This window comes from Pseudomonas sp. FG6 (genome assembly GCF_057809015.1).
Genome location: NZ_JBMDJD010000036.1, coordinates 1 through 53,820 on the forward strand (window position 1 = coordinate 1; position 53,820 = coordinate 53,820).

Below are 53,820 nucleotides of genomic sequence, written 5' to 3' on the forward strand. Positions count from 1 at the left end.
TGCTGACGGAAGAAAAAACCACACAGGAACACTGCATCAAGCGCGTCAAGACCCAGTATTACGCCGAGGACGTGGCTTTCGAGCGCCAGGTCCCGCAGTTCCAGTTTCCCAAGGAGGTCACCACCAGTTGGGAATTGGACAACGACGCGACCCAATACCGCGCCGAAATCGCCCGCAGCGCTTACGATGAGCATGGCAACCAGACCGAACAGGTCGAGCCCAGCGGCATCAAGACCGTCTACACCTACTACGCCAAGAATGGCGAGGACGGCTGCCCGCCGGACCGTTTCCAACGCAACCTGAAAGACACCACGGTGATCCCTTCGCCCGGGGGCGAGCCCGGCGCGCCGACGCTGCGCACCCGCCTGCGCTACACGGCACACAAGCCGCTGACCGGCAGTGAAGTAGACGACTGGCTGGCGGTTGAATGCGAAACCCTGTTGCAGGTTGAAGGCAATGACGAAACAACCTTGCAACAGACGTTGCGCAGCTACCACGAATTACCAGGCAATGTGTTTTTGCATGGCCGCCTGGCCAGCCAGGAAACCACCCTCAACGGCACCACCAGCAGGATCGTATACGAATACGACAAGCTGCCGAGCGTACTGGCTGGGGAAACTGTTTTGGAGACCCGCGAACTCTTTACGGGTTTTGACGGCATAGAGAAAACGACGTCCCAGCAAAATTCGCTGATCACCGGTGAAACGGTGCTATCCAGTGACGTCGATGGTGTGCAACTGCTTCGCCAGTTCGATGCCCTGGGTCGGGTGATCAAAGAAACCGTCTCGCCATCCTCGCCCGACGTTAAAGCCGAACGCATCTTCAGCTATACATTGACCGGCGTCGACGGCCAAAAAGCGTCGCAAAGCATGACTGACGTCAGCGGCGTCACCACCCTCACGCGCTTCGATGGCCTGGGACGAACGATTTATCAAGAACGGATCGAGAATGCGAAAGCGCCGCGCCAGATCTACGCGGCCAGCTACGACAAGTTGGACAACCTGATCGAAGAGGTCCGCTACGACTGGCTGGAAGATAAGCCCATGCCTTTGCGCCAGGGCTTCGAATACGATGCCTGGGGTGTTGCCCACCGCGTGACCAAGGCCGATGGCGTTGTGAGTCGCTACCTGTGGTCGCCTTTCGGCCTCAGCGGCCCCATTGAGTACCAATGGCTGGAAACGCCGGAAGCCGAAACGACAACGATCATCAGCGGCCTGACCAGCAGCCAGTACAACGACTTCGGCAAGCTGGACCGCTTCGAGCGATTGGACGCGCAGCCCTTGATCGATCTGTGCCGCCAACAGCCCGAACGCCCGGTAGAGGAGCACTTGCGCCACCTGCTTGGGACGACGGGACTGCCTATCGTAGGCGCGGTCGAATACACCTACGACGGCAAGAGCAACTGCGTACAACAAATCGAATTGTATGACGAGCAGGAGCGCAAGACGCTCTTTACCTATGATGCGTGGGGTCGAATGGAAGCCACCACCATGCCTGACCACACTGTCATTGGCCGGACGTTCGCCGAGCACAGCTTCGGCGAACAGACCACCCGCTTGAGCGTGAAACCCAGCGCCAAGCCCCTGGTCACTGTCGGCCAACAGACATTCGACAGCCTCCAGCGCATGACCGAGCGGTGCGTCGGTTCGATGGCCAATCCGCGAATCGAGGCATTCAAGTACACCGGGGGCCAGATGCAGCCCAGCCAACGAATCAGCCCGGCCAATGAAGTCTTCGAGTATGAATACAAACCCGAACTGACCCTGCAACCTGTAGCGGTCACCAGTGCCAGGGATGAATCAGCGACTTATGCCTATGACCTCAAGACCGGAGCGATCACCCGCGCGCAAAACAACCAAGGCCAACGGGAATATCGCTATACCGATACCGGCGCGCTGGAGTACGAGAGCTGGACCGACATCGACGGCACACGGATGGAGACCACTTACCTGACCTCCCTCCAGGGGCGGGAGATTCGGCGAAGTCACACTGACGGCCTGGAAACCGTTTATACCTATGACGATTTCGGGCGTGCCGAGACCGTAGTTCAGGGCGCGCTAAATGCCGACTTCGATTACGACCCACTGGGCCAGTTGTGTCGCACGACGACTCACAACCCGACCTCGACACTAACCGCCGATATCAAGCATGACCTGCAAGGCCGGGAGGTCGAGCGGACTTTGACTGTCAATAATCAGCCCCCACGGGTCATTACCCAAACCTGGCAAGGCGACAATCAACTCAAGAACCGCCAAGTGCTCCTGGACGGCACCTGTTTGCTCGATGAAGCGTTCATATACGACTCACGCAACCGACTCGTCCATCACACGTGCACGGGCAGTCTCCTGCCCAAGGATGCTTATGGCAACCCCATCGTCAGCCAGTTATTCAGGTTCGATGAGCTGGATAACATCCTGCGAGTGACGACCCAATTCGAGGGTGGTCTTAGCGATATCGCAGTATTTACCTACGACCCCGATGATCCTTTCCAACTGAATCGGATCACCCATACCTATACCGCCGGTGGCTACCCCGAGCTCCTCGAGTTCGAGTACGACGCCAATGGGTGCATGCTCAACGACGAACACAATCGACGCTTGGTCTACGACGATCATGGTCGCCTGGTGGCTGTAAAGGATTCGCAGGGGCAAGCCATGGTGAGCTATCGCTATGATGGGCATGATCATTTGGTTGGGGTCCGCCAGGGCGATGAACATGAAACCCTGCGGTTCTATCAGGGTTACAACCTCAGCCATACATTGCACGATGGAACCGGCACCCAGTACCTGTTTCATGGCGAGCGGCCATTGGGTCAACAGCAAATCAATGATCATGACGAAGCCATCCTGCTGTTGACCGACGCCAGCCCCAATGTCATCGGCCAGTGTGTGCAATCGGATGTGCACACAGTCGCATACAGCGCCTACGGTATTCGCAGCAGCGATGACGTTTTGCACAGCCTGCTGGCATTCAACAGTGAGGTGTGTGAGAACGACGACAACTGGTATCTGCTGGGTCGCGGGTACCGTGTGTATAACCCCAACCTGATGCGTTTTCACAGTCCGGACTCGTTCAGTCCATTCGGCTCGGGCGGGATCAACCCCTATGCGTATTGCCTGGGAAATCCGATTACATTCCGAGACCCTAGCGGGCACCGGCCCGCCTACGGGGTCTATAGTGGTCGTCCGGAGGATCCGGGGTATATCGACCCCATCGAACAGCCCAAGCAATCTATATGGGGGAAAATAGCGACTTATGCTTTTGCAGCGATTGCGCTGGTTGGCGCTATTTTTTCAGCCGTCGTGACTGGAGGGGCGACGGCAGCACTGGTTGGTTTAGCAATAGTAACCATTGGTGTTGGATTAACCATATATGGGACTGAAACAGGCAACGAAGCAATTACTACCGTAGGCTTGGTGTTAACCGCCCTGGGGGGACTCGTGAGTGGTGGTGCTTATTTGGGTGGAAAATTTGGTGGCAAAAGCGCTCCTGCCGTCTCCAACTCACCAAGGTCTAGTATTTCGAGCAATAACGGTGGTTCCGGAAATAGACGCCCTAGCGTCAGCCCTAGAAACAGTTCTGCTGGCACTCCGGGAGCAGATCCATTGCCAGCCCAACAAAACAGCAGCAGAACAAATGATGCGCTCTATTTCTCCCAATCCGAGAACACGGTTGAACATTCAAATCATACTAGCGTTCGAATTCCACGCCCTGACTATGATGATCCTCCCCCTACGAGTAACTATGCCGCCACCAGCTCAGGGACAAATACTCCACCGCCGCCCAAATTTAAATCGGCACAAGAACTTTCTAATGAACAGATAGGAACCCTAAATGCACGACAGAAAGAACAGCTAGGAAGAGTCACAGTTTTAACCGGAGGTTTCTATAGAAAACCAGGCTGGATTGTTTAAAACAACCTCAACCTTAACAATCAGGTATGCAATCCAATTTCAGGTTGCATACCTGCTTCCCCTTAGTTAGTAAACAAACATAACAGCACTCCCGTGGCACCGCGGCCTCTACCCTGTTTTTCATAAAAAGTAACTAAAGGAAAAGCCAGGCGATCTTGATTGACCCTTCGCTAGATAAAATTCAGTTAACCAAAGTCAATTGCAGCAGTGGAACATTAGGCGCAGCCAACGGCGGCCACGTGTTCCCACCATCAAAACTCACATAGACTTTGCCCGTTAAGGGGGCATTGCGTCGCAGTGTATTCAAAAACGTCTTGAGTACCCTGACATCGGTGCCAAAACCAATGCCGGCATAGGTTTCCTGCTCAGTCACCGCACGCTTTCTCACTGCTTCGAATGACGAATCCTGCCCTGACGAATTGACTCCCGTCATCGTGATCAGGACCCAATGGTCCGTCGTCATGAGCGGCCATTTATTCAGCGTCAGCCGAGCGCCCTCTGCAGGCACTGCGGTGTAACTCAAGTTACCGCCGGAAAGCCCTTCACATTGGACGGTTTCCAGTCGCTGGCTCGGAAGGGTTTGCACCTGCAGCCTGCGTTGGACAGAAGGATGTTCCTGCCCCTTGGCGTCAATCACCCCATAAGATACCGGCAATACCCGGCCAATGTGAGCCGCCAGGTACCTCATCTCCACCTGATAACGACGCGAACCAGAACTGACCGGCTGCTCGATCCGCGTAGCGCCCAAGGTGCCAGGTTCCCCCCATTGCACCCATACCTTTTCATCCGGGTAGATAACGGCGGTTTCCGGCACTTGGACAAAAACAACGCCATTAATGGGCGTCAACGGATCCAACGTCTGTTGCTCTCCGGTCCCGAGCGCGCCCTCCACGGAGGGCCACGGCAAATCACGCGGGATCGGCGTCGCATCGACATTCAACTCAACCGGTTCAGACCGCAAACTCTGATTACCCGCACGGTCCTGCGCCTGATACCACACATACCGCCAGCCATCGCCCCTGCTGCGGATCAAATCACCCGGAATCGTGACGACCACCGGATCGGCATAGTTGCGGTCATCCAGTTCGATCACACCTCCCTGGTCCTGGGTGCCGGGCGTGGCGCCCCAGTACCAGGTGATGCGGTCCCAAGGTCGGGGGGCCACGTAGGCCGGGAGTGCAGCCCTGAGCTCATCGCTGTTCAGCTCAAGGTAGCGGGCAGTGAGTTTATTGGGCGGGAGGACTTCGGCAGGGAGCCCCAACGAACTGTCGGTGGCGAGTACGGGAGCGGTTTTATCGACGGTGACGGTGAACGGAAATGACCGCGCCGCTACGCCCACAAAGTTGGTCATGATGAAGCTCAGCGTATGCTCGCCAGAGGGCAACTTGTCGGCGCTGATCTCGATAAAGTAATCGTCCGGGTCCATGGGCAAGGGCCACTCGCGGAACCCGATGACATCACGCTCGTCATCATCCAGGAACACATCGACCCGTTCGGTCCAGTTCCCCACCGGCGGGCTTTCATGCCAGGGCTTGAACTCGACTCTCAAGGGGTTGGCCGGATCGCTCCAGGCCGTCCGGTGCAGCAGGTTGGGCTCGCCGCCGGGAACATCGGGCAGTGGTTCGGGCCGTGTCCAGGGGGCGGTCATGGTCGGGTCGAGCAGATTGGACTTGGTCGATGACATTGTTCATGTTCTCCATCGATGAATATCAACCCTCGGCCATGGCCGCTGGGCAAAATCCTGATGAACACTCGAATGCCGCAAAGGGCACATGCCGGAATCGAATCCGGCATGCCTGCCCGCCCAGCCGGCCCTACCAGAGGTAGCGCAGGCCCACGTTGGCACCCCACGGTTGTTCGATCTTGTTGCCATTGCTGTAGTCAAAATCGGCGTGGATCGAGACCTTGTCGCTCACGCTCATGGCCACACCGGCCCCCAACTCGGCGCGCGAGCCCGACAGGTCGTTGTTGAACCGATTGTCGTTGACCTGCACTTCGTTGTTGTTGGCAAACTCATGCACGTAGGCGGCACGAATGTAGGGCTGCACCACCTTGTCGTCCCAGTTGAAATTGCGCCCGGCAGTCGCCCCCGCCTTGGCCAGCAGCGAGTGCGTGCGGCTGCCTTCGGCGGAGAGGCCGTTGTCCAGGTCGTAGTCCTTGCCCTGGATAATCACCCCGGACAACTGGGTGAACGGCTCGACGAAGTAATCGTCCGCCAGCTTGATATGGCGACCGAACTCCAGGGACGTACCGATACCATGGCTGTCGTAGTTACCCTTGGTTTTGCGACCGTCGCTCAGTTGCACGTCGGACTCGTTCTGGAAGCGGTTGAACTTGAGCACGCCGTCGAAGTAATAGCCGCTCTGCTCATCCAGCCAAGTGGTGTAGGCGCCCAGGTAGTAGCTGTCGATCGTCGCGCTGGTGCCCCGGCTCATGTCCAGGTCGGATTTGCTGTAGCCACCCAGCACGCCCACCAACCACTGGCCATCGCCCGTTGGCAGCGGCGCATCCGCACCGAACGACAGGCCTTGCTGGACCTGCTTGTAATCGACGCCGGAGCTGGCACTGACATTGAATTTGTTACCGTAGGCGCGAATCCAGCCGCCGGCCTTGCCGGGGTCCATGCGCACTTCACCCATGCGACTGCGCAGGGTGCTGAGTTCACCCAGCCAGACCGTCGGCGCGGCATTGAACAGTGCTATGACCGAGCGCGTGCCGGGGCTGACGGTGCGCGTGGCGGTATTGAGGTACCAGTCGTTGCTGCCCTGTTTGATCAGGTCATACGAATACGCCCCCAGGTCCACTTCGCCACCGGCCAGGGTGAAGGTCGCGTCGCCGCTGCCGATATGGACCACCGGAATGGCCCCCGCCCCCACGGGCTCTGAACCACTGGCGTCCATGGCGATGGTGTGATTGCCGGTGGCTGTGCCGGTTACGGTCAGGGTGTCGACCTGGCCAGTCTTGAAGTCGGTGTGCATGTAGAACGTGCCGCCAGTACCGGACAACGTGCCGACGTTCAATTTGAAGAATTCGCCTGGGTTGCCGAATTGGATGGCGCCGCCATTCATGGTCAGGTTCTCGACCTCGCCGTCACCGACCATGACCCAGCGCGCGTTGCTGTTGACACCCAGGTCCCGGACATTCTCCAGGCGCCCTGTCAGGGTGGCGGCGTTTTCCAGAAGCACATTGGCGGTGCTGGTGCCGTCCGCGACGATATCGCCGACCAGGTGGCTGCCACTGACCTGCAGATTGCCTTCGGCACCACCGCGAATGTCCATCAGGATGCCGTTGCTGGCCGACAACGTGGAGCCGTTGACCACCGAAATGTTGGCGGTAGTCGGCCCCAAGCCCAGTGTATCGACCACGATCGCCGAGCCGTTGAGGCCCTCGACGTGGGTACCGTCCAAGGTCAGCGTGGCGGGGCCACCCACGGTATCACCGCCTATTTCCAGCCCGTTCCCGTTGCCGATGATCTGGCTGTCGACGGCCGTCACAGTGCCCCCGAACAGTCGCATGCCCGCCGCGTTGGCGCCGGTGCCCACGACAGTCGAGCGCAGCAATGTCAGTTCGCTCAAGCCGTTGACCGAAACACCGGTCGTTCCACCCATGATGGTGCTATCGCTCACCGTCGCGCTGGAACCTGTCGTCGCCGCTGCATCGCGGCTGACCACCAGGCCCACCCGGTCGCTGACAATGAGGCTGTTGCCAGCGATATCCGCCCGACCAGCATTCAAATGGACGCCGTTGGCGCCCGTTGCCTGCACCTGGGTGTCGTTGAGGTTCAAGGTGGAATTATTGACGATGATGTCACGGGTGGTGGCGCCGTCGGCGTTCAATGTCGACTCACCGTTCAACACGTAATTATCGGAGGCAGTGGTGCTGTCGATGGACACGATCTCACCGGGGACCAGGACCCTCGCATACCCCACCTCGGCAATCAGCAACAAAGGCGGGATGGACAGCAGCTTCAAAGCTCGGAATAACGGATGCAGCGTGAAAGATTTAACCGAAGACATACAGCCACCCTGTGACGATGAGATACAGAAGGTCGCGCAGGCTACAGAGCGCTGTCAGTGCGGTATGTAGGACTTTTCTGAATTCACCTGCATAACCGACCAAGCCAACCGCAGGAACAAAGAGGTTTTCCCTCCCTTTTCCGGGGCGGTATGGCTCGGATGAGTACGCGCTCAAGGGTTCGGTGGCGGTGGTACGTCACAGGAGCCCTCACCTTGCGACATCGACACTTGCGTGTTGGTCGGCGTTTCCAGGAAAGGTTTTCCCGTGATCTTGTAGCTCACTTCACCTTTGCCTATCTGGGAAGAACTCAGCCAGGTAGGCAGGACATGAGTGGCATAGGGCTCGATGAGCCAGACGATCCCGTTATCGGCCTGCGCCTGGGTGATGTTGGTGAACGTGTGTGTTTTACCCGCAGAGGGCACCAACACCGGGGCATCATGGTTCGTGTAGGCCTTCCACTCCACTTCGACATCGTCGCCTGCCTGCAGGTACGGACTCGGCGGGATCAAGTACTCGATGCCAAAGGTCGTCATCCCTGCATTCCAACGCAAGGAATTACAAGTCACGATGCCGGCAGGATTGGTGTTCAGGGCAATGGCCTCTGGCAGGTAGCGAACCAGGAAGTCGATCTTGACCGGCGTACGGATTTTCGGCTCCTGGGGGTTTACGTGGGTCGCGCTGGTCAACACGTACCACACCGGCATCGCCGAGTCCGGGCCCTCGTCGCGGATGACGTCCCAATCGAGCGGTATTTCGATGATTTTCCCCGCAGTATCGTTGGAGGTATCAATGACGTAGGGGGCCCCAATAGGGGTACCGTTCCACATGACTTGATAAGTGTCACCGTCAACCAGGGGGGCAACCAGTTTGATCTTGCCCAGGATCGGCTGGTCTTCGTCACTGGCGACCAGTTCGTTGTCGACATCCGACTCCCCTACGACCGTGATCACTTCCAGCAGGTCGTTACCGGGCTCTGGATCGGGGTTAATCGGCCCCGGGCCGGAGAAATTGCATTGGACGGTCGCTACCTCCGAGCCAAAAGGCTCTACACCACGCAGTACGGTATAGGACAGCGGTGTGGCCACCACCCCCGTCGTCGTACTGCCGTATTCTGCCCAAAGCGTGGCCCAAGGGACGGGAATGTTGATCCCACCCGCTGGGTTGCTACCCAACGGAGTGCCCGGTGTAATTTCTCTGGTGCCCCATTTGACGACCACCGTATCGGTCGACTTGCCCCTGGCGACATGGGGGACATTGACGAGCACGTTGCCGTCGACCAGGTCCGAGCGAATAAGCTCCCCGCCCGTAGCATCCGCGGCAGTAGGTGCGTCGAGCGGCGGAATGGGCAAGGGACCAAGCGCAACCGACATGAGTTCGTACTGAGACAGGTTGTCGTTGCCGGCCTTGTCCAGCAGCACGTAGCCACCGGAACATTTGCCATCGCCGGCGTCGATAAATTTTTGTTTGGGAATCCTGACCGTACCACCGCCAGAAGGTATGGGTTGCCAGATCAAGTCAATGTCCGAGGGGTCGGTGGGTAGCTCTCCCTTTATCCAGCCGAACCCGATCGTCACATCCCTTTGGTCGCCGGTCCAAGGGGGAATGGTCGCTTCCAGGTAATCGTTCGAGCCAAACGTTGCATCGGTGATCGGCGGCGTAATGGCGAAGATCATTGCCTCCGGGGCAATCGCACCATTGGGCGGGACCTTGTCGATGTGGATGAGAACGCGCCCGGAGCGGTCGAAGACCCCCAGGAAGTTCTCATGCTCATAGCGAAGGTCAAAAGGGCCTTCGTTCTCAGGGTCCAGCAAGAACGTGCTGGGAATATTGAATACCAGCGGCACCCAGGCAGAGCCACCCACGACAGCGTGCTCTTGGAACGTTGTCCATTCGTTGCTGTCGGCCCGCGCATATTGCAACCGGAAGTATTCCGTCCGGTTGGGCGGTATTGTGTTGCCCCAGGTCGTGATAGTCGTTTTCAAACCGTTATCAAGGTCCGACCTTTTAATAAGCCCTACCGGCGTTCCTTGCATTGCAGGAGGCTCCACCACCGGGTCCTGAACCACAAACGGCGCTGGCCCGCCGGATACGCTTTCATCGGACACACGCTGCGCTTTCTTATCTGAACCAGCCATGTTTTCGCTCTCCGTATTCACACCTTGCTGCCATGGGTCCCCATGACGCTTCAGTTCGAAAAGCAGACCGATTTCTACCGGGCACTGCCAGACGTCTCCCGTCGTTCTGCACGTGAGCGAAGTAAGCGCTTATTTCAAATTCGACGAAACTGTCAGAGTTGACAGGTGATGATTTGCACAGTGTTCGTGGCCCTGATCAGACCAACACCACCCCCACCAGCACCGCCATTTCCAGCAACTCCAGCAACGCCCCAGCGGTATCCCCCGTGCAGCCGCCCAGCCTGCGCAACATCACCTGGCGCAAGCCCACGAACACCGCCGCGGCAACCAGCAGCGCAAAAAGGCCAGTCCAGCCCGTCAGCAGCACGCCACCCAGCGCACACACCAGCAACACCTGCCAACCGGCACGCTGGGGCAGATGGTCGGCCAGTGCCTGGCCCAACCCGCCGGCCCGCACGTAAGGCGTGGTCAGGAACAGACCGAGCAACGCGGCACGCCCCAGCACCGGCACGAGAAGCAACATCAAGCCCTGCCCCTGCTCGATCAACGCCAGCAGCGCGGTGAACTTGAGCAGCAGCACCAGGACCAGGGTGATGACGGCGATGGGCCCACTGCGCGGATCCTTCATGATCAGCAGTGTGCGCTCGCGGTCGCCAAAACCGCCCAGCCAGGCGTCGGCGCTGTCGGCCAGGCCGTCAAGGTGCAGGCCGCCGCTGAGCAGCACCCAGGCGCTCAGCAGCAGTGCGGCGTGGAGCAACGCTGGGGTGCTTTGAAGCAAGGCATTGAGCAGCCACAGCAAGACGCCGAACAACAGCCCCACCGCCGGATAGAACAGCAGCGAACGGCCCAGTTGTTCCGGCTCGGGCATGCCGGGCAGGCGCACCGGCAGGCTGCTGAGAAATTGCAGGGCGATCCAGAACGGCAACATGTTCACTGCGCCTCTTTCAGCACGGGGCCGGAGGACACGCGCAGGGAAAACAGCGCGCCATGGCCGACTTTGACATTGAGCAATTGTTCACGGGGCAAACCCCGGGCCTGGGCCAGCAGCAGGCGCATCACGCCGCCGTGGCTGACCAACAAGACGCGTTGGCCGGCATAGGCCGCATGCAGGCGTTCGATCGCTGCCAGCACGCGGTTGGAGAACGCCAGCACCGGCTCGCCGTCGGGTGGCGTGAAGCTGTAGGGATCGGCCCAGAAGCGGCCCAAGGCTTCGGCGTCGGTGTCCATCAGCGCCGCCGCGCTGCGGCCTTCCCAGGCGCCGAAATGCAGTTCTTGCAGATCCTTGTCCAAATGCACCGGCACGTTGAGCCTGTCACCGAGTTGCTCGGCGAAACGGGCGCAACGCTGTAACGGCGAACTCACCAGGCAATCCCAAGGCCCGCCGGCCACGACCGCCGCGTGCATCTGCTCCCAGCCCCTGGCGGTCAAGGCGTCGTCGAGGCTGCCGCGCAAGCCGCCGCCCAGTTCGGTCTCGCCGTGGCGCAGCAGGTCCAGGCGCAGGGTCATGCCGGGCGATCCGCCACGGCCGCTTCGGCGAACGTCGCCATCTGCCCGTGCAGATCGCAGGCCAGGCGCAACAACGGCACCGCCAACGCCGCGCCACTGCCCTCGCCCAGGCGCAGGCCGAGGTCGAGCAACGGTTCGGCGCCGAGGGTTTCCAACACGTGGCGATGGCCCGGCTCGGCGCCGCGATGGCCGAACAGCAACCACGGCCGGCACGCCGGATTGAGGCGCACCGCCACCAGGGCCGCGACGCTGCAAATAAAGCCGTCCACCAGCACCGCGACGCCCTGCTGGGCACAGGCCAGGTAGGCGCCGACCAACGCGGCGATCTCGAAACCGCCGAGGTTGAACAGGGTCTGCAACGGGTCGCTGCCCTGGGCGCCGTGCAGCGCCAACGCACGTTCGATCACTTGGGCCTTGCGGTTGACGCCCGCCGCGTCCAAGCCGGTGCCCGGCCCGACCAGGTGCGCCACCGGACAATCGAGCAAGGCACAGGCCAGGGCGCTGGCGGCGGTGGTGTTGCCGATGCCCATCTCGCCGCCGATGAACAATTGCGCACCGCTCGCCAGGGCACGCGCCACGCTGTCGCGCCCGGCCTGCAAGGCTTGCTCGCCCTGGGCCTGGGACATCGCCGGGCCCTGGGTAAAGTTCGCGGTACCCGGCCCGAGGTTCAGGTGCCGCACGCCGGGCAGGTCCAGCGACGGCGTCACGGTGCCGAGGTCGACCACTTCCAGCGACGCGCCCAGTTGCCGCGCCAGGACGCTGATGGCCGCGCCGCCGCTGACGAAATTGAGCAGCATCTGCCCGGTCACTTCCTGGGGATAGGCCGAAACACCCTCGGCCACCACGCCGTGGTCACCGGCGAAAATCGCGATCCATAGCTTATCCAGGCTCGGCTTGAGCTGCCCTTGCAGGCCTGCCAGTTGCACCGCCACTTTTTCCAGCTGGCCAAGGGAACCGGCCGGTTTGGTCAGTTGTTGCTGACGGGCCGTGGCCTGCTCCAGGGCCTGGGTATCGAGGGGCTTGCACGGGTCCAGCCACCAGCAGTGATTCATAACGCAGTACCTTTGAGAGTCAGGGGCAGGCCGGCAACGGTCAGCACGACGCGCTGGCAACGTTCGGCCAAGGCTTGATGCAGCCAACCGGCTTCATCGACGTAACGGCGAGTCAATTCGCCCAGCGGCACGACACCCATTCCGGTCTCGTTGCTGACAAAAATGATCTCCCCGGGCAGCGCAGCGAGGCCGTCCAGCAGCGCTTCGCGTTCGCGGTCCAGGTGTTCGGGATCGTCGAGCATCAGCAGGTTGGTCAGCCACAGGGTCAGGCAATCGACCAACAGGCAGTGCCCGGGGGCGGCGTTTTCCCGCAGTACGCGGGCCAGGGCCACGGGCTCTTCCACCAGCGCCCATTCGGCCGGGCGGCGGGCGCGGTGTTGGGCGACCCGGGCGTTCATCTCGCCGTCCAGGGGTTGGCTGGTGGCGATGTAGGTCACGGGCAAGCGGGTGTCTGTGGCGAGTTTTTCCGCCAGACGACTCTTGCCGGAGCGGGCGCCGCCGAGGATCAGTTGAAGCATGGTGCTTTACCTTTTATTTGGCGGTGTAGCGACTGGCCTCTTCGTCGGATCGCCGCCCGGAGCAAGCCCGCTCCCACACAGTTTTTCTGGTGTTCACATATCTGCTGCCCACCCTGGCTACCTGTGGGAGCAAAGCTTGCTCGCGATGGCGGTGGGTCAGTCAACAAAGAGGCAGCTGGTCCGCCCTGATCGCGAGCAAGCTTTGCTCCCACAGGGGTCTTGTGATGTACATAATTTAATGGTCATCAGAGATCCAGTGTGGGAGCGGGCTTGCTCCGGGCGGCGATCCGACGAAGAGGCCGGTACAGCCACCTCAAATCCCACAGAGTTCACGCAACAACCCAGTGTCCAGATGCCGCTCCACCAGATCCGCCAACCGCTCGATGTCCCGCTCGCGCAAGCCGTGGTAATCCACCGCCTGCACATTCTCCAACCCGGCCCAACGCAGCAACGCGCTGCTGGCCGTCGGCGATTCGAACAGACCGTGCAAGTAGGTGCCGAGGATCTGCCCATCGGGGCTCTGGGCGCCGTCACAACGGCCGTCTTCCAACCGCACCGCCGGGTTTTCCAACGCCGGGCCTGCGCTCACGCCGGCATGAATCTCATACCCACTGACCTCGGCGTCTTCCAGGGTCAAACGCCCGCGAACATTGCGCAGTTGCTTCTCTTGTTCCAAGGTCGTTTCGAAATCCAACAAGCCCAGCCCCGCACTGGAACCCGCCGCGCCTTCCAGCCCCAGCGGGTCGTGGACCTGCTGGCCGAGCATCTGCAAACCGCCGCAGATACCCAGTAGCTTGCCACCGTAGCGCAGGTGACGATTGATCGCCGTTTCCCAGCCGTTGGCCCGCAGGTAGGCCAGGTCACTGCGCACGCTTTTCGAACCGGGCAGGATGATCAGGTCGGCCGGCGGGATCGCCTGGCCGGGGCCGATGAATTGCAGATCGACCTGCGGGTGCAGGCGCAGCGGGTCGAAATCGGTGTGGTTGCTGATGCGCGGCAATACCGGCACCACCACCTTGAGCACTTGCGCGGCCTTGTCGGCCTGGCGCTGGTCGAGGCCGTCCTCGGCTTCCAGGTGCAGGTCCATCACGTAGGGCAACACGCCGACCACCGGTTTGCCGGTGCGCGCCTCAAGCCAGTCCAGGCCCGGTTGCAGCAAGGCGATGTCACCGCGAAAACGGTTGATGATGAAGCCCTTGACCCGCGCCTGCTCGCTGGGCGAGAGCAATTCCAGGGTGCCGACCAGATGGGCGAACACCCCGCCACGGTTGATGTCGGCAATCAGCAGCACCGGGCAGTCCACCGCTTCGGCAAAGCCCATGTTGGCGATGTCACCGGCGCGCAGGTTGATCTCGGCCGGCGAGCCGGCGCCCTCCACCATCACCACCGGATATTCGGCACTCAGGCGGGCGTGGGAGGCCAGCACCGCTTGCATGGCGATGGCTTTGTAATCGTGATAGGCCACGGCGTTCATGGTGGTGACGGCACGGCCATGGATGATCACCTGGGCGCCGGTGTCGCTGTTGGGCTTGAGCAACACCGGGTTCATGTCGGTGTGCGGTTCGAGCCCGGCGGCCTGAGCCTGCACCGCCTGGGCGCGGCCGATTTCGCCGCCGTCGGCGGTTACCGCGCTGTTGAGCGCCATGTTCTGCGGCTTGAACGGCACCACGCCAACGCCCTGGCGGCGGAGCCAACGACAGAGCGCCGTGACCAGGGTACTTTTGCCCGCATCGGAGGTGGTGCCCTGCACCATCACAGTGGTCATTGAAGGTCCTTGGTGTAGGCCTCGAAAGCCTGTTCCAGACGCAGGAATTCGCTGTCATCGGCCGGAAGCCCGAAGCGCAGGCTGCTGTTGTGGGTGAACAGCCGCAGGAGGACGCCGCGCTGGGCCATGAAGTCATGAAGGGCCTGGGCCTGTTCGGTGATCAGCCACTGGAACAAAGCGCAGCCACCCTGGGGCTTGAAGCCGTGGCGCGTCAGCATCGACGCCAGGCGCTGGCTGGCCTCCTCGCAGCGCAGACGTTGGCGGGCATGAGCGGCCGTGTCCAGCAGACAGGCCTGACCCAGCACCCGGGTCGGCCCGCTGACAGCCCACGGCCCGACTTGCTCGGCGAGCAGCTTGAGCAAGCGCCGCTCGGCCAGGACAAACCCCAGGCGCACCCCGGCCAGGCCAAAGAACTTGCCGAACGAGCGCAGCACGATCAGCCCGACCAGATGGGTGCGCGCCGCCAGGCTCAGCTGTGGCGTGATGTCCATGAACGCTTCGTCCACCACCAGCCAGCCACCGCGCTGGGCCAGTCGGGCGTGCCACTCCAGCAGGCGCTCGGGGGTCAGGCTCAGGCCCGTCGGGTTGTTCGGATTGACCACCACCAGCACGTCGAGGCTGTCGAGGAAGAAGTCCACTTCCGACTCCAGCACCTCGCGCACGATATAGTCGCCGCGCCGCCAGGCTTCGGCGTGCTCGGCGTAACACGGCGACAGCACACCGACCTTGCCGGCCCGACGCAGGCGCGGCAGCAGTTGGATGGCCATCTGCGAACCGGCCACCGGCAACACATGGGGCGCGTCGTAGTACTCACAGGCGGCCTGCTCCAGGCCGTCATCGGTTTCCGGCAAGCGCGCCCAGGCGCGCAGGGGAATCACCGGGACGTCGAACGGCCAGGGTGCCAGTCCGCTGGAAAGGTCCAGCCAATCGGCTTCGGCAATGCCATATTGCCGGGCCGCCTGGCGCAGGCGCCCACCGTGCTCAAGCATAGAACTCAGCTCCCAGGCAGAGAATCAGCAACCACAACCATACCCCGCGCTGGACCAATTGCCAGCCGCGATCGATGGAGTCGGCACTCGCCGGCACGCCCTCACCCAGTGGCGGACGCTGATGCAATTCACCATGATAAACCGCCGCCCCACCCAGCTCGACGCCCAGCGCACCGGCTCCGGCGGCCATGACGGGACCGGCGTTGGGACTGTCCCAGGTCGGCCCCTGGCTGCGCCAGCACTTGAGCGCCAGGCGGGTTTTGCCGAGCAGCGCATAGGTCAACGCCACCAGGCGCGCCGGAATGTAGTTGAGCACGTCGTCGATTTTCGCCGCCGCCCAGCCGAAGCGCTCGAAGCGTTCGTTGCGATAACCCCACATGGCGTCGAGGGTGTTGCTCAAGCGGTACAACACCACCCCGGGGGCGCCCGCCACGGCAAACCAGAACAACGCGGCGAACACCGCGTCGCTGCCGTTTTCCAGCACCGATTCGGTGGCGGCGCGGGCCACGGCGGTCTCATCCAATTCACGGGTTTCGCGGCTGACCAGGTAGCCGACACGCTGGCGCGCGGTTTCCAGATCACCGCTGCGCAACGCCCGCGCCACCGGTTCGACATGCTCGCCAAGGCTGCGCAGGCCGAGGGCGCAATACAACGCGAGGATCTCCACCAGCCAGCCAATCATCGGCGCCCACGACAGGGCCGTTGCCAGCAGCGTCAATGGCACCACGGCGATGACCCACGCCGTCACCCCGTGGCTGCGCCAGCCACGCCCGCCGGCATTGAAACGTTGTTCGATACGATCGGCAAAACCACCGAACGCCACCAACGGATGCCCACGCCGGGGCTCGCCCAGCAGCGCATCCAACGCCACGGCGGCGGCACTGAGCAACGCGACACTCATGGGCTCACTCCCCAATGGTTTTCATACAGCAGTTCATTCAACGGACGCGGTTGTGCCCAGCCTTCCAGGGCCAGCATCGGCGCCGGGTAAAAACCCTCGACCGGCCCCAGGCAGAGAATCGCCAGCGGCTTGGCGCCTGCGGGCAGGCCCAGCAAGTCGGCCAGGGCCAGAGGTTCGAACAGCGACACCCAGCCCATCCCCAGCCCTTCGGCGCGGGAGGCCAGCCACAGGTTCTGGATGGCGCAGGACAGCGAGGCGAGGTCCATTTCCGGCAAGGTCCGGCGACCGAAGATGTGTCGCTCGCGGTCGTCCATCAACGCCGCCACCAGCACCTCGGCACAATCGTTGATGCCTTCGACCTTGAGTTGCATGAACTCATCGCTGCGCTCGCCCAGGGCCTCGGCGGTGCGGATGCGTTCCTGCTCCACCAGTTCGCGGATCTGCCCGCGCAAGGCGCGGTCGCTGATGCGAATGAACCGCCACGGCTGCATCAGGCCGACGCTGGGGGCCTGGTGCGCGGCTTCCAGCAGGCGCCGCAACAAGGCCGGCTCGACGGTACCGCCAATGAAGTGGCGCATGTCGCGGCGTTCGGCGATGGCGCGGTAGATCGCTTCGCGTTCGGCTTGGGGGAAGGCGTTGTCGGTCATGGCCGTTTCGCGAGCAAGCCCGCTCCCACACTGATAGCGGTCTCAGGACCAGGCGCAAACAACGCTGCAATCGCCCGCGGATTCGACGGGAAATAGAAGTGCACATAGGAAGCCGTCATCCGCCCCAGCCGAAAGACCGCCTCCGCCCCGCGCCCGCCGTTGGGGCTATGCCCACGGGCAATCGGTTCAAGCTCGGTGCTGGTCAGGGAATGATGGTAGGTGTGTCCACGCAGGGTGCCTTCCGGCAGATCCACCGCTTGCAGCGCCAGGGCAGCCAGGCGCTTTTGCATCTGCGCCTCACCGGTGAGCAACCCCAACAGTTCGGCGCGGGTGCCCTCGACGTCGGTCAATGAATCGAGCAGGTACAACATGCCGCCGCACTCGGCCAGCAACGGTTTGCCGGCAGCATGGTGAGCGCGGATCGCCGTGAGCATCGGCGTGTTCCGGGCCAAGGCGACATGGTGCAGTTCCGGATAACCCCCGGGCAGGTACAGGCTGTCCGCCTCGGGCAGTTCGGTGTCGTGGATCGGAGAAAAGAAGCTCAGTTGCGCGCCCATAGCCCGCAGCAGGTCGAGGCTTGCGCCGTAGGTGAAGGCAAACGCTTCGTCCCGAGCCACGGCGATGCGCACCCCGTCGAGCCAGGGCTGCACGGCGATCACCTCGGGGGCGGCGAATTCTACCGCCGGCGGCAAGGTCACCTCGCAACTGCCGGCCAGGGCTTCGGCGGCGACATCGAGGCGCAGGTCCAAATCGTTCAACTCACTGGCCTGGACCAGGCCGAGGTGGCGGCTGGGCAATTCGATGCCGGTTTCCCGGGACAACGCACCGTACCAGCGCAGACCTTCGGTCAGGCTGCCTTCAAGCAATTGCGCGTGGCGCAGGGTACCGACCCGGTTGGCCAACACCCCGGCGAACGGCAGGTCGGGTTGATAACGCGCCAGCCCCAAGGCCAGGGCGCCGAACGTCTGGGCCATGGCCGTGCCGTCGATCACCGCCAGCACCGGCACGCCGAAATGCCGCGCCAGGTCGGCGCTCGAAGGCGTGCCGTCGAACAGGCCCATCACCCCTTCGATCAGGATCAGGTCCGCGTCGGCGGCGGCTTCCCACAATAACCGGCGACTTTCCTGCTCGCCGACCATCCACATGTCCAATTGATAGACCGGCGCGCCGCTGGCTCGCTCCAGGATCATCGGGTCAAGGAAGTCCGGGCCGCATTTGAAGACGCGCACCTTGCGGCCCTGATTGCGATGCAACCGCGCCAGGGCGGCGGTGACGGTGGTCTTGCCCTGGCCCGAGGCCGGGGCGGCGATCAACACCGCCGGACAGTGACGGCTATTGCTCACAGTTCCACGCCTTTCTGCGCCTTGATGCCGGCCTGGAAGGCGTGTTTGATCATGCCCATTTCCGTCACGGTGTCGGCCAGCTCGATCATCTCGGGCTTGGCGGCACGCCCGGTCACCACCACATGCTGCATCGGCGGACGGGCCTGCAAATCACTCAACACCTGATCGAGGTCGAGGTAGCCGTGCTTGAGGGCGATGTTCAGCTCATCGAGCACCACCAGGCCGATGGCCGGGTCGCTGAGCAACTGGCGCGACACTGCCCAGGCGGCTTCGGCGGCGGCGATGTCGCGCTGGCGATCCTGGGTTTCCCAGGTGAAGCCTTCACCCATGACATGAAAGCGCACCTGCTCGGGGAAGCGGCGGAAAAACAGCTCCTCACCGGTGCTGTTGCGCCCCTTGATGAACTGCACCACGCCGCATTGCATGCCGTGCCCCATGGCTCGTGCGAGCATGCCAAAGGCCGAACTGCTCTTGCCCTTGCCGTTGCCGGTCAGCACCAGCAGCAGGCCACATTCATTCGGCGAGTTGGCGATGCGCTCGTCGATCACGGCCTTCTTGCGCAGCATGCGCGCCAGGTGACGTTCGTCGCGATCGGATGCATCGAGGGTGGGGGAGTCGGTCATGGGGAAGCCTCCGTTTGGGACTGGATAACGGCCGGCGGGGCACAAAAAAGAATGGCAACGAGCCTGGCATCGCCCACCGTGATGCCGTTGGATGAATCAGGCCGGTCTCCGGGCTCATGAGCGGCTTGCGGCCGGGCTGCGCGCCTTCCCATGTCCGATGGACACAGTGGCTTGTGGCAGCCTTGACTCATTTACCGTTGCGGGGGCAGCGCCGGGTTTGCATGGGCTCACCGGCTTCCCTGTTTCACTTTGTCGGCCATCGCCACAAAGCACCTGAAACAAGCCGCGAAGGTTAGAGGGTTGGGGGTGGAGCGTCAATTAAAGCCGCCTGCGGCAACCGGTCGGACATTGGCACGGATCAATAAAGTGCCGCCAATCTTGTGCCACGCTACGGCAGGTGATATCAAATAGGCATCACACCCCGATATCACAATAACAAGAGGGCAATCACATGCAAGGCATGATCATCAGCAATCCGAAGTTGGAATTCCTGCGCCCGCTGCTGGAGCACTGGTTCGATTGCATCGACCGCTACAACGCCGTGCGCGGCGATAACGACACCCCCTACTGGTTCGATGAAAAGGCCAATCTGGGGTTGCTGTCGGCGGCGGCCTGGATGGCCGAGATGGTCACGCTGCAGGACGCCCCGACCCGCAAGCAGAATGAAGAAGGCGAACGCAACGCCCGCGCCGACCTGTTCATCGCCAGTACCGAGGAACGCGCCTTCATCCAGGCCACCCAGCGCTGGCCAAGGGTCAAGAGCCTCAACTTGACCCAGCCGCTGCTCGAAGCCACCTGCGATGCCAAGCGCATCAGCTATGCCAGCGACTTGAGGCTGGGCTGCCTGTTCGTCGCCCCGCAAAAAGCCCAGCAAAGCACCACCCCCGAAGAGTTGCAGGACATGGTCGACGAACTGCAAAAGGAAACCACCTGCGCCGTGGCCTGGTACTTCCCTTACGCCTACCGCAAGTTGCACAACGAGGCCGGCCACTATCATCCGGGCATCGCGGTGTTGTTCAAGCAGGCTCATGGTTGATCCCGTGCAAGAAACTGTGGGAGCTAAGCTTGCTCGCGATGAACGATGACGCGGCTCTGGCAGTTGAACCGTGTCGCCTCCATCGCGAGCAAGCTTGGCTCCCACAGGACCCGGTTCCACAGGGATTTTGGTTGCCTGGCTGACAGGCCGATCCACGGTTGAACCATCACACGTCTACGCTTCTCTATGAATAAGCACATGCATTCATAGGGAAGCCAGCATGCTCAAGCCACCTCATCTTTTGATCGTCGCCCTGGCCGCCGGGCTTGTCGCTTGTGGCGAATCGTCCACGCTGCAGGTGTCCGATGGCAGCGGCCCCTCGCCGAAACTGCCCGAGCCGAACAAGACCCTCATTCCGACCGTCAACATCGCCGAAGCGGTCGGCTGGCCGGACGGTGCCAAGCCCACTGCGGCCGCGGGCCTGCAAGTGGGCGCGTTCGCCGACCACCTCGACCACCCGCGCTGGCTCTACGTGCTGCCCAATGGCGACGTGCTGGTGGCCGAAACCAACGCCCCGCCCAAGCCGGACGATACCAAGGGCATCCGTGGCTGGGTGATGAAAAAAGTCATGGGCCGCGCCGGCGCCGGAGTGCCCAGCCCCAATCGCATCACGCTGCTACGCGACGCCAATCACGACGGCATCGCCGAAACCCGCTCGGTGTTCCTGGAAAACCTCAACTCGCCGTTCGGCATGACCCTGGTGGGCAATGACCTGTACGTGGCCGACACCGACCGGCTGATTCGCTTCCCTTATAAAGAAGGCGACACCCAGATCAAGGCGCAGCCGACCAAGGTCGTCGACCTGCCCGGTGGCTCGATCAACCACCACTGGACCAAGAACGTGATTGCCAGCCGTGACGGCAGCAAGCTGTATGTCACCACCGGCTCCAACAGCAACGTGGCGGAGAACGGCATGGAGGCTGAGGAAGGTCGCGCGGCGATCTGGGAAGTGGACCGCGCCAGCGGCACTCACCGCATCTTCGCTTCAGGCTTGCGCAACCCCAACGGCCTGGCCTGGGAACCGCGCAGCGGAGCATTGTGGACCGCGGTGAACGAACGCGACGAAATCGGCAGCGACCTGGTCCCGGACTACATCACCTCGGTCAAGGATGGCGCCTTCTATGGCTGGCCCTACAGCTACTATGGGCAGCACATCGATGTCCGGGTCGAACCGCAGAATCCGGCCCTGGTGGCCAAAGCCATCGCCCCCGACTACGCGGTCGGCCCCCACACCGCCTCACTGGGCCTGAGCTTCGCCGAAGGCAGCGCCCTGCCCGCCCCCTTTACCGAAGGGGCGTTCATCGGACAGCACGGCTCCTGGAACCGTAAGCCCCACAGTGGCTATAAAGTGATTTTCGTACCGTTCAAGGATGGCAAACCGCAAGGACAACCGCTGGACGTGCTGACCGGTTTCCTGAACGCCGATGAAAAAGCCCAGGGCCGGCCGGTGGGCGTGGTGATCGATAAACAGGGCGGGTTGTTGGTGGCCGATGATGTGGGGAACAAGATCTGGCGGGTTTCAGGCAAATAATGCGAAGGGAATGTGTGGGAGCAAGGCTTGCCCGCGATGGGCACGACGCGGTCTTTCAGAGATCGAGTCGCCTGTTTCGCGAGCAAGCTTTGCTCCCACAGATGAGAGCTACCACTCAGGGAATACGCGCCAGGCTCTCCGGCTGCAACACCCGCTTGGCGCTCAGATAGGCTTTCTGCCAGTAGGCCTTGGACAGGCTGTCGAGCTTGACTGTACCGCCCGTAGCCGGCGCGTGGACGAAGCGCCCTTCGCCGACATAGATCGCGGCATGGCTCACCTGAGAGCCGCCATTGGTCGCAAAGAAAATCAAATCGCCGGTCTGCAATGCCTCCTTGTCGACATCCGGGGCGCGCATGCCGATCATCTCGCGCGTGGAGCGCGGCAGGGAGATGCCAGCGGCGTCGCGGTAGACGTAGCCGATCAGGCCACTGCAATCGAAACCGGAATCGGGGGTGTTGCCGCCCCAGCGATAGGGTGTGCCCACCAATCCCAGTGCCCGGAAGAGCACGTCTTCGGCGGCCGGGGAAGCGGGTTGCGACGGGGCGAAGACCACCGGAGCGCGCACAGGTGCGGGCGGTGGCGTACGGCTGGCGCAGCCGCTGAGCAGCGCAGCAAGCAATAGGAGAGCGAGGCGGGCCGACGTCGACATATGCAGAACAATCCTGATCGGGATGCGGCTTTTTCTGCCGTGGACATGAAAACAAATCCGCCTGCGTAAAAGCAGGCGGATTGCCATCAATCAATGATCAAGGATTCTAGCGGCTACGGGGCAAACTTCAAGTAAGACTTTAAGTTTGCCCTACAAACTGTGAGATTACTTGCGAGCAGTCATCACAGTCGGGGCCATGGCGAGGGCGCGCTTGGCTTCGATGAAGGTCTTGTTCCAGTATGTGTCGCCCAGGCTGTCGATTCGCACACCACCGCTGCGGCGGCTGCTGGAATGGATGAACTGGTTGTCACCCAGGTAGATACCGGCGTGACTGACGCGACCGCGACGACCATTGGTGCTGAAGAACAGCAGGTCACCGGGTTCCAACTGGTTGCGAGCGACCAAGGGGGCGTTCACGTTGATCATTTCGCGGGTGGAGCGCGGCAGGTTCATGCCGGCTTCTTCGCGGAACAGATAGCCGATGAAACCGCTGCAATCGAAGCCGGCTTCAGAGGTACCGCCAAAACGGTAGCGGGTACCGATCAACGACATGCCACGCTCCAGGATGCTGTCAGCCAGCACAGGGAGCTGATAAGGCTTGCTGCCGGCGAAGGCTGCCAGCTCTTTGTCGTTGGCCATTTCTTCCTGGAACGAAACCGAGGAAGACTGGGCGGTAACGGAATTCTTGAGCTGTGCTTGTGGCGCTTGCTGGGACACTGGAGAGTGAGCAGCGCAACCGAACAGCAGGGTAACGAGTGCGAGAGGCACGAGGGGTGCGAAGCGCTTTAGCATGGGCACGACCGTGGCTGAAGTAGTAAAGATGGCGAGACTATGCCTTCTATCAACCTCATTTGCAAATTCAATCGATAAAAATGTGACTTTCCGTTTTTGCGTTTACATCTAAGCGCTTAAGCCCGTCGTAAACGTCACACAGCCTGCAACCCAGTTGTGGCGAGGGAGCTTGCTCCCGCTGGGCCGCGCAGCAGCCCCCTTTTTTGAGCATTTTTGAGCGCTTCGCACTCAAGCGGGAGCAAGCTCCCTCGCCACAAAAATCTCGCCCAAAAAATCTTTACCAGCCTAAAGTTTCTTTCAAAAAAGGAATGGTCAGCTTGCGCTGAGCCTGGAGCGAGGCCTGGTCGAGGCGTTCGAGCAACTCGAACAGGGCGCTCATGCTGCGGGTGCCACGAGTGAGGATGAAATGCCCGACTTCATCGGTCAGGTGCAGGCCGCGCCGCGAGGCACGCAATTGCAAAGCGCGCAGCTTGTCTTCATCGGAGAGTGGGCGCATCTGGAAAATCAGCGCCAGGGTGAGACGGGACTTGAGGTCCGCCAGCTTTACCGGCAGCTCCCGTGGTGATGTGGAAGCGGCAATCAACAGCCGCCGACCGCTGTCACGCAACCGATTGAACAGATGAAACAACGCCTCTTCCCAATCGGCCTTGCCAGCCACTGCCTGAAGGTCATCCAGGCACACCAGCTCATACTGTTCAAGGTGGTCGAGGATTTCAACGCCGCGGTCCATCAGCTCGGCCAACGGCAGGTACACAGCCGGCTCCCCCATCTGTTCGAAGCGCAGGCAAGCGGCCTGCAACAGGTGCGTGCGCCCTACCCCATCCTTGCCCCACAGGTAGATCAGGCTCTCGGTCCAGCCGGCGTCGGCTTCGCAAAGCCGCTCGACATAGCCGAGTGCAGCGGCATTGGCGCCTGGGTAGTAATTGATAAAGGTGGCGTCATCACGCAGACGCACACCTAGGGGCAGTTGAATCGGTTTCATGCGGACTGAACAGTTCCCAAGGAACCGCTAGTGGCCTCTGTGTAAGGTGTGCAAAGTCTATACCCGTGAGGCGGACCGCACAATGCGCCGGACCACGAGCAAAATCAAAGGTTTGCAAGCGCAAGAGCGTGCGGCGTCGGTTTCCCTGACGCCGCCTTGGCCTCTGGCCCTACAAATCAGGGTCTTCGACGCCGCTGTAGATGTCCGATTCCTTGTACACCTCGTGTACATGGCGCAGCAACACCATGATCACCGCCGCCACCGGCAACGCCAGCAGGATCCCGGTGAAGCCGAACAACTCACCGCCCGCCAGGATCGCGAAGATCACCGCCACCGGGTGCAAGCCAATGCGATCGCCCACCAGCAGCGGCGTGAGCACCATCCCTTCCAAGGCCTGGCCGACCATGAACACCGCCACGATGCCCACCATCGGGTACAGGTCGCCGCCAAACTGGAACAACCCGGCAATCAACGCCGCACCAATGCCAATGACAAACCCCATGTACGGCACGATGGCGGCCAGTCCGGCGATCATGCCGATCAACAGTCCCAGCTCCAGCCCGACCAGCATCAAACCGGCGGCATAAATAAAGCCCAGCGCGACCATCACCAGCAACTGCCCACGCACGAACGCGCCCAGCACTTCATGGCATTCACCGGCGAGGGTCATGATCCGCTCCTCCCGGTGACGCGGCAGCAGGCTGCGGATCTTGGCCATCATCAAGTCCCAGTCCCGCAGCAGGTAGAAGCTCACCACCGGAATCAGCACCAGGTTCGCCAGCCAGCCGATCAACGCCAGGCTCGAAGCCGTGGCCTGGCTCAGGACCACGCCGACGATGTCGGTGGTCTGGCCCATGTGTTCACTGATGGCCGCCTTGACCTTGTCGAACTTCCAGAAGCCGTCCGCCAACCCCAGCTTCGACTGCACCCACGGCACGGCGGAGTGCTGCAACCAGTCGAGCATCTGCGGCGCCAACTCGTACAGGCGCACGAGCTGCTTGGCGAGCATGGGTATCAGCACCAGCAGCAGGGCGCTCACTATCAACGTGAACAGTGCAAACACCGCCACCACGCCCCAGGTGCGCGACAGGCCGATCTTCTCCAGGCGATCCACCACCGGGTCGAAGAGATACGCCAGCAACAAGGCAACCAGGAACGGCGTGAGGATCGGGTGCAGCAGATAGATAAACGCGCACAGCAGGGCCACCCCGCCCAACCAGAACCAACGCCGCGTATCGCCCATGAACCACTCCTAGCTATATAAAGAAAGAAACCTACCAGCGAAACCGCAGACTGGGCACAGGTGCTGGCGCGGGGGCCGCCACGGGCGCCGAGCCATCGACTGCGGGTTGAGCTGCGGGGGCGACCACCTCGCCAGCAGGAATTTCCTGCAATTTCGCCAGGGCCAGCTGCGCTTTCAGTTGCTCGGTACTGCCGTTGACCCGATAGACCACCCGGTCGCCCTCGACCTGTTGCAACTGCCCACCGAACGGTTCAAGCAAACGCCCAAGCGCCGCGTAACGTTCCAGGCTCATGCCCTGCACTTCCAGCACTTGCTCGGTGGCCACGCCCGGCTTGGCGACGAAACGTGGCGCCAGGCGCTGGCTCACCGCCAACATGACCGCATCGGCCAGGGCAGCAGGGTCGGCACCTTCGGCGTTGCCTTGTTCGCGCTGATCTCCCAACCACAGACGCCAGGTGCCCCGCCATTTGCCGCCCTCTTCCTTGGTATGCACCGCCAGCAGGGCATCGGCACCATAACGCTCCGAGGCCTCGCGCAGGGGGGCCGGGTCACTGCCCTCCAGGTTCGGCGCCGTGGCGACGATCTGCTCGCTCAGGTCCGCCAGCGGCAGGTGCAGGGGCAGGCCGCGGTGCTGGGCGGCGCGACGCAACGGTGTAGCGCTGGCCTGACCATCGCCCACGAGGCTGGAGCCTTCGGCCGAGTCACTGAGCCACCAGCCCAGGATCGAAGGCCGGTTCGCGCCCCACAGCGACAGCCCGGCCGAGCGCAATGCCCGGTCGGTGCTCACCGGGTCGAAGTCCACCTTCAGGCTCTCGGGAGGCCCGGCGTCATAACCGTATTGAAGAATGATCTGCTGCGGGTCCTGGCGAATCGCCGCCAGGCCGGGGCCCTGGGCGGCTTTCGCGTCACCGGTCAGACGCAGCACCAGCGTGTCCAAGGCGCGCAGCGTCGCCTGGTCACGCTCTTGCGGCGCCTGGCTGGCAACCGGTTCAAGCACTTGATAGAGGCCATTGAGGGCTTCGGCATGGCTCGCCAGACTGATCAGCGACAAGCAGCCCACGGACAAGATTTTGTACAAACGCATGGAAGATTCCCGGACATAGCGGCTGGAACAGGCCGAATGAAGAAAATTGAACATGGCTGAGACCACGGCACCCGGCAAAACATTCACACGCCCGGTGGAAGTTTCGCAACGGTCATCACCATAGCCGGTTACGGCTACACCTTATACAGACGCGCCCCCCAGTACCAATACAAGAAATATCGGTTTTTTTCGACGGATATGTCCCTGCCCGTCGGCACGAGGATGGCCGCTGCCCCACAAGCCTGATAAAATCGCGCGCCTTCGCAGACCGGCAACGGCAGGGTACCCGGAATAATTCGTACAACGGTTATTCACCGCCCCTGACAGTCGGTCGTTACCCAGAAATTCCCCCTAAAGGCCTGGATCATGAGCAAGCAACCCTCCCTGAGCTACAAGGACGCCGGTGTAGACATCGACGCCGGTGAAGCATTGGTCGAACGCATCAAGAGCGTCGCCAAGCGCACCGCGCGCCCTGAAGTCATGGGCGGCCTGGGCGGTTTCGGCGCCCTCTGCGAGATCCCGGCCGGCTACAAGCAACCGGTGCTGGTCTCGGGCACCGACGGCGTCGGCACCAAGCTGCGCCTGGCCCTGAACCTGAACAAGCACGACAGCATCGGCATCGACCTGGTGGCCATGTGCGTGAACGACCTGGTGGTCTGCGGCGCCGAGCCGCTGTTCTTCCTCGACTACTACGCCACCGGCAAGCTGAACGTCGACACCGCCGCCCAGGTCGTGACTGGCATCGGCGCCGGCTGCGAGCTGTCCGGCTGCTCCCTGGTCGGCGGCGAAACCGCTGAAATGCCAGGCATGTACGAAGGCGAAGACTACGACCTGGCCGGCTTCTGCGTCGGCGTCGTGGAAAAAGCCGAGATCATCGACGGTTCGAAAGTCGCCACCGGTGACGCCCTGCTCGCCCTGCCGTCCTCCGGCCCGCACTCCAACGGCTACTCGCTGATCCGCAAGATCATCGAAGTGTCCGGCGCCGACATCGAGAACACCCAGCTCGACGGCAAGCCGCTGACCGACCTGCTGATGGCACCGACCCGCATCTACGTCAAGCCGCTGCTCAAGCTGATCAAGGACACCGGCGCCGTCAAGGCCATGGCCCACATCACTGGCGGTGGCCTGCTGGACAACATCCCGCGCGTGCTGCCAAAAGGCGCCCAGGCGGTGGTCGACGTGGCGAGCTGGACCCGCCCGGCGGTGTTCGACTGGCTGCAGGAAAAAGGCAACGTCGACGAGACCGAAATGCACCGCGTGCTGAACTGCGGCGTGGGCATGGTGATCTGCGTGGCCCAGGAGCACGTCGAGACAGCCCTGAACGTACTGCGCGAAGCCGGCGAGCAACCTTGGGTCATCGGCCAGATCGCCGCTGCCGCCGAAGGCGCTGCCCAGGTCGAGTTGAAAAACCTTAAGGCTCACTGATGCAGATGTCTGCGACCTGTGATGTCGTGGTGCTGTTGTCCGGCACCGGAAGTAACCTGCAGGCCCTGATCGACAGCGCACGGACCGGCGACAGCCCGGTCCGTATCCGCGCGGTGATTTCCAACCGCGCCGATGCCTATGGCCTGCAACGTGCCAAGGACGCGGGTATCGACACCCGCATCCTGGATCACAAGGCGTTCGAGAGCCGTGAAGCCTTCGACGCCGCGCTGATCGAACAGATCGACGCCTTCAATCCGCAACTGGTCGTCCTGGCCGGTTTCATGCGCATCCTCAGCGCCGGTTTCGTACGCCACTATCAGGGGCGGCTGTTCAATATCCATCCCTCGCTGCTGCCCAAATACAAAGGGTTACACACTCATCAGCGGGCCTTGGAGGCCGGAGACACTGAGCACGGCTGCTCGGTGCACTTCGTCACCGAGGAACTCGATGGCGGACCTCTGGTCGTACAGGCAGTAATACCGGTAGAGTTGCACGACACGCCGCAAAGCCTGGCGCAACGGGTTCACGCCCGGGAGCACCAGATCTACCCGATGGCCGTGCGTTGGTTTGCCGAAGGACGGCTGACCCTGGATGATCGCGGTGCTTCACTGGACGGCCAGTTGCTCGCCGCCAGCGGCCATTTGATTCGAGACTAGGAGATTTTATGCGTCGCGCCCTGCTCTTCGCCTGTGCCCTGCTCGCCTTGCCCCTGGCACAGGCTGCGGACCTTCAACCGTTCTCCGCCAGCTACACCGCCGACTGGAAGCAGTTGCCCATGAGCGGCACCGCCGAGCGTAGCCTGACCAAGGAAGCCAACGGCACCTGGAAGCTGAGTTTCAAGGCTTCGATGATGATCGCCAGCCTGACCGAAGAAAGCACCCTGACGTTGGACAAGGACACCCTGCTGCCGCAGTCCTACCACTTCGAACGCGGTGGCCTGGGCAAAGCCAAGAAGGCGGACCTGGACTTCGACTGGAACGCCAAGATGGTCACCGGGGTCGATCGCGGCGATGCGGTCAAGTTGCCGCTCAACCGCGGCATGGTCGACAAGTCCACCTATCAATTGGCCCTGCAACACGACGTGGCAAACGGCAAGAAAAGCATGAGCTATCAGGTGGTCGATGATGGCGAAGTCGATACCTATGACTTCCGCGTGCTGGGCTCGGAAAAGGTCGACACCAAGGCCGGCCAGATCGACGCGATCAAGGTAGAACGCGTGCGCGACCCGACACAAAGCAAACGCATCACCGTGCTCTGGTTCGCCAAGGACTGGGACTACCTGCTGGTACGCCTGCAACAGGTCGAGACCGACGGCAAGGAGTACAACATCATGCTCCTGGACGGTACGGTCAATGGCAAGGCTGTGAAAGGCAGTTGATCCAAGCCGATAACAAGAAGCCCCGCACATGCGGGGCTTTTTAATGCGCGGATTTCAAGCCCACTCCCATGAACCTGTTGGCAATCAACCTGTGGGAGCGAGCCTGCTCGCGATGGCGGTGCATCAGTTAGCGGTGATGTTGCCTGAAACTCCGCTATCGCGAGCAGGCTCGCTCCCACAGGGTTTGGCTTTTATCGCGCAATTACTAGCGCACCATGAAACCTTCTTCATGAACCCCACCTGCGACCGAATGCCGCGCACCACCTGGCCTGCAGGACGGTGGCGATTTTCATGAAAACTTCTTAACCGGTCGAAGCGTTTACTTAGCCAGCTATCAAAATCTATAACAAAGCCCTGCACATGCCTTGCTGCAGATAATAGAGATGGGAGCTTGCCAGATGACTGTGAAAGTAACTGAACGCGACGACGCTCATATGCCCCATGAAGGGATTGCCGCCGGGATCCGGATCTGGGACGTGCACCAGCAGGATTTGCTAGTGGGGATGTTTCACTCCGAGACGGATGCACAAAGCTACAAGGCTGAGCTGGAATACCAGGAAAGGCAGCGCTCGCACGAAACAGCAGAATCCTGAACGAACAAAACTCTGTGGACCTGCCTGTGGGAGCAAAGCTTGCTCCCACAAAGATCTACAAATGTTCCCTCAGCCCCCACCAATTATTTAGCTTGCGGTCCGGCTTACCACATCAAATCATCCGGAATCTGATACGCCGCGTACGGATCATCCGCATCCACTTCTTCGGTCTGGGTGTTGAGCTGGACGATCCGCTTGGGGTCGCGCTCCTGGATTTTCAGTGCAGCTTCGCGCGGGATCACTTCGTAGCCACCGGCGTGGTGGACGATCGCCAGTGAACCGCTGCTCAGCTTGTTGCGCATCAGCGTGTTGACCGACAGGCGCTTGACCTTCTTGTCGTCGACGAAGTTGTAATAGTCTTCGGTGGTCAACTTCGGCAGGCGCGACACTTCGATCAATTGCTTGATCTGCGCAGCCCGAGCTTTCTGTTCGGCCTTTTCCTGCTGCTGACGATTGAGTTCCTGGTCGCGCTTGACCTTCTCGGCCATGGCCTCCTGGGCCGCACGCTGCTGGGAATCATCCAGTTCGATCTGGCCTTTGTGGGCCAGGCGCTGCTGTTTCTGTTTCTCTTTGCCGACCTGCTTGGCCTGCTTTTGGTTGACCAACCCGGCTTTGAGCAATTGGTCGCGAAGGGAAAGGCTCATGGTGCTTACTCACTTAGGCAACGGCCTCAGCCACAGCTGGGCAAATTCTTTTCCTGACGTTTGGCTTCGCCCCACAAGGCGTCCAATTCTTCGAGGGTGCAATCTTCCATGGGACGGTGGGTGTCGCGCAATGCCTGTTCGATAAATCGGAAACGTCGCTCGAACTTTCCGTTGGCGGCCCGCAGTGCGGTTTCCGGATCGACCTTCAGATGCCGGGCCAGGTTCACCACACTGAACAGCAGGTCGCCGATCTCGTCGCTGATGGCTGTCGGATCGTTGTCAGCCATGGCTTCGAGTACTTCGTCCAACTCCTCCCGCACCTTGTCCAGCACCGGCAACGGGCCCGGCCAGTCGAAACCGACCTGTCCGGCACGCTTTTGCAGCTTCGCCGAGCGGGACAACGCCGGCAGCGCCGCCGGTACATCGTCGAGCAACGACAATTGCTCCGGCGCCGCAGCCTTCTCGGCCCGCTCCTCGGCCTTGATTTCTTCCCAACGCTGCTTGACCTGCTCTTCGTTCAGGCGCGGCACGTCGACCGGCGCATACAGGTCGCCGGTAGGAAACACGTGGGGATGGCGACGGACCAACTTGCGGGTGATGCTGTCGACCACGCCGGCGAATTCGAAGCGATTTTCTTCCCGCGCCAACTGGCTGTAATACACCACCTGGAACAACAGGTCGCCCAACTCGCCCTGCAAGTGATCGAAATCGCCGCGCTCGATGGCATCGGCCACTTCGTAGGCTTCTTCCAGGGTATGGGGGACGATGGTGGCGTAGGTTTGCTTGATGTCCCACGGACAGCCGTACTGCGGGTCCCGCAGACGGTTCATCAGGTGGAGCAGGTCTTCGAGGCTATACATTGCAAATCCATCTCATCACACAACACGCTGTGGGAAATAACCCAATGGAGCAAACCTGTGGGAGCAAAGCTTGCTCGCGACTGAGGTGGCGCCCCCCCCCTATTGAGGCTGGGCTACCGTCATCGCGAGCAAGCTTTGCTCCCACAGGCTTGTTCCCATATCAAATCGGGCTTAACCCGGCGTGCGGTTACGCCGGGTCTCGATGATGTTCGGCAACTGGGAAATCCGTCCCAGCAACCGCCCCAGTGCATCCAGCCCCGGGATCTCGATGGTCAGGGACATCAGCGCGGTGTTGTCTTCCTTGTTCGACCGGGTGTTGACCGCCAGCACGTTGATCCGCTCGTTCAGCAGCACCTGGGACACGTCGCGCAGCAGGCCGGAACGGTCGTAGGCGCGGATGACGATGTCCACCGGATAGGTGAGCACCGGCACCGGACCCCAGCTGACCTGAATGATCCGCTCCGGCTCGCGACCGGCCAGTTGCAGCACCGAGGCGCAGTCCTGGCGGTGAATGCTCACGCCACGGCCCTGGGTGATATAGCCGACGATCGCATCCCCCGGCAACGGCTGGCAGCAGCCCGCCATCTGGGTCATCAGGTTGCCCACGCCCTGGATCTGGATGTCGCCGCGCTTGCCCGGCTTGTAGCCGGCGGCCTTGCGGGGAATCAGCTCCAGTTGCTCGTTGCCACGCTCCGGTTCCACCAGTTGCTGGGCCAGGTTGACCAATTGCGCCAGGCGCAAGTCGCCGGCCCCCAGGGCAGCGAACATGTCCTCGGCGGTCTTCATGTTGGCCTTCTCGGCCAGCTTCTCGAAGTCCACCTGTGGCAGGCCCAGGCGGGTGAGCTCGCGCTCGAGCAGGGTCTTGCCGGCGGCGACGTTCTGGTCGCGCGCCTGCAGTTTGAACCAGTGGACGATTTTCGCCCGCGCCCGCGACGTGGTGATGTAGCCCAGGTTCGGGTTCAGCCAGTCGCGGCTCGGCGTGCCGTGCTTGCTGGTGATGATCTCGACCTGCTCACCGGTCTGCAGGCTGTAGTTGAGCGGCACGATGCGCCCGTTGATCTTGGCGCCACGGCAGTTGTGGCCGATCTCGGTATGGACCCGGTACGCGAAGTCCAGTGGCGTCGCACCCTTGGGCAGGTCGATGGCGTGGCCGTCGGGGGTGAAGATGTAGACCCGGTCCGGTTCGATATCGACCCGCAGTTGCTCGGCCAGGCCACCGATGTCACCCAGTTCCTCATGCCACTCGAGGACCTGGCGCAGCCAGGAGATCTTTTCTTCGTAGTGGTTGGAGCCAGACTTGACGTCGGTGCCCTTGTATTTCCAGTGGGCGCAGACGCCCAGCTCGGCTTCCTCGTGCATGGCGTGGGTGCGGATCTGCACTTCCAGCACCTTGCCTTCCGGACCGATCACCGCCGTGTGCAGCGAGCGATAGCCGTTTTCCTTCGGGTTGGCGATGTAGTCGTCGAACTCCTTGGGAATGTGCCGCCACAAGGTGTGGACGATCCCCAGCGCGGTGTAGCAGTCGCGCATTTCCGGCACCAGGACCCGAACGGCGCGAACGTCGTAGATCTGGCTGAATTCCAGGCCCTTGCGCTGCATTTTGCGCCAGATGGAATAGATGTGCTTGGCCCGGCCGCTGATGTCGGCTTCCACGCCGGTGGCCTGCAACTCTTCGCGCAACTGGGTCATCACGTCGGTGATGAAGCGCTCGCGGTCCAGCCGCCGCTCATGCAACAGCTTGGCGATCTGCTTGTACTGGTCGGGTTCCAGGTAGCGGAAGGACAGGTCCTCCAGCTCCCACTTGATGTGACCGATCCCGAGGCGGTGGGCCAGGGGCGCGTAGATATCGAACACTTCGCGGGCGACGCGATGGCGTTTCTCGTCATCGGCGGATTTCACGGCGCGGATCGCGCAGGTACGCTCGGCCAGCTTGATCAACGCGACGCGCACGTCGTCGACCATCGCCACCAGCATCTTGCGCAGATTCTCCACCTGGCCCTGGGTGCCCAGGACCATGGAGTGCCGTGGGCTAAGGCTGGCGCTGATGGCGGCCATGCGCAGCACGCCGTCGATCAACTTGGCGACCACCGCGCCGAAGCGCTGGCTGACCACCGGCAACTGGATCTGGCCTTCGCGGACACCGCGATACAGGACTGCGGCCACCAGTGAATCCTGGTCGAGCTTGAGGTCGGCGAGGATCTCGGCGATTTCCAGGCCCGTATGAAAACTCGAGGTGCCTTCGGACCACAGGTTCTTCGCCGCGTTGTGCTGCTGTTCGGCCTCGCGAGCGAACTCGCAGGCTTCTTTCAAGGCTTCACGGTCCAGTGCCATGTCGATACTGACCGTGTGGTCGAGCCAAGCCTCGAGATTGATACTGCCGTCGGTGTTGATCGGCTGGTGTGCTCTCACCTGTACCATCTTTACTTACCTTCCCTACGACGCAGATTCAATGCGTCAGCATCGCTGACCTTCGTTGCCCGTGTTTGCGCCCAGGGCTGTGGCGGTGACACGAACGGGTCAATCGGACAAGCCATCCTGGCTCGCTTCAAATAACGCCATGGCCTCGACATGCGCCGTCTGAGGAAACATATCGAGAATCCCGGCACGTTTTAACCGGTAGCCCTGCTTGATCAATTCGACCGTATCCCGGGCCAAAGTTGCCGGGTTGCACGATACATAGACCAAACGCCTGGCGCCCAGGGACGCCAGCTTGCGTACCACCTCGTAAGCACCGTCACGGGGTGGGTCCAAGAGTACCGCACAAAAGCCTTCGCCGACCCATTGCGCCCCCGCCAGCGGCTGGGATAAATCGGCCTGAAAAAACGCAGTGTTATGCAAATTGTTGCTGATAGCGTTGGCCGCCGCACGGTCCACCATGGTCTGCACGCCTTCCACCGCCACCACCTCGCGCACGCGCTGGGCCAGCGGCAAGGCGAAGTTGCCCAGTCCACAGAACAGATCCAGCACCCGCTCCTCGGGTTGGGGCGCCAGCCATTGCAAGGCCTGGGCGATCATCGCCTCATTGACCCCGGCATTCACCTGGATGAAATCCCCCGGTCGGTAAGCCAGCTCCAGGTCCCAGGTGGGCAGGCGATAACCCAGGGTCTGCCCGGGATCGACCGGTTGCGGCTCACCTTCACCGTGCAACCACAACTGCGCCGCATGAGCGGCACAGAAATCCTTGAGGACCGTCAGGTCTGCGTCCGACAGCGGCGCCATGTGCCGCAACAACACGGCCAGGGACGAGCCAGCGAACAATTCCACATGCCCCAGCGCCTGGGGTTTGCTCAAGCGCCGGAGCATGTCCGGCAACTGGGTCATGATCGGCTGCAAGGGCTGTACCAGCACCGGGCAATCGCCGATGGCAACGATGTCCTGGCTGCCAGCGGCGCGAAAACCCACTTCAAGTCTTTTCGTTTTCTGGTCCCAGCGCACCGCCACGCGGGCGCGACGCCGGTAGCCGAACTCCGGCCCGCTCAACGGTGCGGCCCATTCATCCGGTTCCACAGCGGCCACGCGCGACAACTGCTCGGCGAGCATGCGCTGCTTCAGGGCAAGCTGTTCATCATGGGGCAAATGCTGGACGCTGCAGCCGCCACAACGACCGGCATGGACGCACGGCGCCGCACGACGCAACTCACTGGGCACGAACACACGCTCGGTACGCGCCTCGACCACTTTGCCGTGGGCACCCAGCACCCGCGCCTCGACCTCCTCGCCGGCCAGGGCACCGATGACAAACCAGGTACGCCCCTCGACAAACGCAATGCCGCGGCCGTCATTGGCCAGGCGCTCGATGGTCAAGCGCTGCTTCTTGCCGGTGGGCACTTGTGGCGCCCGGCTTCCGCCGCTGGGCTGGAAGCGCAGGCCTCGTTCATGCTTGGCCATCAGTTGGGCGCGTCGAAAATGCCGGTCGACAGGTAGCGGTCGCCGCGGTCGCAGATGATCGCAACGATCACTGCATTCTCAAGTTCCTTCGACAGGCGCAGCATCCCCGCCACGGCACCGCCCGAGGACACGCCGCAGAAGATGCCTTCTTCACGCGCCAGGCGACGGGTCACGTCCTCGGCTTCGCGCTGGGCCATGTCGATGATGCGGTCCACGCGCTCAGCCTGGTAGATCTTCGGCAGGTACTCTTCGGGCCAGCGACGAATGCCCGGGATGGCCGCGCCTTCCATCGGCTGCAGGCCGACGATCTGCACATTCGGGTTCTGTTCTTTCAAATAGCGCGAGGTGCCCATGATGGTGCCGGTGGTGCCCATCGAGCTGACGAAATGGGTGATGGTGCCGTGTGTCTGGCGCCAGATCTCGGGGCCGGTGGTGGTGTAGTGGGCCTCGGGATTGTCGCCATTGGCGAACTGGTCCAGCACCTTGCCACGTCCCTCGGCCTGCATCTTCTCGGCCAGGTCGCGGGCGCCCTCCATGCCTTCTTCCTGGGTCACCAGGATCAGCTCGGCGCCGTAGGCGGTCATGGCTGCCTTGCGCTCGGCGCTGGAGTTGTCGGGCATGATCAGGATCATCTTGTAGCCCTTGATCGCAGCCGCCATCGCCAGCGCGATACCGGTGTTGCCGGAGGTCGCTTCGATCAGCGTATCGCCAGGCTGGATCTGCCCGCGCAATTCGCCACGGGTGATCATCGACAGCGCCGGCCGGTCCTTGACCGAACCCGCCGGGTTGTTCCCTTCGAGCTTGAGCAAAAGCGTGTTGCTGGTATCGCCAGGCAGGCGTTGCAAACGGACCAGCGGGGTGTTGCCGACGCAATCGGCGATGGTGGGGTACTGCAGAGTCATGGCGTATTCGCAATCCGGGCTGCGGGGGTGCCTATCATACCGGCAAACCCTGCCAGGCCATATCACGCAAAGTATGGTGGTTATGGCTTATAGGAATAAGCAGCACCCCCTCGTGGCGAGGGAGCTTGCTCCCGCTGGGCTGCGCGGCAGCCCAAAAAGCCTGGGTTCGCGATGTGTCAGGCCGTTTTTGGGGGCCGCTTCGCGGCCCAGCGGGAGCAAGCTCCCTCGCCACAGGGGCCGCGCTCGGCTGAATTGTCGCAGCCTTATGCAAGACCGCAGGGCAGTTGAGATCCCCCACGACACGAATTTTACGAAGATCGCCCGCCCGCAAATCGCTACACTGCGCAGGTATTGCGTGCCGGGATGCGCGCAACGTCAATCAGACCGCTGGATGCAGGAGACAAGTGTGCTCAAGAAACTGGGAATCAAAGGCCGCGTGCTGTTGCTGACCCTGTTGCCGACCAGCCTGATGGCGCTGGTCCTGGGCGGCTATTTCACCTGGATGCAGCAGTCGGACTTGCATGCCCAGTTGCTGCAACGTGGCGAGATGATTGCCGAACAGCTTGCCCCGCTGGTCGCCCCGGCCCTGAGCCGCCAGGACACCGAACTGCTGGAGCGCATCGCCACCCAGTCCCTTGAACAGGCCGATGTGCGCGCCGTCACTTTCCTTGCCCCCGACCGCTCGTCACTGGCCCATGCTGGCCCGACCATGCTCAACCGGGTGCCGGAGGGCAACAGCGTGCAGTTGTTGCAACGCACCGGCAACGACGCCACGCGCTATCTGTTGCCGGTATTCGGCCGGCACCGCAACCTGGCCGGCGAGCTGATTCCTGAAGAAGCCGACCGCCTGCTGGGCTGGGTCGAGTTGGAGCTGTCCCACAGCAACATGTTGCTGCGTGGCTACCGCAGCCTGTTCGCCAGCCTGCTGCTGATTGCCGGTGGCCTGTGCTTGACCGCACTGCTGGCCCTGCGCATGGGCCGCACGATCAATCGCCCCCTGAGCCAGATCAAGCAAGCAGTGGCGCAACTCAAGGACGGTCACCTGGAAACCCGCCTGCCACCGCTGGGCAGCCAGGAACTCGATGAGCTGGCGTCGGGCATCAATCGCATGGCCGGCACCTTGCAGAATGCCCAGGAAGAGTTGCAGCACAGCATCGACCAGGCCACCGAAGACGTGCGCCAGAACCTGGAGACCATCGAGATCCAGAACATCGAACTGGACCTGGCGCGCAAAGAAGCCCTGGAAGCGAGCCGGATCAAGTCCGAGTTCCTGGCCAACATGAGCCACGAGATCCGCACGCCGCTCAATGGCATCCTCGGCTTTACCCATTTATTGCAGAAAAGCGAGCTGACCCCGCGCCAGCTCGACTACCTGGGCACCATTGAGAAATCGGCCGACAGCCTGTTGGGGATCATCAACGAGATCCTCGACTTTTCGAAGATCGAGGCCGGCAAGCTGGTACTCGACAACATTCCCTTCAACCTGCGCGACCTGTTGCAGGACACCCTGACCATCCTCGCCCCTGCCGCCCACGCCAAGCAGTTGGAACTGGTGAGCCTGGTCTACCGCGACACACCGCTGTCGCTGGTGGGCGATCCGCTGCGCCTCAAGCAGATCCTCACCAACCTGGTCAGCAACGCGATCAAGTTCACCCGTGAAGGCACCATCGTCGCCCGGGCCATGCTCGAAGATGAACACGAAGACAGCGTGCAGCTGCGCATCAGCATCCAGGACACCGGCATCGGCCTGTCCAGCCAGGACGTCCGGGCGCTGTTCCAGGCGTTCAGCCAGGCCGACAACTCGCTGTCCCGACAACCGGGTGGCACCGGCCTGGGCCTGGTGATTTCCAAGCGCCTGGTGGAACAGATGGGCGGTGAGATCGGCGTCGACAGCACGCCGGGCGAAGGTTCGGAGTTCTGGATCAGCCTGCGCCTGCCCAAGACCCGCGACGACGCCGAGGACCTGCCCGGCCCACCGCTGCTGGGACGCCGGGTGGCCGTGCTGGAAAGCCATGAACTGGCCCGCCAGGCCTTGCAGCACCAGCTCGAAGATTGCGGCCTGCAAGTGACACCGTTCAACACCCTGGAAAGCCTGACCAACGGCGTCACCATCGCCCACCAGACCGACCAGGCAATCGACCTCGCGGTGCTGGGCATCACCAGCAATGACATGCTGCCCGAGCGCCTCAACCAGCACATCTGGGACCTCGAACACCTGGGCTGCAAGGTCCTGGTGCTGTGCCCCACCACCGAGCAGACCCTGTACCACCTCTCCGTGCCCAACCCCCACAGCCAATTGCAGGCCAAGCCGGCCTGCACGCGCAAGTTGCGCCGCTCGCTGTCCGACCTGGTCAATCCGCGTCCAACCCGCAGCGAACCCAGCGAGCCGGTGATCAGCCGCGCGCCCAAGGTGCTGTGCGTGGACGACAACCCGGCCAACTTGCTGCTGGTGCAGACCCTGCTCGAAGACATGGGCGCCAAGGTGCTGGCGGTGGAAAGCGGCTATGCCGCGGTCAAGGCCGTGCAAAAGGAAACCTTCGACCTGGTCCTGATGGACGTGCAGATGCCCGGCATGGACGGTCGCCAGAGCACCGAAGCGATCCGGCAGTGGGAAAGCGAGCGGCATTGCACGCCGCTGCCGATCGTCGCCCTCACCGCCCATGCCATGGCCAACGAAAAGCGCGCCCTGTTGCAAAGCGGCATGGATGACTACCTGACCAAGCCCATCAGCGAGCGGCAACTGGCCCAGGTGGTGCTCAAATGGACCGGCCTGGCCCTGCGCAATCAGTCACCCGAGCGCAACGCCGAGGCCCAGGGCACCAGCGAGCTGTTGGTGCTCGATCATGAAGAAGGCCTGCGCCTGGCCGCCGGCAAGGCCGACCTGGCCGCAGACATGCTGGCCATGCTGCTGGCATCGCTTGAGGCCGACCGCGAAGCGATCCGCCAGGCCAGCGAGGCAGGCGACCAGAATGCCCTGATCGAGCGGGTCCACCGCCTCCACGGCGCCACACGCTACTGCGGCGTGCCACAGTTGCGCGCCGCCTGCCAGCGCAGCGAGACCCTGCTCAAGCAACAGGACCCCAAGGCTGCCTTGGCCCTGGAGGACCTGGAGCGCGCCATCGAGCGCCTGGCCAGTGAAGCGCGCATCAGTGCCTGATCCAGGGCAATAGGCACGGCCCCCGTAGCAGCTAAGCTGGGGCCATTCCCGCCTCAAGGAGGTCGCCATGCGCGTCATTCTATTCAGCAGCCAGACCTACGACCGCGACAGTTTCAGCCACGCCCCGGTGCCCGCCGGCCTGGAATTGCAGTTCCAACCCGCCCGCCTGAACCTGGACACCGTGGCCCTGGCCGAGCGCCATGAAGTGGTCTGCGCGTTCATCAACGACGACCTGAGCGCCCCGGTGCTGGAGCGGCTGGCCGAAGGCGGTACGCGGCTGATCGCCCTGCGCTCGGCCGGCTACAACCATGTCGACCTGCTCGCCGCCAAGCGCCTGGGGCTGAGCATCGTGCGCGTCCCGGCCTACTCGCCCCATGCGGTCGCCGAACACGCCGTGGCGCTGATCATGTCCCTCAACCGCTGCCTGCACCGCGCCTACAACCGCACCCGCGACGGCAATTTCAGCCTGCATGGCCTGACCGGTTTCGACCTGGTGGGCAAGACCGTCGGCGTGATCGGCACCGGGCAGATCGGCGCCACGTTTGCGCGGATCATGACCGGCTTCGGTTGCCAGTTGCTGGCCTACGACCCGTATCCCAACCCGCAGGTCGAAGCCCTGGGCGCCCGCTACCTGCCCTTGGCCGACCTGCTGGCCCAGGCGCAGATCATCAGCCTGCATTGCCCACTCACGGAGCAGACCCGGCACTTGATCAACGCCGACTCGCTGGCGGCCATGCAGCGTGGTGCCATGTTGATCAACACCGGACGCGGGGGGCTGGTGGACACACCCGCCCTGATCGAAGCCCTGAAAAGTGGTCAGTTGGGCTACCTGGGGCTGGACGTGTACGAAGAAGAGGCCCAGCTGTTTTTCAAGGACCGCTCCGACCAGCCCTTGCAGGACGACGTCCTGGCGCGGCTGCTGACCTTCCCCAACGTGATCGTCACTGCCCACCAGGCGTTCCTGACCCAGGAAGCGCTGGCGGCAATTGCCATGACTACCTTGGACAACATCGCGGCCTGGGCGGCTGGCGCGCCTCAGAACCTTGTAGAGAGCTGACCTGAGCCAGCACACCTTCTGTGGGAGCGAGCCTGCTCGCGATAGCGGTCTGTCAGTTGACATCAAGGCTGCCTGATCCATCGCCATCGCGAGCAGGCTCGCTCCCACAGTGGATTTCGTCGCCTGCCCACCATCGAGACGGTGCCAAGCCACGCCCCGTGCTAGCATGTCGCGCCTATTTGGAGGACCCATGGCCGAACACGATTTCCGCTACACCCTGATGAACCCACAACACACCTTGACCGAAGTCCGCGCCCTGGCGCCGGGCCGGTACCAGGTGACCGGCAACGGCGGTTCGATCCAGGCCAACGATGTACTGCTGGTCACCCTCAAGGGCAGCAAGGACCTGTCCATGCGCCTGACCGTGGACACCGTCCGCCACCTGCTCAAGCCCATGGGTCAATGGACTGCCATGACCACCGGCCCGGTATTCGGCGAGTTGGCGATCCATACCTGGGAAGTCAATTGCGACCGCTGCGCCAAGGCGTTGAGCTTCGAGTTCGCCGTGGATGCCAAGCTTGGCGTCAAGGCCCAGAAACCGGCCGCCAGTGCGCGCATCGCCGAGTTGGGCTGGACCACCGAAGGTGAAAAACACCTGTGCCCAGCCTGCCGGGCAGCCGTTTGATGAAGCGCCTGGCCCTGTGCATGCTGATCGGCGCCAGCCTGATGGGATGCGTCGCCGAGCCGGTGCAATTGCAGCGCGACCGCAGCTACATCCTGGAATGGATCGGTGAGCGTCCGTTGATGGACTACAGCCACTTGACCATCACCCTGGGCAATGACGGCCGTGCCTACGGCAATGCCGGTTGCAACCACTGGTTCGCGCCCTACACCCTTGAAGGCCACCAACTGAGCTTCGGCAAGGTCGGCAGCACCCGCAAACACTGCGGCCCGGCGGTGATGGAGCAAGAGACGCGCTTTTTGCAGGCCTTGGAAAAGGTCGAGCGCTGGGACGTCTCGCCCCTTGAGCAGATGCGCTTCTGGCCGGCCCAGGGCAAGCCGTTGCGTTGGTGGTTGGAGGAAGGCTGAGGCTGGCGCTCTCCCAGACACCTGTTTGGACCAGGGACATGGCTAACCCTGTGGCGAGGGAGCTTGCTCCCGCTGGGCTGCGAAGCGGCCCCGGATACATCTGTCACGTCGATGCAACAGACAGAACGCAAGGGCCTGCTACGCAGTCCAGCGGGAGCAAGCTCCCTCGCCACAAAAGCTTTCATGTTCACACAGGGGTTATTTGAGCGCCTGCAACGCCTCAAGCTTCGCCATCACCCCCGCCGCCGTCTGTTCCCCCATCAACTGTTCGCGCACCTTGCCGTGGTTGTCGATGATGTACGTCACCGGCAGCCCTTCGCTGCGCGGCAGGTCGAAGATCTCGGCCGGATCGCGGGCCAATACCGTGAAACCAATGCCCATCTTGTCGCTGGCGCTCTTGAGCTCTTCGCCCTGGACCTGATCGAAATTGACCCCGAACACGCCGACATTGCGCCCCTTGAGCTGTTCGGCCAAGGCATTGAATTCGGGGATTTCGGTGCGGCACGGCGCACACCATTCGGCCCAGTAGTTGAGCACCAGCCATTGCTTGTCCAGGCGTTGCGAGGCAATGGCCTGGCCGTTCTGGTCCACCCCGTAGTCGTTGCCGCAACCGCTGAGCAACACCATGCCCATGAGTGTCAGTGCCGCCATCAATCGCCTTGCCATGTGCCAATCCTTGTCTGAATGTGAACGCTGCCGCGACCCATTGTCTCTCTCAAGATGCCGGGCGCCTCGCGGCACAGTAGAATAGCCGCCACCTTACGCAAGATGCGACCTGCTCATGACCGATCTGACGCTTTATCACAACCCGCGCTGCTCCAAATCCCGCGGTGCGCTGGAACTGTTGGAGGCCCGTGGCCTGACCCCCACCGTGGTCCGCTACCTGGAAACCCCACTCGACGCTGCGCAGCTCGAACGCCTGCTGGGCAAACTCGGCATCCCCGCCCGACAGCTGCTGCGCACCGGCGAAGACGAATACAAGGAACTGAACCTGGCCGACGAAAGCCTGAGCCAGGCCCAGTTGATCGCCGCCATCGCCGCCCACCCCAAGCTCATGGAGCGGCCCATCCTTGAAACAGCGCAGAAAGCCGTGATCGGTCGCCCGACGGAGAAGATCCTGGAGATCTTGCCGTGAGCACACCGTACATCCTGGTGTTGTATTACAGCCGCAGTGGCTCGACCAACGAAATGGCCCGGCAGATTGCCCGGGGTATCGAGCAGGCCGGGCTGGAGGCCAGGCTGCGGACGGTGCCGGCGATTTCCGCCGAATGCGAGGCGGTGTCGCCGGACATCCCCGCCCAAGGCCCGCTGTACGCCACCCTCGATGACCTGAAGAACTGCGCTGGCCTGGCCCTGGGCAGCCCGACCCGGTTCGGCAACATGGCCGCGCCGCTCAAGTACTTTCTCGACGGCACCAGCAACCTGTGGCTGACCGGCGCCCTGGTGGGCAAACCGGCCGGGGTGTTCACCTCCACCGCCAGCCTGCACGGCGGCCAGGAAACCACCCTGCTGTCGATGATGCTGCCGCTGTTGCACCACGGCATGCTCATCACCGGCCTGCCCTACAGCGAGTCGGCGCTGATCGACACCCAGGGCGGCGGCACGCCCTACGGCCCGAGCCATCACGCCGGGGCCGACGGTAAAAGCGGCTTGAACGAACATGAAATCGCCCTGTGCCGCGCCTTGGGCTCGCGCCTGGCGAAAACCGCCCAATTGCTGGAGAACGGCCGTGGCTAAGAAGCCGAAAATCCTGCCGCCGATCCAGTGGCTGGAACCTCGGGTACGCATCGCCCGGGTCCTCAGCCTGCTGTGCTTTTTCGGCCTGGCGGGGTTGCTGAGTGCGTACTACCTGCTGATCGCCGACCTGCACGGCGCGCGCCCTTGGGTAATCCTGCTGATCGAGCTGATACCGCTGCTGATCCTCGCGCCGGGCATGATCAGCGGCAGCCCCCGCGGGCATTCGTGGATGTGCTTCGTGGTGAACCTGTATTTCATCAAGGGAGCACTGGCCGCCTATGACCCGAACCGGCAGTGGTTCGGCTTCCTGGAAATGGCGGCGAGCCTGGCAGTGTTCTGCTCGGCGTTGCTGTATGTGCGCTGGCGGTTTCAGTTGAACCGGCGCCTGGCGGGGGAAGGCGAACCTTCCGTCGCCTGATACACCGCTTTCGCGAGCAAGCCCGCTCCCACTGGGAGAATCCAACGTGGGAGCGGGCTTGCTCGCGAAGGAAGCGACGCGGTTTTAATGATTGACGGTATACGCCAGCATCATCGAGATCTGCGACATCGGCCGTCCGCCACTCTCTTCATGCCACTGGTTGAAAGCAGCCTGCATCGTCGCCAGGTCCCGCAGGCTGGTGGGCGCCTTGTCGATGATGCCCTGGGCATTGAGCGCGGCCACCACGTCATAGCTGGCCGTGAAGGTGTCCTTGCCCACCATCCGCAGGAAGCGCGGCGCCGAGTGCCCGCCGAGTTGATGGCCGTGTTTCTTCAGGTAGGTCCACAGGCCGACGATGTCGGTCACCGGCCAGTCGGCGACCAGTGCACCGAAGCTGCCTTTTTCATGGGCCACATCCAGTATCAATTGCGCGTTGCGCGGCACGCTCTTGAGCTTGCCCAGGTGGCGGATGATCCGCGTGTCCTGCATCAGCCGCTCCAGGTGCTCGGCGCTCATCAGCACGACCTTCTCCGGATCGAAATTGAAGAACACCTCTTCGAAGGCCGGCCATTTGGCGTCCACCAGGCTGTGCTTGAGGCCGGCGCGAAACACCCGCAGCGCCAGGGTCGAGAGGTAGCGATCATCGCTGATCTGACGCAGTTGCGCCGGGGTCTTGGGAACGGGCAGATGAGCCTCCAGCTCAGCCGCCGAACCGAAGCGGTTCAGACAGTACTCGTGCAACCACTTGTAATCGCGCATGCCCTCTCCTGGGATGGGAAACAAAAGCGGTGGGGAACGTTAAAGGTTCACCACGTTGACGAACCGAGGCGTGGCGCTTTCATCGATGCGAAGGTTGGTGAAGTCGAACAGGTTGCGGTCGGCCAGTTGCGACGGGACGACATTCTGCAAGCCACGGAAGATACTTTCGGTACGGCCCGGGGTCTTGCGTTCCCATTCCTGGAGCATCTCCTTGACCACCTGGCGTTGCAGGTTTTCCTGGGAGCCGCACAGGTTGCAGGGGATGATCGGGAATTGCTTGAAGTCCGAATAGGCCTGGATGTCTTTTTCGCTGCAATAGGCCAGCGGGCGGATCACCACGTTGCGCCCGTCATCGGCGCGCAACTTGGGCGGCATGGCCTTGAGCGAGCCGTTGTAGAACATGTTCAAGAAGAAGGTCTCGACGATGTCGTCGCGATGGTGACCCAGGGCCATCTTCGTCGCACCGATCTGGTCGGCGAAGGTGTACAGCGTGCCACGGCGCAGGCGCGAGCACAGCGAACAGGTGGTCTTGCCTTCGGGAATCAGCTCCTTGACCACCGAATAGGTGTCTTTCTCGACGATGTGATACTCCACACCCAGCGACTCGAGGTAGGCCGGCAGCACATCCTCGGGGAACCCGGGCTGCTTCTGGTCCATGTTCACCGCCACGATGTCGAACTTGATCGGCGCAACCTTCTGCAGATGCATCAGCACATCGAGTAAGGTGTAGCTGTCCTTGCCGCCGGACAGGCAGACCATGACCTTGTCGCCGTCCTCGATCATGTTGAAATCGGCGACAGCCTCACCGGCCTGGCGGCGCAGGCGCTTTTGCAGTTTGTTCTGGTTGACCGTAAGAGTGCCCATGACGCGAAATCCGTGAGGTGTGACGAAGGGGCGGCATTTTACGCAAAAAATCCCGGATGTGGCACCGCCCCGTGGCCAGAGGATTGTGGGAGCAAAGCTTGCTCGCGAACAGACACCTCGGTTCCTGAAAGACCGCATCGCTTCCATCGCGGGCAAGCCTTGCTCCCACAATGGTCCCGTTACAGGGTGAAATTCCTGACCTAGAAGTGCACACAGACCCATCGGCGATTAGCACCTCCCACTACAGCGCGATTTGCTCTAAGCCCCCCATCCCCCTCGGGGTAACTCCTTCCTATACTGCGACATAAGGTCGCACGCATATCCAGACCTTTACTTACTTGGCCGCTGGCCCGTAGGCGCTCCGTTTGGGGGGCGATGGCACTAACGAAGGAGTGACTGACTATGATCCATCATGTCGTGGGGCTCTTTACCCACCCTGATCAAGAATGGAAAGACATCCGTGGCGATCAGGAGGAAAGCATCAGCCACATGTATCTCACCCATACGTTGATCCTGGCGGCCATTCCGGCCGTGTCGGCGTTCATCGGCACCACGCAGGTGGGATGGGTCATCGGCAATCGACCACCGGTGATGCTCACCCTGGAAAGCGCGCTATGGATGACCATCATGTCGTACCTCGCCATGCTGGGCGGGGTGGCGGTGATGGGTGCCTTCATTCACTGGATGGCCCGCACCTACGATGCCAACCCGAGCCTGGCCCGTTGCGTGGCGTTCGCCACCTACACCGCGACACCGCTGTTCGTCGGCGGCCTGGCGGCGCTTTACCCACACATGTGGCTGGGCATGATCGTCGGTACGGCCGCGATCTGCTACACGGTCTACCTGCTGTATGTAGGCTTGCCGACCTTCATGAACATTCCCCAGGACGAAGGCTTCCTGTTCTCCAGCTCGGTACTCGCCGTCGGCCTGGTGGTGCTCGTCGCCATCATGGCGTTCACGGTGATCGTCTGGGGGCTGGGCGTGGGCCCGATCTATACCAACTGACGCGTTGAGGCACACCCGCTGGCCTGACCAGGGCAACGGGTTGCATCGCACAGGCCGCCGCAAGGCGGCCTTCTTGTCTGCGCGAAGACCGAGGCGACCACTGGGCACCTGGGCGATTCGCAACGGCCGGCGCTTGCGGCATACTCGCGTTTCTGGAGACCCGTAAAGCATGCTCGAACCACTCAATACCCGCGTCGAAGAGTGTTACCAACAAGCCGAATCCTTTTTCAAACGTCCTTTCAAACGCCCGGTGGTCAGCCTCAAGTTGCGCGGCCAGAAGGCTGGCGTCGCGCACCTGCATGAGAACCTGCTGCGCTTCAATCCCCAGTTGTACCGGGAAAACGCCGAAGACTTCCTCAAGCAGACCGTCGCCCACGAAGTCGCGCACCTGATCGCCCATCAACTGTTTGGCGAGCGCATCCAGCCCCATGGCGAAGAGTGGCAATTGATCATGCGCGGCGTGTACGAACTGCCACCCAACCGCTGCCACACCTACGAAATCAAACGCCGCAGCGTAACCCGCTACATCTATAAATGCCCGTGCGACGGCAGCGACTTCCCCTTCTCGGCCCAGCGTCACCGCCTGGTGCATCAGGGGCGGCGGTATTTGTGCCGCAGTTGCCGGCAGACCTTGGTGTTCAGCGGCGAGACGCGGGTGGAATAAGCGTTTGTGGTGCCTGGGCTGGCCTCATAGCGGGCAAGCCTTGCTCCCACACAAGCGCACTCCCCCACAGGAGCAGTGACGGCCTTTGCTGCGCCCCATGAAAAAACCCGCCGAAGCGGGTTTTTTCATTGCGACCTGAAATTACTTCACAGTGCCTGGAGCAGAAGACTCAGCCGCTGCAATCTGCGCCGCCGCGATCTGCTCGTCGTCTTCACGGACGTCGGAGATGCCGCGACCGCCGGAAGCCAGTTCGGCGTGCAGCACGTCCTCATCCAGCTCCTTGACCCACTTGGCAACCACGATGGTGGCAACCGCGTTGCCCACCAGATTGGTCAGGGCGCGGGCTTCGGACATGAAGCGGTCGATACCCAGGATCAGGGCAAGGCCCGCCACTGGCAAGGTGCCCACCGCCGACAGGGTCGCTGCCAGTACGATGAAGCCACTGCCGGTCACGCCAGCCGCGCCTTTGGACGACAGCAGCAGCACCAGCAACAGGGTGATCTGGTGAGTCAGGTCCATTTGGGTGTCGGTGGCCTGGGCGATGAACACCGCCGCCATGGTCAGGTAGATCGAAGTACCGTCGAGGTTGAACGAGTAGCCAGTCGGGATAACCAGGCCAACCACGGATTTCTTGGCACCCAGGCGCTCCATCTTGATCAGCATGCGTGGCAGGGCCGATTCCGACGAGGAAGTGCCCAGCACGATCAGCAGTTCTTCACGGATGTAGCGCACCAGCTTGATCACGCTGAAGCCGTGGGCGCGGCAGATGGCGCCCAGCACCACCAGCACGAACACCACGCAAGTGATGTAGAAGCAGATCATCAGCTGGCCCAGTTGCACCAGCGAACCGACACCGTAGGCGCCGATGGTGAAGGCCATGGCGCCGAACGCACCGAGCGGGGCCAGCTTCATGATCATGTTGATGATGATGAACATCACGTGGGCGAAGCGATCGATGAATTCCAGCACCGGCTTGCCATAGGCACCCAGGCGATGCAGGGCGAAACCGAAGAGCACCGAGAACATCAGCACTTGCAGGATGTCGCCGTTGGCGAAGGCACCGACGATGGTGTTCGGGATCACGTTGAGGATAAAGGCGATGATGCTCTGGTCTTTACCGGCCGAGATGAAACCGGCGATCTTGCTGGTGTCCAGGGTCGACACGTCGATGTGCATGCCGTTGCCCGGCTGGATGACGTTGACCACGACCAGGCCGATCAGCAGGGCAATGGTGGAGACGATTTCGAAGTACAGCAGTGCATAGCCGCCGGTCTTGCCGACCGATTTCATGTTCTGCATGCCGGCGATACCGCTGACCACCGTACAGAAGATGATCGGGGCAATGACCATTTTGATCAACTTGATGAAGCCGTCACCGAACGGTTTGAGGGCCACACCGGTCTGCGGGTAGAAGTGGCCGAGCAAAATGCCGATGGCAATGGCTACGATCACCTGGAAATACAAGGATTTGTACAGGGGCTGACGAGTCGTCATGGCAAACCTTCCTCAAGAGTCCCGCTCGACGACTTCCACCTGTCGTCCACGGCACCTCAACTTTGCGAACCCTCCTGACCGGAGGGATTTGTTTTTGTCGGCTGCACGCTGCAGACCTACGTAACGTATTGCAACGCGCATGCCATTTTTACGAAACGCCCTACATTCGGTATAGCAGACGGGTTGTTGAATTCCACAGAGCGTTAAACGCCTTTATACGGTGGCGGATTTCCGCCCACAGGCCGTTCTCTGTCCCTGGATTTGGCGGATATCCGCCTTGTTCAACCGCCCTGCCCTGCTACCATCGCCCGCTTAACGGACGGATTTTTTGTCATGCGCCAACGCACGATCGCCAGCCACTTCGCCCGCGCCGCCCTGGGTGGCGCGCGTCGGCAAGGCTTCGACTATTTGCCAGTGCTGCAACAGGTGGGCATCAGCCCAGAGCTTTTGGATGAGCCGCGCGCGCGGATTGCGCCAGAGCAGTTCGCCTGCCTGTTGCAGGCGCTGTGGCAGGCCCTGGGAGATGAATACCTGGGGTTCGGCCGGGCGCTGAGTAAACCCGGGACGTTTGCCATGATGTGCCACACGTTGATTCACTGTCGGACCCTGGGCAAGGCCCTTCAACGTGGCGTGCTGTTCTACGACCTGTTCCCCGACGCTCCGGGCCTGACGCTGGAGACCGAAGGCGAGACCGTGCGGCTGGTGCTGGACGAATCCACCCTGCGGGACCCGGACCATTTCTTGAGCGAGAGCCTGCTGGTGACCTGGCATCGCCTTGCCAGCTGGCTGATCGGACGGCGCATCAGCCTGGAACAAGCGACCTTCGGCTACCCCAGGCCCGCCCACGGGGCCGAGTACGACTTGCTGTTCCCTTGCCCGCTGGTGTTCGCGGCCCACCGCAGCAGCCTGTCGTTCCACAGCCGCTACCTGGACATGCCGCTGCTGCAGGATGAACGGACCCTCAAGCATTTCCTCGAACGCTCGCCCGCCGACCTGCTGTCGCGCCCCGATGATGGCCATAGCCTGAGCAGCCAGTTGCGCCACCTGCTCAGCCGCGAAACGGCACGCTGGCCCGACCTGGACACCGTCGCGGCCCATTGGCACATCAGCCCACAGACGCTGCGCCGGCACCTGCGCGAGGAAGGCACCCGCTTCCAAGACCTCAAGGATCAACTGCGGCGGGATATCGCCATCTACCATCTGGGCCGCGCAGACCTGTCGTTACAGCAGATCGCCGAGCACTTGGGATTCTCGGAACCTTCGGCGTTTCACCGGGCGTTCAAGAAGTGGACGGGGGTGACGCCGGGGGCTTATCGGACGCAGGAAAACTAAGGGGAGTCATTCAATCTATGTGGAGCGCCGCCGCCCCCCTGTGGCGAGGGAGCTTGCTCCCGCTGGGACGGTCCGACGCTTCGGGCGGAGCAGCCCCAGAACTTGCGAGCGCTGCGCACTCGAGCGGGAGCAAGCTCCCTCGCCACAGGGGCTCTCCGGAACACCAAGAATATTCAGTCAAACCACCGGAAAAAGTATCCGGAACGCCGCCCCGCCCAGTTCCGAATCCCCCAGGGTCAGCCGGGCGCCGTAGCTGTCGATGATGTCCTTGACCACGGCCAGGCCGATCCCCTGACCCGGATGCTGGCGATCCAGCCGCTCGCCACGCTGCAGAATCCGCGCGCGCTGGTCCGGCGGCACGCCTGGCCCATCGTCCTCGACGCACAACTCCATCCCGGCCAGGGTCTGGTGGACGCTGATGCGCACCTCTCCCAGGCACAACCGATAGGCGTTTTCCAACAGGTTGCCGAGCATTTCCAGCAAAGCACCTTGCTCGATCGGTACCTGGCAATGCTCCGGCAAATCGACATGCACGTTGACCCGTTTGTCGCGATAGACCTTATCGAGGGTGTCGCACAGGCTTTGCAGCACCGGGCGCAAGCGCACTTGATGACGCACCAGCCCGCTCTTGCGCAGGCTGGCGCGCTGCAACTGGTAACCGATCTGCTGGCTCATGCGCTCGATCTGGGTTTGCAACACCCACGCCTGCCCACGCTCCTCGGGCCGCCGGGCCAGGTCTTCGCTCACGCCCTGCAACACCGCCAGCGGGGTCTTCAGGCTGTGGGCCAGGTCATCGAGGGAATCGCGATAGCGGCTGCGCTGTTCCCGTTCGCTGTACAGCAAACGGTTGAGCGAGCCGGTCAGGCGCAACAGCTCCCGGGGGTGTTCGCCACTGAGGCTTTCCCGGGCGCCGCTTTCGATTTCGTCCAGCTCCTGGCTCAGGCGTCGCAAGGCGCGAAGCCCCCAGGTCAAGCCGATCCACAGCAACGCCAGCAACACCACCAATGCCGCGCCAAAGCCCAGGTAGAGTTTTTCCCGCAGCCCTTGAAGGGTCGACTCATAGTCACGCACCGGTTGCAACGTGACGATGCTGAACGCGGCGCTCTGGCCGCCCAGCAGCTTGACCTCGACGTCATAGACGAAGAACTCCTGGCCGTCGTTCTCACGGATGCGCGCGAACTGGTTGCCCTGGCCGTCATAGCGGGGCATGTAGTTGATGCTTTCTTCCTGGGTGGCCTTCGACCGCCAGACCAACCGCCCCTCGCGGTCATAGATGTAGCCCAGCAAACGCGCGTCGGCGAGATTGAAGCGCTCATCGGGCAACTGCGCCGGCATCTTCAAGCGATTGTTCTCCACCCGCGCGGCGGAAATCAGCGTGGTGACGTCCGAGGCCAGGCGTTGCTCGATGGATTCCTGCAACGCCAGGCTGAACGCACCTTGCATGGCCGGCAACAGCGCCACCATGAACAGCGCCGCCAGGGTCATGGCGGCCAGCATCAATCGCAGCCGTAGCGAACGAATCACTGGCAGCGCTCATTGAACAGGTAGCCCAGGCCCCGCACGGTGTCGATCGGTTTGAAGCCGGCCGGGGCTTCCAGCTTGCGGCGCAGGCGCCCGACCAGGACCTCGATGACATTCGGGTCGCGCTCGCCGTCATCGGGGTAAAGCTGTTCCATCAGGCGGTCCTTGGCCACCACCTGCTGGTGATGACGCATCAGGTATTCCAGGATCCGGTATTCGTAGGCGGTCAATGCCAACGGTTGCTCGTCGAGGGACGCCTGTTTGCGGTTGAGGTCCAGCAACAACGGGCCGGCCACGATCGTCGACTGGGTGAAGCCACTGGCGCGACGCAACAAGGCATTGAGCCGGGCCTCCAGCTCTTCGAACTGGAACGGCTTGACCACGTAGTCATCGGCCCCGGCAGCCAGGCCTTCGACCTTGTCCTGCCAATTCCCGCGAGCGGTGAGGATCAGGATCGGGAAGGTCTGGTCCTGGGAGCGCAACCGACGGATCAGCTCCAGCCCGCTGATACCCGGCAGGCCCAGGTCGATCACCGCCAGGTCATGGTTGAACTCGCGGACCTGGTACAAGGCCTCTTCGGCGTTGGCCACCGCCTGCACCACATGGCCGCTGTCGGTGAGACGGGTTTGCAGGTGATGCCGCAGCAGTGCTTCATCTTCGACGACCAGTAATTTCATGGAGCCTCTCCCCAGGCAAATCAGATAATCCGGCGCGGCGCATCCCAAGCAAAGGCGCCGGATCGGTGTGAACCGACCCGGCGGGACACGCGTTCACCCTTGGCCGCTTAGAACGTGTAGTTGGCGGACAAATACGTCTGCGCGCTGCTGGTCAGGTCCAGCGAGCCGACTTTGGCGCCGCCGTGCGGGCTCATCTCGGTGCTGGCGTTGCTGCGCAGGTAACGGTAACCCAGTTCCACCGAGGTGTTCTGCGAAATTTGTTGCAGTACGCCGCCCTGCAAGCCCACCGCGTAGCCGATGTCGCTGTCACGGCTGAAGCCGGGAGAATCCTGGGTCAGCTTGGTCAGGCCCGCCGTACCGCCGCCGAACAACTTGGTGCTGCCGGTGACCGGATAGAACAGATCGTAACTGCCCAGCAGGTTTTCCTGGCGCAGCTTGATACCGTTGTGGGTGCCCGAGACGTTGTCGTAGGTGGCGTAGTAGCGGCCCTGATCGTTCTGCCGGCCCAGCCGAATGCCGTAAGTGGTGTCCTTGCCGATGACGCCATCGGCGTTCGGGTTATTCAGGGCGGTGTCCAAGGCGTCGGATTTCTTCACCTTGTCGCTGGTCTGGCCAAGGGTCAGGCTGGCGAAATTGTCATCGGCGTGGGCCAGGGCGCTGGCGCCCAGCACGGTGAACGCCAGCAGCAGTTTTTTCATCTGAGTCATGGTCAAGCTCCTTTGGAACGTGGGAGGTTCGTGAAGTCGCAGCCACCTTAACCAGCGGTCCCTGAACACCCCTTGAACGTTCTCTGAACCGGCGCTGAATGAATCGGCTAATCTGTGCGGACCATTTTTATAAGGAGATTCGTCATGCGCAGGCTGCTTGCTGTTGTACTTCTGGCCTTGAGTGGTGTGAGCCACGCCGCCATCCAGACCCAGGAGATTCCCTATACCAGCGCCGACGGCACCCGGCTGATGGGCTATTACGCCTATGACGACGCGGTGAAAGGCCCGCGCCCGGGCGTGGTGGTGGTGCATGAATGGTGGGGGTTGAACGACTACGCCAAGCGCCGCGCCCGTGACCTTGCGGGCCTGGGCTACAGCGCCCTGGCCATCGACATGTACGGCGACGGCAAGAACACCGAACACCCTAACGACGCCATGGCCTTCATGCAGGCAGCGCTCAAGGACGGTGCGGCCGCCAGTGCCCGCTTCCAGGCCGGGCTGGACCTCTTGAAGCAACAACCCCAGACCGATCCGGACAAGCTCGCCGCCATCGGCTACTGCTTCGGCGGCAAGGTGGTGCTCGATGCCGCGCGCCAAGGTGTGCCCCTGGCCGGCGTGGTGAGCTTCCACGGCGCGCTGGTGACCAACACTCCAGCGACACCGGGCAGCGTCAAGGCCAAGCTGCTGGTCGAGCATGGCGCCCTGGACAGCATGGTCACCCAGGACAACGTCAGCGCCTTCAAGAGCGAGATGGACAAGGCCGGCGCCGACTATAAATTCGTCAGCCTCGAAGGCGCCAAGCACGGTTTCAGCAACCCCGACGCCGACCGTTTGAGCCACGGCGAACACGGTGGGCCGGACATTGGCTACAACAAGCAAGCCGATGAAAAGTCGTGGGCAGATATGAAAGTGTTCTTCAAGAAAATCTTTGGTTGACGCATAGCCTGTATGGAACGGGTTCCATTGTGGCGAGGGGGTTTTT

The 53,820-nt window shown here is 62.2% G+C and carries 48 protein-coding genes and 1 riboswitch; of the genes, 18 read left to right on the forward strand and 30 right to left on the reverse strand.

All coding sequences use genetic code 11. The features are described from left to right. Nucleotides 1–3,914 (forward strand): RHS repeat-associated core domain-containing protein (locus tag ACODSJ_RS20395; protein ID WP_489103447.1); only part of this gene is annotated, 3,914 nt, incomplete at its 5' end. 181 nt (nucleotides 3,915–4,095) lie between these two features. Here ACODSJ_RS20395 and ACODSJ_RS20400 read toward each other — a convergent pair. The 13 genes from ACODSJ_RS20400 to cobO form a co-directional block, all read right to left on the reverse strand. Then, entirely contained in the window at nucleotides 4,096–5,598 is a 1,503-nt protein-coding gene (locus ACODSJ_RS20400; RefSeq protein WP_489103448.1) for a hypothetical protein, read from the reverse strand. Between the two features lie 130 nt (nucleotides 5,599–5,728). Beyond that, nucleotides 5,729–7,930 carry an autotransporter outer membrane beta-barrel domain-containing protein gene (locus ACODSJ_RS20405; RefSeq protein WP_489103449.1) on the reverse strand — a complete coding sequence of 734 codons (2,202 nt, stop codon included), beginning with the start codon at nucleotides 7,928–7,930 and terminating at the stop codon, nucleotides 5,729–5,731. Between the two features lie 171 nt (nucleotides 7,931–8,101). Further along, nucleotides 8,102–10,066, reverse strand: coding sequence for a hypothetical protein (locus ACODSJ_RS20410; RefSeq protein WP_489103450.1), 1,965 nt, complete (start codon nucleotides 10,064–10,066; stop codon nucleotides 8,102–8,104). Between the two features lie 196 nt (nucleotides 10,067–10,262). Next, a complete protein-coding gene (locus ACODSJ_RS20415; protein WP_489103451.1) occupies nucleotides 10,263–10,994 on the reverse strand; it encodes an adenosylcobinamide-GDP ribazoletransferase in 732 nt (243 codons plus the stop codon). Nucleotides 10,995–10,996: 2 nt separating this feature from the next. After that, a complete protein-coding gene (gene cobC / locus ACODSJ_RS20420) occupies nucleotides 10,997–11,572 on the reverse strand; it encodes an alpha-ribazole phosphatase family protein (RefSeq protein ID WP_489103452.1) in 576 nt (191 codons plus the stop codon). Further along, nucleotides 11,569–12,624, reverse strand: coding sequence for a nicotinate-nucleotide--dimethylbenzimidazole phosphoribosyltransferase (gene cobT, locus ACODSJ_RS20425; RefSeq protein ID WP_489103453.1), 1,056 nt, complete (start codon nucleotides 12,622–12,624; stop codon nucleotides 11,569–11,571). The genes cobC and cobT overlap by 4 nt, the downstream gene beginning before the upstream one ends. Next, entirely contained in the window at nucleotides 12,621–13,142 is a 522-nt protein-coding gene (cobU, locus tag ACODSJ_RS20430) for a bifunctional adenosylcobinamide kinase/adenosylcobinamide-phosphate guanylyltransferase (protein ID WP_489103454.1), read from the reverse strand. The genes cobT and cobU overlap by 4 nt, the downstream gene beginning before the upstream one ends. 313 nt (nucleotides 13,143–13,455) lie before the next feature. Then, nucleotides 13,456–14,907 (reverse strand): cobyric acid synthase, encoded by a 1,452-nt coding sequence (locus tag ACODSJ_RS20435; RefSeq protein WP_489103455.1) that lies wholly within the window; start codon nucleotides 14,905–14,907, stop codon nucleotides 13,456–13,458. Further along, nucleotides 14,904–15,896 carry a threonine-phosphate decarboxylase CobD gene (gene cobD, locus ACODSJ_RS20440; RefSeq protein WP_489103456.1) on the reverse strand — a complete coding sequence of 331 codons (993 nt, stop codon included), beginning with the start codon at nucleotides 15,894–15,896 and terminating at the stop codon, nucleotides 14,904–14,906. The genes ACODSJ_RS20435 and cobD overlap by 4 nt, the downstream gene beginning before the upstream one ends. After that, nucleotides 15,889–16,797, reverse strand: coding sequence for an adenosylcobinamide-phosphate synthase CbiB (gene cbiB / locus ACODSJ_RS20445; RefSeq protein ID WP_489103457.1), 909 nt, complete (start codon nucleotides 16,795–16,797; stop codon nucleotides 15,889–15,891). The genes cobD and cbiB overlap by 8 nt, the downstream gene beginning before the upstream one ends. Beyond that, a complete protein-coding gene (gene bluB, locus ACODSJ_RS20450) occupies nucleotides 16,794–17,444 on the reverse strand; it encodes a 5,6-dimethylbenzimidazole synthase (protein WP_489103458.1) in 651 nt (216 codons plus the stop codon). Before bluB ends, cbiB begins: the two co-directional genes overlap by 4 nt. Next, the gene (locus ACODSJ_RS20455; protein ID WP_489103459.1) at nucleotides 17,441–18,787 is read right to left on the reverse strand and encodes a cobyrinic acid a,c-diamide synthase CobB; all 1,347 of its coding nucleotides are present in this window, start codon (nucleotides 18,785–18,787) and stop codon (nucleotides 17,441–17,443) included. Before ACODSJ_RS20455 ends, bluB begins: the two co-directional genes overlap by 4 nt. Beyond that, a complete protein-coding gene (gene cobO, locus ACODSJ_RS20460; RefSeq protein ID WP_489103460.1) occupies nucleotides 18,784–19,410 on the reverse strand; it encodes a cob(I)yrinic acid a,c-diamide adenosyltransferase in 627 nt (208 codons plus the stop codon). Before cobO ends, ACODSJ_RS20455 begins: the two co-directional genes overlap by 4 nt. An 82-nt stretch (nucleotides 19,411–19,492) precedes the next feature. Continuing rightward, a riboswitch (cobalamin riboswitch) is annotated at nucleotides 19,493–19,702 on the reverse strand. Nucleotides 19,703–19,861: 159 nt separating this feature from the next. On the opposite strand from cobO, the gene ACODSJ_RS20465 reads away from it, so the two are divergent. Further along, nucleotides 19,862–20,446 (forward strand): hypothetical protein, encoded by a 585-nt coding sequence (locus ACODSJ_RS20465; protein ID WP_489103461.1) that lies wholly within the window; start codon nucleotides 19,862–19,864, stop codon nucleotides 20,444–20,446. A 220-nt stretch (nucleotides 20,447–20,666) separates the two neighbouring features. Beyond that, nucleotides 20,667–21,977 (forward strand): PQQ-dependent sugar dehydrogenase, encoded by a 1,311-nt coding sequence (locus tag ACODSJ_RS20470; protein WP_489103462.1) that lies wholly within the window; start codon nucleotides 20,667–20,669, stop codon nucleotides 21,975–21,977. 115 nt (nucleotides 21,978–22,092) lie between these two features. Here the strand turns inward: ACODSJ_RS20470 and ACODSJ_RS20475 are convergent, their stop codons facing one another. From ACODSJ_RS20475 to ACODSJ_RS20495, 5 genes are all read right to left on the reverse strand, one after another. Then, a complete protein-coding gene (locus ACODSJ_RS20475; RefSeq protein ID WP_489103463.1) occupies nucleotides 22,093–22,626 on the reverse strand; it encodes a C40 family peptidase in 534 nt (177 codons plus the stop codon). 165 nt (nucleotides 22,627–22,791) lie between these two features. Then, nucleotides 22,792–23,418, reverse strand: a complete 627-nt coding sequence (locus tag ACODSJ_RS20480) for a C40 family peptidase (protein WP_489103464.1) — start codon at nucleotides 23,416–23,418, stop codon at nucleotides 22,792–22,794. Nucleotides 23,419–23,695: 277 nt separating this feature from the next. After that, nucleotides 23,696–24,400, reverse strand: a complete 705-nt coding sequence (hda, locus tag ACODSJ_RS20485) for a DnaA regulatory inactivator Hda (protein ID WP_489103465.1) — start codon at nucleotides 24,398–24,400, stop codon at nucleotides 23,696–23,698. A 169-nt stretch (nucleotides 24,401–24,569) separates the two neighbouring features. Beyond that, nucleotides 24,570–25,643 carry an AI-2E family transporter gene (locus ACODSJ_RS20490; RefSeq protein ID WP_489103466.1) on the reverse strand — a complete coding sequence of 358 codons (1,074 nt, stop codon included), beginning with the start codon at nucleotides 25,641–25,643 and terminating at the stop codon, nucleotides 24,570–24,572. A gap of 31 nt (nucleotides 25,644–25,674) precedes the next feature. Further along, nucleotides 25,675–26,727, reverse strand: coding sequence for a DUF2066 domain-containing protein (locus ACODSJ_RS20495; RefSeq protein WP_489103467.1), 1,053 nt, complete (start codon nucleotides 26,725–26,727; stop codon nucleotides 25,675–25,677). Between the two features lie 366 nt (nucleotides 26,728–27,093). On the opposite strand from ACODSJ_RS20495, the gene purM reads away from it, so the two are divergent. The 4 genes from purM to ACODSJ_RS20515 all read left to right on the forward strand — a co-directional run bounded on the left by purM (nucleotide 27,094) and on the right by ACODSJ_RS20515 (nucleotide 30,123). Further along, the gene (purM, locus tag ACODSJ_RS20500) at nucleotides 27,094–28,152 is read left to right on the forward strand and encodes a phosphoribosylformylglycinamidine cyclo-ligase (protein WP_489103468.1); all 1,059 of its coding nucleotides are present in this window, start codon (nucleotides 27,094–27,096) and stop codon (nucleotides 28,150–28,152) included. A 5-nt stretch (nucleotides 28,153–28,157) separates the two neighbouring features. Beyond that, entirely contained in the window at nucleotides 28,158–28,808 is a 651-nt protein-coding gene (gene purN, locus ACODSJ_RS20505) for a phosphoribosylglycinamide formyltransferase (protein ID WP_489103494.1), read from the forward strand. An 8-nt stretch (nucleotides 28,809–28,816) separates the two neighbouring features. Continuing rightward, the gene (locus tag ACODSJ_RS20510) at nucleotides 28,817–29,530 is read left to right on the forward strand and encodes a DUF3108 domain-containing protein (RefSeq protein ID WP_489103469.1); all 714 of its coding nucleotides are present in this window, start codon (nucleotides 28,817–28,819) and stop codon (nucleotides 29,528–29,530) included. A gap of 398 nt (nucleotides 29,531–29,928) precedes the next feature. Next, nucleotides 29,929–30,123 carry a hypothetical protein gene (locus tag ACODSJ_RS20515; RefSeq protein WP_489103470.1) on the forward strand — a complete coding sequence of 65 codons (195 nt, stop codon included), beginning with the start codon at nucleotides 29,929–29,931 and terminating at the stop codon, nucleotides 30,121–30,123. A 104-nt stretch (nucleotides 30,124–30,227) separates the two neighbouring features. On the opposite strand, the gene ACODSJ_RS20520 is transcribed toward ACODSJ_RS20515, so the two are convergent. From ACODSJ_RS20520 to cysM, 5 genes are all read right to left on the reverse strand, one after another. Beyond that, on the reverse strand, nucleotides 30,228–30,767 hold the full coding sequence (locus ACODSJ_RS20520; protein WP_489103471.1) for a DUF2058 domain-containing protein: 540 nt from the start codon (nucleotides 30,765–30,767) through the stop codon (nucleotides 30,228–30,230). 26 nt (nucleotides 30,768–30,793) lie between these two features. Continuing rightward, a complete protein-coding gene (gene mazG, locus ACODSJ_RS20525) occupies nucleotides 30,794–31,627 on the reverse strand; it encodes a nucleoside triphosphate pyrophosphohydrolase (protein ID WP_489103472.1) in 834 nt (277 codons plus the stop codon). A gap of 171 nt (nucleotides 31,628–31,798) precedes the next feature. Next, nucleotides 31,799–34,045, reverse strand: coding sequence for a GTP diphosphokinase (gene relA, locus ACODSJ_RS20530; RefSeq protein ID WP_489103473.1), 2,247 nt, complete (start codon nucleotides 34,043–34,045; stop codon nucleotides 31,799–31,801). A 99-nt stretch (nucleotides 34,046–34,144) separates the two neighbouring features. Then, nucleotides 34,145–35,515, reverse strand: coding sequence for a 23S rRNA (uracil(1939)-C(5))-methyltransferase RlmD (rlmD, locus tag ACODSJ_RS20535; protein WP_489103474.1), 1,371 nt, complete (start codon nucleotides 35,513–35,515; stop codon nucleotides 34,145–34,147). Continuing rightward, complete coding sequence (gene cysM, locus ACODSJ_RS20540; protein WP_489103475.1) at nucleotides 35,515–36,417, reverse strand: cysteine synthase CysM; 903 nt, start codon at nucleotides 36,415–36,417, stop codon at nucleotides 35,515–35,517. The genes rlmD and cysM overlap by 1 nt, the downstream gene beginning before the upstream one ends. Before the next feature lie 406 nt (nucleotides 36,418–36,823). On the opposite strand from cysM, the gene ACODSJ_RS20545 reads away from it, so the two are divergent. The 4 genes from ACODSJ_RS20545 (at nucleotide 36,824) to ACODSJ_RS20560 (ending at nucleotide 41,660) form a co-directional block, all read left to right on the forward strand. Next, the gene (locus tag ACODSJ_RS20545) at nucleotides 36,824–39,574 is read left to right on the forward strand and encodes a response regulator (protein WP_489103476.1); all 2,751 of its coding nucleotides are present in this window, start codon (nucleotides 36,824–36,826) and stop codon (nucleotides 39,572–39,574) included. A gap of 67 nt (nucleotides 39,575–39,641) precedes the next feature. After that, nucleotides 39,642–40,631 carry a 2-hydroxyacid dehydrogenase gene (locus ACODSJ_RS20550; protein WP_489103477.1) on the forward strand — a complete coding sequence of 330 codons (990 nt, stop codon included), beginning with the start codon at nucleotides 39,642–39,644 and terminating at the stop codon, nucleotides 40,629–40,631. Nucleotides 40,632–40,821: 190 nt separating this feature from the next. Beyond that, entirely contained in the window at nucleotides 40,822–41,256 is a 435-nt protein-coding gene (locus ACODSJ_RS20555) for a hypothetical protein (protein WP_489103478.1), read from the forward strand. After that, complete coding sequence (locus ACODSJ_RS20560) at nucleotides 41,256–41,660, forward strand: META domain-containing protein (RefSeq protein WP_489103479.1); 405 nt, start codon at nucleotides 41,256–41,258, stop codon at nucleotides 41,658–41,660. Before ACODSJ_RS20555 ends, ACODSJ_RS20560 begins: the two co-directional genes overlap by 1 nt. A 198-nt stretch (nucleotides 41,661–41,858) precedes the next feature. Here the strand turns inward: ACODSJ_RS20560 and ACODSJ_RS20565 are convergent, their stop codons facing one another. After that, nucleotides 41,859–42,326 (reverse strand): TlpA family protein disulfide reductase, encoded by a 468-nt coding sequence (locus ACODSJ_RS20565; RefSeq protein WP_489103480.1) that lies wholly within the window; start codon nucleotides 42,324–42,326, stop codon nucleotides 41,859–41,861. Nucleotides 42,327–42,441: 115 nt separating this feature from the next. Between ACODSJ_RS20565 and arsC the strand changes: the two genes are divergently transcribed. The 3 genes from arsC to ACODSJ_RS20580 are packed head-to-tail and all read left to right on the forward strand — an operon-like array spanning nucleotide 42,442 to nucleotide 43,815. Continuing rightward, nucleotides 42,442–42,795: an arsenate reductase (glutaredoxin) gene (gene arsC, locus ACODSJ_RS20570; protein ID WP_489103481.1), complete on the forward strand. Its 354-nt coding sequence runs from the start codon at nucleotides 42,442–42,444 to the stop codon at nucleotides 42,793–42,795. Beyond that, on the forward strand, nucleotides 42,792–43,397 hold the full coding sequence (gene wrbA / locus ACODSJ_RS20575) for an NAD(P)H:quinone oxidoreductase (RefSeq protein WP_489103482.1): 606 nt from the start codon (nucleotides 42,792–42,794) through the stop codon (nucleotides 43,395–43,397). Before arsC ends, wrbA begins: the two co-directional genes overlap by 4 nt. Then, a complete protein-coding gene (locus tag ACODSJ_RS20580) occupies nucleotides 43,390–43,815 on the forward strand; it encodes a DUF2069 domain-containing protein (RefSeq protein ID WP_489103483.1) in 426 nt (141 codons plus the stop codon). The genes wrbA and ACODSJ_RS20580 overlap by 8 nt, the downstream gene beginning before the upstream one ends. Before the next feature lie 84 nt (nucleotides 43,816–43,899). Here ACODSJ_RS20580 and ACODSJ_RS20585 read toward each other — a convergent pair whose 3' ends face one another. Further along, the gene (locus ACODSJ_RS20585) at nucleotides 43,900–44,574 is read right to left on the reverse strand and encodes a DNA-3-methyladenine glycosylase I (protein WP_489103484.1); all 675 of its coding nucleotides are present in this window, start codon (nucleotides 44,572–44,574) and stop codon (nucleotides 43,900–43,902) included. Nucleotides 44,575–44,613: 39 nt separating this feature from the next. Beyond that, on the reverse strand, nucleotides 44,614–45,438 hold the full coding sequence (gene ttcA, locus ACODSJ_RS20590) for a tRNA 2-thiocytidine(32) synthetase TtcA (protein ID WP_489103485.1): 825 nt from the start codon (nucleotides 45,436–45,438) through the stop codon (nucleotides 44,614–44,616). Between the two features lie 402 nt (nucleotides 45,439–45,840). Between ttcA and ACODSJ_RS20595 the strand changes: the two genes are divergently transcribed. After that, nucleotides 45,841–46,443 (forward strand): Yip1 family protein, encoded by a 603-nt coding sequence (locus ACODSJ_RS20595; RefSeq protein ID WP_489103486.1) that lies wholly within the window; start codon nucleotides 45,841–45,843, stop codon nucleotides 46,441–46,443. Between the two features lie 169 nt (nucleotides 46,444–46,612). After that, entirely contained in the window at nucleotides 46,613–47,107 is a 495-nt protein-coding gene (locus ACODSJ_RS20600) for a SprT family zinc-dependent metalloprotease (protein ID WP_489103487.1), read from the forward strand. 141 nt (nucleotides 47,108–47,248) lie between these two features. Here the strand turns inward: ACODSJ_RS20600 and ACODSJ_RS20605 are convergent, their stop codons facing one another. Further along, nucleotides 47,249–48,601, reverse strand: a complete 1,353-nt coding sequence (locus ACODSJ_RS20605; protein WP_489103488.1) for a dicarboxylate/amino acid:cation symporter — start codon at nucleotides 48,599–48,601, stop codon at nucleotides 47,249–47,251. Nucleotides 48,602–48,934: 333 nt separating this feature from the next. On the opposite strand from ACODSJ_RS20605, the gene ACODSJ_RS20610 reads away from it, so the two are divergent. Continuing rightward, complete coding sequence (locus ACODSJ_RS20610) at nucleotides 48,935–49,933, forward strand: AraC family transcriptional regulator (protein ID WP_489103489.1); 999 nt, start codon at nucleotides 48,935–48,937, stop codon at nucleotides 49,931–49,933. A gap of 177 nt (nucleotides 49,934–50,110) precedes the next feature. On the opposite strand, the gene ACODSJ_RS20615 is transcribed toward ACODSJ_RS20610, so the two are convergent. The 3 genes from ACODSJ_RS20615 to ACODSJ_RS20625 all read right to left on the reverse strand — a co-directional run bounded on the left by ACODSJ_RS20615 (nucleotide 50,111) and on the right by ACODSJ_RS20625 (nucleotide 52,838). Further along, nucleotides 50,111–51,457, reverse strand: a complete 1,347-nt coding sequence (locus tag ACODSJ_RS20615) for an ATP-binding protein (RefSeq protein ID WP_489103490.1) — start codon at nucleotides 51,455–51,457, stop codon at nucleotides 50,111–50,113. Then, on the reverse strand, nucleotides 51,454–52,131 hold the full coding sequence (locus tag ACODSJ_RS20620; protein WP_489103491.1) for a response regulator: 678 nt from the start codon (nucleotides 52,129–52,131) through the stop codon (nucleotides 51,454–51,456). The genes ACODSJ_RS20615 and ACODSJ_RS20620 overlap by 4 nt, the downstream gene beginning before the upstream one ends. Before the next feature lie 107 nt (nucleotides 52,132–52,238). After that, on the reverse strand, nucleotides 52,239–52,838 hold the full coding sequence (locus ACODSJ_RS20625) for a hypothetical protein (RefSeq protein ID WP_489103492.1): 600 nt from the start codon (nucleotides 52,836–52,838) through the stop codon (nucleotides 52,239–52,241). Nucleotides 52,839–52,982: 144 nt separating this feature from the next. Here ACODSJ_RS20625 and ACODSJ_RS20630 point away from each other — a divergent pair, with 144 nt between their 5' ends. After that, complete coding sequence (locus ACODSJ_RS20630) at nucleotides 52,983–53,774, forward strand: dienelactone hydrolase family protein (RefSeq protein WP_489103493.1); 792 nt, start codon at nucleotides 52,983–52,985, stop codon at nucleotides 53,772–53,774. Nucleotides 53,775–53,820: the final 46 nt, after the last annotated feature.

Excerpts from the sequence above, each read along its gene's own strand:
- ACODSJ_RS20400 (WP_489103448.1), bottom strand. The coding sequence starts at position 5,598 with ATGTCATCGACCAAGTCCAATCTGCTCGACCCGACCATGACCGCCCCC.
- ACODSJ_RS20405 (WP_489103449.1), bottom strand. The coding sequence starts at position 7,930 with ATGTCTTCGGTTAAATCTTTCACGCTGCATCCGTTATTCCGAGCTTTG.
- ACODSJ_RS20410 (WP_489103450.1), bottom strand. The coding sequence starts at position 10,066 with ATGGCTGGTTCAGATAAGAAAGCGCAGCGTGTGTCCGATGAAAGCGTA.
- ACODSJ_RS20415 (WP_489103451.1), bottom strand. The coding sequence starts at position 10,994 with ATGTTGCCGTTCTGGATCGCCCTGCAATTTCTCAGCAGCCTGCCGGTG.
- cobC (WP_489103452.1), bottom strand. The coding sequence starts at position 11,572 with ATGACCCTGCGCCTGGACCTGCTGCGCCACGGCGAGACCGAACTGGGC.
- cobT (WP_489103453.1), bottom strand. The coding sequence starts at position 12,624 with ATGAATCACTGCTGGTGGCTGGACCCGTGCAAGCCCCTCGATACCCAG.
- cobU (WP_489103454.1), bottom strand. The coding sequence starts at position 13,142 with ATGCTTCAACTGATCCTCGGCGGCGCCCGCTCCGGCAAGAGTCGTCTG.
- ACODSJ_RS20435 (WP_489103455.1), bottom strand. The coding sequence starts at position 14,907 with ATGACCACTGTGATGGTGCAGGGCACCACCTCCGATGCGGGCAAAAGT.
- cobD (WP_489103456.1), bottom strand. The coding sequence starts at position 15,896 with ATGCTTGAGCACGGTGGGCGCCTGCGCCAGGCGGCCCGGCAATATGGC.
- cbiB (WP_489103457.1), bottom strand. The coding sequence starts at position 16,797 with ATGAGTGTCGCGTTGCTCAGTGCCGCCGCCGTGGCGTTGGATGCGCTG.
- bluB (WP_489103458.1), bottom strand. The coding sequence starts at position 17,444 with ATGACCGACAACGCCTTCCCCCAAGCCGAACGCGAAGCGATCTACCGC.
- cobO (WP_489103460.1), bottom strand. The coding sequence starts at position 19,410 with ATGACCGACTCCCCCACCCTCGATGCATCCGATCGCGACGAACGTCAC.
- ACODSJ_RS20465 (WP_489103461.1), top strand. The coding sequence starts at position 19,862 with ATGCAAGGCATGATCATCAGCAATCCGAAGTTGGAATTCCTGCGCCCG.
- ACODSJ_RS20470 (WP_489103462.1), top strand. The coding sequence starts at position 20,667 with ATGCTCAAGCCACCTCATCTTTTGATCGTCGCCCTGGCCGCCGGGCTT.
- ACODSJ_RS20475 (WP_489103463.1), bottom strand. The coding sequence starts at position 22,626 with ATGTCGACGTCGGCCCGCCTCGCTCTCCTATTGCTTGCTGCGCTGCTC.
- ACODSJ_RS20480 (WP_489103464.1), bottom strand. The coding sequence starts at position 23,418 with ATGCTAAAGCGCTTCGCACCCCTCGTGCCTCTCGCACTCGTTACCCTG.
- hda (WP_489103465.1), bottom strand. The coding sequence starts at position 24,400 with ATGAAACCGATTCAACTGCCCCTAGGTGTGCGTCTGCGTGATGACGCC.
- ACODSJ_RS20490 (WP_489103466.1), bottom strand. The coding sequence starts at position 25,643 with ATGGGCGATACGCGGCGTTGGTTCTGGTTGGGCGGGGTGGCCCTGCTG.
- ACODSJ_RS20495 (WP_489103467.1), bottom strand. The coding sequence starts at position 26,727 with ATGCGTTTGTACAAAATCTTGTCCGTGGGCTGCTTGTCGCTGATCAGT.
- purM (WP_489103468.1), top strand. The coding sequence starts at position 27,094 with ATGAGCAAGCAACCCTCCCTGAGCTACAAGGACGCCGGTGTAGACATC.
- purN (WP_489103494.1), top strand. The coding sequence starts at position 28,158 with ATGTCTGCGACCTGTGATGTCGTGGTGCTGTTGTCCGGCACCGGAAGT.
- ACODSJ_RS20510 (WP_489103469.1), top strand. The coding sequence starts at position 28,817 with ATGCGTCGCGCCCTGCTCTTCGCCTGTGCCCTGCTCGCCTTGCCCCTG.
- ACODSJ_RS20515 (WP_489103470.1), top strand. The coding sequence starts at position 29,929 with ATGACTGTGAAAGTAACTGAACGCGACGACGCTCATATGCCCCATGAA.
- ACODSJ_RS20520 (WP_489103471.1), bottom strand. The coding sequence starts at position 30,767 with ATGAGCCTTTCCCTTCGCGACCAATTGCTCAAAGCCGGGTTGGTCAAC.
- mazG (WP_489103472.1), bottom strand. The coding sequence starts at position 31,627 with ATGTATAGCCTCGAAGACCTGCTCCACCTGATGAACCGTCTGCGGGAC.
- relA (WP_489103473.1), bottom strand. The coding sequence starts at position 34,045 with ATGGTACAGGTGAGAGCACACCAGCCGATCAACACCGACGGCAGTATC.
- rlmD (WP_489103474.1), bottom strand. The coding sequence starts at position 35,515 with ATGGCCAAGCATGAACGAGGCCTGCGCTTCCAGCCCAGCGGCGGAAGC.
- cysM (WP_489103475.1), bottom strand. The coding sequence starts at position 36,417 with ATGACTCTGCAGTACCCCACCATCGCCGATTGCGTCGGCAACACCCCG.
- ACODSJ_RS20550 (WP_489103477.1), top strand. The coding sequence starts at position 39,642 with ATGCGCGTCATTCTATTCAGCAGCCAGACCTACGACCGCGACAGTTTC.
- ACODSJ_RS20555 (WP_489103478.1), top strand. The coding sequence starts at position 40,822 with ATGGCCGAACACGATTTCCGCTACACCCTGATGAACCCACAACACACC.
- ACODSJ_RS20560 (WP_489103479.1), top strand. The coding sequence starts at position 41,256 with ATGAAGCGCCTGGCCCTGTGCATGCTGATCGGCGCCAGCCTGATGGGA.
- ACODSJ_RS20565 (WP_489103480.1), bottom strand. The coding sequence starts at position 42,326 with ATGGCAAGGCGATTGATGGCGGCACTGACACTCATGGGCATGGTGTTG.
- arsC (WP_489103481.1), top strand. The coding sequence starts at position 42,442 with ATGACCGATCTGACGCTTTATCACAACCCGCGCTGCTCCAAATCCCGC.
- ACODSJ_RS20585 (WP_489103484.1), bottom strand. The coding sequence starts at position 44,574 with ATGCGCGATTACAAGTGGTTGCACGAGTACTGTCTGAACCGCTTCGGT.
- ttcA (WP_489103485.1), bottom strand. The coding sequence starts at position 45,438 with ATGGGCACTCTTACGGTCAACCAGAACAAACTGCAAAAGCGCCTGCGC.
- ACODSJ_RS20595 (WP_489103486.1), top strand. The coding sequence starts at position 45,841 with ATGATCCATCATGTCGTGGGGCTCTTTACCCACCCTGATCAAGAATGG.
- ACODSJ_RS20600 (WP_489103487.1), top strand. The coding sequence starts at position 46,613 with ATGCTCGAACCACTCAATACCCGCGTCGAAGAGTGTTACCAACAAGCC.
- ACODSJ_RS20605 (WP_489103488.1), bottom strand. The coding sequence starts at position 48,601 with ATGACGACTCGTCAGCCCCTGTACAAATCCTTGTATTTCCAGGTGATC.
- ACODSJ_RS20610 (WP_489103489.1), top strand. The coding sequence starts at position 48,935 with ATGCGCCAACGCACGATCGCCAGCCACTTCGCCCGCGCCGCCCTGGGT.
- ACODSJ_RS20620 (WP_489103491.1), bottom strand. The coding sequence starts at position 52,131 with ATGAAATTACTGGTCGTCGAAGATGAAGCACTGCTGCGGCATCACCTG.
- ACODSJ_RS20625 (WP_489103492.1), bottom strand. The coding sequence starts at position 52,838 with ATGACTCAGATGAAAAAACTGCTGCTGGCGTTCACCGTGCTGGGCGCC.
- ACODSJ_RS20630 (WP_489103493.1), top strand. The coding sequence starts at position 52,983 with ATGCGCAGGCTGCTTGCTGTTGTACTTCTGGCCTTGAGTGGTGTGAGC.